The organism is Cyanothece sp. BG0011 (genome assembly GCF_003013815.1).
Classification (GTDB): Bacteria; Cyanobacteriota; Cyanobacteriia; order Cyanobacteriales; family Microcystaceae; genus Crocosphaera.
In genome coordinates this window covers 1-57,671 of sequence record NZ_PRLH01000185.1, presented here as the reverse complement: position 1 = coordinate 57,671, position 57,671 = coordinate 1, and the positions used below count along the sequence as shown (strand labels likewise).

General features: G+C 38.0%; 54 protein-coding genes, 1 tRNA gene and 1 pseudogene (1 of these 56 running past the window's edge). 25 read left to right on the top strand and 31 right to left on the bottom strand.

The features are described from left to right. Together C4E06_RS23015 and C4E06_RS23010 are read right to left on the bottom strand one after the other, a co-directional pair. Positions 1 to 181: the 5' portion of an ABC-F family ATP-binding cassette domain-containing protein gene (locus tag C4E06_RS23015; RefSeq protein ID WP_107670709.1), read on the bottom strand. It extends 1,736 nt beyond the left edge of the window; 181 of the gene's 1,917 nt are visible here — the first part of the coding sequence; the start codon lies at positions 179 to 181; the stop codon falls past the left edge of the window. Further along, positions 182 to 520, bottom strand: coding sequence for a hypothetical protein (locus tag C4E06_RS23010; protein WP_107670708.1), 339 nt, complete (start codon positions 518 to 520; stop codon positions 182 to 184). Positions 521 to 645: 125 nt separating this feature from the next. On the opposite strand from C4E06_RS23010, the gene C4E06_RS23005 reads away from it, so the two are divergent. Then, positions 646 to 1,440, top strand: a complete 795-nt coding sequence (locus C4E06_RS23005) for a class I SAM-dependent methyltransferase (RefSeq protein WP_107670707.1) — start codon at positions 646 to 648, stop codon at positions 1,438 to 1,440. Positions 1,441 to 1,555: 115 nt separating this feature from the next. Next, positions 1,556 to 3,691, top strand: a complete 2,136-nt coding sequence (gene glyS / locus C4E06_RS23000) for a glycine--tRNA ligase subunit beta (protein ID WP_107670706.1) — start codon at positions 1,556 to 1,558, stop codon at positions 3,689 to 3,691. Position 3,692: 1 nt separating this feature from the next. Here the strand turns inward: glyS and C4E06_RS27430 are convergent, their stop codons facing one another. From C4E06_RS27430 to C4E06_RS22985, 4 genes are all read right to left on the bottom strand, one after another. After that, a complete protein-coding gene (locus C4E06_RS27430; RefSeq protein WP_157951214.1) occupies positions 3,693 to 3,839 on the bottom strand; it encodes a hypothetical protein in 147 nt (48 codons plus the stop codon). A gap of 339 nt (positions 3,840 to 4,178) precedes the next feature. Further along, a complete protein-coding gene (locus tag C4E06_RS22995; protein WP_107670705.1) occupies positions 4,179 to 5,036 on the bottom strand; it encodes an RnfABCDGE type electron transport complex subunit D in 858 nt (285 codons plus the stop codon). Positions 5,037 to 5,205: 169 nt separating this feature from the next. Continuing rightward, on the bottom strand, positions 5,206 to 6,075 hold the full coding sequence (locus tag C4E06_RS22990; protein WP_107670704.1) for a sulfotransferase family 2 domain-containing protein: 870 nt from the start codon (positions 6,073 to 6,075) through the stop codon (positions 5,206 to 5,208). Between the two features lie 154 nt (positions 6,076 to 6,229). Beyond that, positions 6,230 to 7,081 (bottom strand): hypothetical protein, encoded by an 852-nt coding sequence (locus C4E06_RS22985; protein ID WP_107670703.1) that lies wholly within the window; start codon positions 7,079 to 7,081, stop codon positions 6,230 to 6,232. Between the two features lie 503 nt (positions 7,082 to 7,584). On the opposite strand from C4E06_RS22985, the gene C4E06_RS22980 reads away from it, so the two are divergent. Further along, the gene (locus C4E06_RS22980; RefSeq protein WP_107670702.1) at positions 7,585 to 9,054 is read left to right on the top strand and encodes an efflux RND transporter periplasmic adaptor subunit; all 1,470 of its coding nucleotides are present in this window, start codon (positions 7,585 to 7,587) and stop codon (positions 9,052 to 9,054) included. A gap of 12 nt (positions 9,055 to 9,066) precedes the next feature. Then, on the top strand, positions 9,067 to 10,287 hold the full coding sequence (locus C4E06_RS22975) for an ABC transporter permease (protein ID WP_107670701.1): 1,221 nt from the start codon (positions 9,067 to 9,069) through the stop codon (positions 10,285 to 10,287). Positions 10,288 to 10,502: 215 nt separating this feature from the next. On the opposite strand, the gene C4E06_RS22965 is transcribed toward C4E06_RS22975, so the two are convergent. From C4E06_RS22965 to hdhA, 4 genes are all read right to left on the bottom strand, one after another. Next, entirely contained in the window at positions 10,503 to 11,114 is a 612-nt protein-coding gene (locus C4E06_RS22965; RefSeq protein WP_107670699.1) for a MarC family protein, read from the bottom strand. A gap of 80 nt (positions 11,115 to 11,194) precedes the next feature. Next, on the bottom strand, positions 11,195 to 11,443 hold the full coding sequence (locus C4E06_RS22960) for a hypothetical protein (protein WP_107670698.1): 249 nt from the start codon (positions 11,441 to 11,443) through the stop codon (positions 11,195 to 11,197). Positions 11,444 to 11,480: 37 nt separating this feature from the next. Beyond that, positions 11,481 to 12,278, bottom strand: coding sequence for an SDR family oxidoreductase (locus tag C4E06_RS22955; protein ID WP_107670697.1), 798 nt, complete (start codon positions 12,276 to 12,278; stop codon positions 11,481 to 11,483). Positions 12,279 to 12,295: 17 nt separating this feature from the next. Further along, the gene (gene hdhA, locus C4E06_RS22950; RefSeq protein ID WP_107670696.1) at positions 12,296 to 13,063 is read right to left on the bottom strand and encodes a 7-alpha-hydroxysteroid dehydrogenase; all 768 of its coding nucleotides are present in this window, start codon (positions 13,061 to 13,063) and stop codon (positions 12,296 to 12,298) included. A gap of 202 nt (positions 13,064 to 13,265) precedes the next feature. Here hdhA and C4E06_RS22945 point away from each other — a divergent pair, with 202 nt between their 5' ends. After that, positions 13,266 to 14,465, top strand: coding sequence for a response regulator transcription factor (locus C4E06_RS22945; RefSeq protein WP_107670695.1), 1,200 nt, complete (start codon positions 13,266 to 13,268; stop codon positions 14,463 to 14,465). Between the two features lie 78 nt (positions 14,466 to 14,543). Beyond that, entirely contained in the window at positions 14,544 to 15,872 is a 1,329-nt protein-coding gene (locus tag C4E06_RS22940; protein ID WP_107670694.1) for a metallophosphoesterase, read from the top strand. A 199-nt stretch (positions 15,873 to 16,071) separates the two neighbouring features. Here C4E06_RS22940 and C4E06_RS22935 read toward each other — a convergent pair whose 3' ends face one another. Then, complete coding sequence (locus C4E06_RS22935; protein WP_107670693.1) at positions 16,072 to 16,674, bottom strand: Uma2 family endonuclease; 603 nt, start codon at positions 16,672 to 16,674, stop codon at positions 16,072 to 16,074. 34 nt (positions 16,675 to 16,708) lie between these two features. Then, positions 16,709 to 19,687 (bottom strand): hypothetical protein, encoded by a 2,979-nt coding sequence (locus C4E06_RS22930; protein WP_107670692.1) that lies wholly within the window; start codon positions 19,685 to 19,687, stop codon positions 16,709 to 16,711. Positions 19,688 to 20,479: 792 nt separating this feature from the next. Between C4E06_RS22930 and C4E06_RS22925 the strand changes: the two are divergent. Then, a pseudogene (locus tag C4E06_RS22925) lies at positions 20,480 to 21,079 on the top strand (KilA-N domain-containing protein); the annotation flags it as partial. A gap of 35 nt (positions 21,080 to 21,114) precedes the next feature. Here the strand turns inward: C4E06_RS22925 and C4E06_RS22920 are convergent. After that, on the bottom strand, positions 21,115 to 21,426 hold the full coding sequence (locus tag C4E06_RS22920; RefSeq protein WP_107667987.1) for a ribbon-helix-helix protein, CopG family: 312 nt from the start codon (positions 21,424 to 21,426) through the stop codon (positions 21,115 to 21,117). A 101-nt stretch (positions 21,427 to 21,527) separates the two neighbouring features. Here C4E06_RS22920 and C4E06_RS22915 point away from each other — a divergent pair, with 101 nt between their 5' ends. From C4E06_RS22915 to C4E06_RS22890, 6 genes are all read left to right on the top strand, one after another. Further along, on the top strand, positions 21,528 to 23,402 hold the full coding sequence (locus C4E06_RS22915; RefSeq protein WP_107670690.1) for a DEAD/DEAH box helicase: 1,875 nt from the start codon (positions 21,528 to 21,530) through the stop codon (positions 23,400 to 23,402). A gap of 323 nt (positions 23,403 to 23,725) precedes the next feature. Beyond that, the gene (locus C4E06_RS22910; protein ID WP_198648969.1) at positions 23,726 to 24,382 is read left to right on the top strand and encodes a hypothetical protein; all 657 of its coding nucleotides are present in this window, start codon (positions 23,726 to 23,728) and stop codon (positions 24,380 to 24,382) included. 12 nt (positions 24,383 to 24,394) lie between these two features. Beyond that, positions 24,395 to 27,088, top strand: a complete 2,694-nt coding sequence (locus tag C4E06_RS22905; protein ID WP_107670688.1) for a DDE-type integrase/transposase/recombinase — start codon at positions 24,395 to 24,397, stop codon at positions 27,086 to 27,088. Positions 27,089 to 27,091: 3 nt separating this feature from the next. Beyond that, positions 27,092 to 28,234, top strand: coding sequence for an ATP-binding protein (locus tag C4E06_RS22900; RefSeq protein WP_107670687.1), 1,143 nt, complete (start codon positions 27,092 to 27,094; stop codon positions 28,232 to 28,234). Continuing rightward, positions 28,224 to 29,273 carry a TniQ family protein gene (locus tag C4E06_RS22895; protein WP_107668927.1) on the top strand — a complete coding sequence of 350 codons (1,050 nt, stop codon included), beginning with the start codon at positions 28,224 to 28,226 and terminating at the stop codon, positions 29,271 to 29,273. Before C4E06_RS22900 ends, C4E06_RS22895 begins: the two co-directional genes overlap by 11 nt. A 6-nt stretch (positions 29,274 to 29,279) precedes the next feature. Continuing rightward, positions 29,280 to 29,606 carry a hypothetical protein gene (locus C4E06_RS22890; protein WP_107668928.1) on the top strand — a complete coding sequence of 109 codons (327 nt, stop codon included), beginning with the start codon at positions 29,280 to 29,282 and terminating at the stop codon, positions 29,604 to 29,606. Between the two features lie 94 nt (positions 29,607 to 29,700). Here the strand turns inward: C4E06_RS22890 and C4E06_RS22885 are convergent. The 4 genes from C4E06_RS22885 to aat form a co-directional block, all read right to left on the bottom strand. Then, positions 29,701 to 29,774, bottom strand: a tRNA-Val gene (locus C4E06_RS22885). A gap of 227 nt (positions 29,775 to 30,001) precedes the next feature. Then, positions 30,002 to 30,964 carry a pentapeptide repeat-containing protein gene (locus tag C4E06_RS22880; protein ID WP_107670686.1) on the bottom strand — a complete coding sequence of 321 codons (963 nt, stop codon included), beginning with the start codon at positions 30,962 to 30,964 and terminating at the stop codon, positions 30,002 to 30,004. Positions 30,965 to 31,072: 108 nt separating this feature from the next. Beyond that, entirely contained in the window at positions 31,073 to 31,663 is a 591-nt protein-coding gene (gene leuD, locus C4E06_RS22875) for a 3-isopropylmalate dehydratase small subunit (RefSeq protein ID WP_107670685.1), read from the bottom strand. Between the two features lie 481 nt (positions 31,664 to 32,144). Beyond that, the gene (gene aat / locus C4E06_RS22865) at positions 32,145 to 32,726 is read right to left on the bottom strand and encodes a leucyl/phenylalanyl-tRNA--protein transferase (RefSeq protein WP_107670684.1); all 582 of its coding nucleotides are present in this window, start codon (positions 32,724 to 32,726) and stop codon (positions 32,145 to 32,147) included. Between the two features lie 29 nt (positions 32,727 to 32,755). Between aat and C4E06_RS22860 the strand changes: the two genes are divergently transcribed. Next, positions 32,756 to 33,091, top strand: coding sequence for a hypothetical protein (locus C4E06_RS22860; protein WP_107670683.1), 336 nt, complete (start codon positions 32,756 to 32,758; stop codon positions 33,089 to 33,091). 95 nt (positions 33,092 to 33,186) lie between these two features. Here C4E06_RS22860 and rpsN read toward each other — a convergent pair whose 3' ends face one another. From rpsN to C4E06_RS22835, 5 genes are all read right to left on the bottom strand, one after another. Then, positions 33,187 to 33,489 carry a 30S ribosomal protein S14 gene (rpsN, locus tag C4E06_RS22855; protein WP_008273879.1) on the bottom strand — a complete coding sequence of 101 codons (303 nt, stop codon included), beginning with the start codon at positions 33,487 to 33,489 and terminating at the stop codon, positions 33,187 to 33,189. Positions 33,490 to 33,570: 81 nt separating this feature from the next. Next, entirely contained in the window at positions 33,571 to 34,104 is a 534-nt protein-coding gene (locus C4E06_RS22850) for a DUF4334 domain-containing protein (RefSeq protein WP_107670682.1), read from the bottom strand. 60 nt (positions 34,105 to 34,164) lie between these two features. Continuing rightward, a complete protein-coding gene (gene ftsH / locus C4E06_RS22845) occupies positions 34,165 to 36,081 on the bottom strand; it encodes an ATP-dependent zinc metalloprotease FtsH (protein ID WP_107670681.1) in 1,917 nt (638 codons plus the stop codon). Between the two features lie 83 nt (positions 36,082 to 36,164). Then, complete coding sequence (locus tag C4E06_RS22840; RefSeq protein ID WP_107670680.1) at positions 36,165 to 37,844, bottom strand: DUF3685 domain-containing protein; 1,680 nt, start codon at positions 37,842 to 37,844, stop codon at positions 36,165 to 36,167. Positions 37,845 to 37,858: 14 nt separating this feature from the next. Further along, complete coding sequence (locus tag C4E06_RS22835; RefSeq protein WP_107670679.1) at positions 37,859 to 38,332, bottom strand: Fur family transcriptional regulator; 474 nt, start codon at positions 38,330 to 38,332, stop codon at positions 37,859 to 37,861. Positions 38,333 to 38,472: 140 nt separating this feature from the next. On the opposite strand from C4E06_RS22835, the gene C4E06_RS22830 reads away from it, so the two are divergent. Then, complete coding sequence (locus tag C4E06_RS22830; RefSeq protein WP_107670678.1) at positions 38,473 to 40,017, top strand: NAD(P)H-hydrate dehydratase; 1,545 nt, start codon at positions 38,473 to 38,475, stop codon at positions 40,015 to 40,017. 125 nt (positions 40,018 to 40,142) lie between these two features. On the opposite strand, the gene C4E06_RS22825 is transcribed toward C4E06_RS22830, so the two are convergent. From C4E06_RS22825 to C4E06_RS22815, 3 genes are all read right to left on the bottom strand, one after another. Then, positions 40,143 to 40,895 (bottom strand): phycobilisome rod-core linker polypeptide, encoded by a 753-nt coding sequence (locus C4E06_RS22825; RefSeq protein ID WP_107670677.1) that lies wholly within the window; start codon positions 40,893 to 40,895, stop codon positions 40,143 to 40,145. Positions 40,896 to 41,056: 161 nt separating this feature from the next. Next, a complete protein-coding gene (locus C4E06_RS22820) occupies positions 41,057 to 41,650 on the bottom strand; it encodes a phycobiliprotein lyase (RefSeq protein ID WP_107670676.1) in 594 nt (197 codons plus the stop codon). A gap of 13 nt (positions 41,651 to 41,663) precedes the next feature. Further along, positions 41,664 to 42,122, bottom strand: coding sequence for a DUF1816 domain-containing protein (locus tag C4E06_RS22815; protein WP_107670675.1), 459 nt, complete (start codon positions 42,120 to 42,122; stop codon positions 41,664 to 41,666). Between the two features lie 300 nt (positions 42,123 to 42,422). Between C4E06_RS22815 and dtd the strand changes: the two genes are divergently transcribed. After that, positions 42,423 to 42,878, top strand: coding sequence for a D-aminoacyl-tRNA deacylase (gene dtd / locus C4E06_RS22810; RefSeq protein ID WP_107670674.1), 456 nt, complete (start codon positions 42,423 to 42,425; stop codon positions 42,876 to 42,878). On the opposite strand, the gene C4E06_RS22805 is transcribed toward dtd, so the two are convergent. After that, positions 42,875 to 43,522, bottom strand: a complete 648-nt coding sequence (locus C4E06_RS22805; RefSeq protein ID WP_198648968.1) for a Uma2 family endonuclease — start codon at positions 43,520 to 43,522, stop codon at positions 42,875 to 42,877. The two genes, dtd and C4E06_RS22805, sit on opposite strands and share 4 nt — an antisense overlap. Before the next feature lie 195 nt (positions 43,523 to 43,717). Here C4E06_RS22805 and C4E06_RS22800 point away from each other — a divergent pair, with 195 nt between their 5' ends. Then, positions 43,718 to 44,281 carry a PEP-CTERM sorting domain-containing protein gene (locus C4E06_RS22800; protein WP_198648967.1) on the top strand — a complete coding sequence of 188 codons (564 nt, stop codon included), beginning with the start codon at positions 43,718 to 43,720 and terminating at the stop codon, positions 44,279 to 44,281. Positions 44,282 to 44,331: 50 nt separating this feature from the next. On the opposite strand, the gene C4E06_RS29035 is transcribed toward C4E06_RS22800, so the two are convergent. Further along, positions 44,332 to 44,550, bottom strand: a complete 219-nt coding sequence (locus C4E06_RS29035; RefSeq protein WP_107670672.1) for a hypothetical protein — start codon at positions 44,548 to 44,550, stop codon at positions 44,332 to 44,334. 156 nt (positions 44,551 to 44,706) lie between these two features. Between C4E06_RS29035 and C4E06_RS22790 the strand changes: the two genes are divergently transcribed. Further along, positions 44,707 to 45,159 carry a PEP-CTERM sorting domain-containing protein gene (locus C4E06_RS22790; protein ID WP_107670671.1) on the top strand — a complete coding sequence of 151 codons (453 nt, stop codon included), beginning with the start codon at positions 44,707 to 44,709 and terminating at the stop codon, positions 45,157 to 45,159. Positions 45,160 to 45,214: 55 nt separating this feature from the next. On the opposite strand, the gene C4E06_RS22785 is transcribed toward C4E06_RS22790, so the two are convergent. After that, complete coding sequence (locus C4E06_RS22785; RefSeq protein ID WP_107670719.1) at positions 45,215 to 46,642, bottom strand: NADP-dependent isocitrate dehydrogenase; 1,428 nt, start codon at positions 46,640 to 46,642, stop codon at positions 45,215 to 45,217. Between the two features lie 206 nt (positions 46,643 to 46,848). On the opposite strand from C4E06_RS22785, the gene C4E06_RS22780 reads away from it, so the two are divergent. The 7 genes from C4E06_RS22780 (at position 46,849) to C4E06_RS22755 (ending at position 54,693) form a co-directional block, all read left to right on the top strand. Beyond that, positions 46,849 to 47,220, top strand: coding sequence for a hypothetical protein (locus tag C4E06_RS22780; RefSeq protein WP_107670670.1), 372 nt, complete (start codon positions 46,849 to 46,851; stop codon positions 47,218 to 47,220). A 93-nt stretch (positions 47,221 to 47,313) separates the two neighbouring features. Beyond that, the gene (locus C4E06_RS22775; protein WP_107670669.1) at positions 47,314 to 50,910 is read left to right on the top strand and encodes an ATP-binding protein; all 3,597 of its coding nucleotides are present in this window, start codon (positions 47,314 to 47,316) and stop codon (positions 50,908 to 50,910) included. Between the two features lie 29 nt (positions 50,911 to 50,939). Next, the gene (locus tag C4E06_RS22770; protein WP_232826344.1) at positions 50,940 to 51,710 is read left to right on the top strand and encodes a response regulator; all 771 of its coding nucleotides are present in this window, start codon (positions 50,940 to 50,942) and stop codon (positions 51,708 to 51,710) included. After that, positions 51,683 to 51,931, top strand: a complete 249-nt coding sequence (locus C4E06_RS29030; protein WP_232826343.1) for a GGDEF domain-containing protein — start codon at positions 51,683 to 51,685, stop codon at positions 51,929 to 51,931. The genes C4E06_RS22770 and C4E06_RS29030 overlap by 28 nt, the downstream gene beginning before the upstream one ends. A 38-nt stretch (positions 51,932 to 51,969) precedes the next feature. Then, complete coding sequence (locus tag C4E06_RS22765; RefSeq protein WP_107670668.1) at positions 51,970 to 52,752, top strand: transporter substrate-binding domain-containing protein; 783 nt, start codon at positions 51,970 to 51,972, stop codon at positions 52,750 to 52,752. 60 nt (positions 52,753 to 52,812) lie between these two features. Next, positions 52,813 to 53,343 (top strand): tetratricopeptide repeat protein, encoded by a 531-nt coding sequence (locus C4E06_RS22760; RefSeq protein WP_107670667.1) that lies wholly within the window; start codon positions 52,813 to 52,815, stop codon positions 53,341 to 53,343. 18 nt (positions 53,344 to 53,361) lie between these two features. Beyond that, positions 53,362 to 54,693 (top strand): mechanosensitive ion channel family protein, encoded by a 1,332-nt coding sequence (locus C4E06_RS22755; protein ID WP_107670666.1) that lies wholly within the window; start codon positions 53,362 to 53,364, stop codon positions 54,691 to 54,693. 217 nt (positions 54,694 to 54,910) lie between these two features. Here C4E06_RS22755 and C4E06_RS22750 read toward each other — a convergent pair whose 3' ends face one another. From C4E06_RS22750 to clpS, 3 genes are read right to left on the bottom strand one after another with little or no spacing between them, the layout of a single operon-like run. Further along, complete coding sequence (locus tag C4E06_RS22750; protein WP_107670665.1) at positions 54,911 to 56,872, bottom strand: pentapeptide repeat-containing protein; 1,962 nt, start codon at positions 56,870 to 56,872, stop codon at positions 54,911 to 54,913. 14 nt (positions 56,873 to 56,886) lie between these two features. Further along, positions 56,887 to 57,177 (bottom strand): DUF2103 domain-containing protein, encoded by a 291-nt coding sequence (locus tag C4E06_RS22745; RefSeq protein WP_107670664.1) that lies wholly within the window; start codon positions 57,175 to 57,177, stop codon positions 56,887 to 56,889. A 3-nt stretch (positions 57,178 to 57,180) separates the two neighbouring features. Next, positions 57,181 to 57,507 carry an ATP-dependent Clp protease adapter ClpS gene (gene clpS / locus C4E06_RS22740; protein ID WP_107670663.1) on the bottom strand — a complete coding sequence of 109 codons (327 nt, stop codon included), beginning with the start codon at positions 57,505 to 57,507 and terminating at the stop codon, positions 57,181 to 57,183. Positions 57,508 to 57,671: the final 164 nt, after the last annotated feature.

Below are 57,671 nucleotides of genomic sequence, written 5' to 3'. Positions count from 1 at the left end.
AGAATTCTCCTCCGTCAATGGGTTCTAATCCTGCTATAATTTTGAGTAAGGTGGATTTTCCTGAGCCATTCGTCCCAATTAAACCGACTTTATCCCCTTCTTCTAAACTAAAGGTTGCCTCTTTTAAAATTTCTTTGATACCGAAGTCTTTTTCAACTGATTGTAAGCTTAAAATAGCCATTTATTCTGTTTCCTCTTTCTGTATGTTTAATTCTAGCAAACCCACGGTTCCCACAAAAAAAGTGTAGATAGAATATACTAAGGGATTTTTCTGTTGTAATTTTGCATAATAAGCTGCAATAATTCCTTCTATTCCATGACTAATAAGGGCAATTCTTCCTATCCAAAACATCCAATTTAAATTTTTCAACACATGACAATCATGAAAGGTTGTATAAACATTAACTAATTCTAAAATAATCGCCCCACTAATTAAACCAGTAGAAACAATTTTAATTAAGGTTTTGATGAATGGGAAGAAAGTATGATCGACAATGGAGGTTTCTGTTTTCAAATTCATTGATTTTGTCTTCAAGAACTACAAGTTATTATTTTATAGCATTTTCACCCTTAATCAGTTATAATCATAATTTAAATAAGTTTAGATCATTGCTAATTTTTCAAGAAAATCCCCTCAACAGTTATATGATAACTAACTTCAATAAAATTCCGCAAACTCTCTTGAGAAAAATTATAGAAACTGTTATAGGAAAAGAAGAAATAACCTGGTATAAAACCCTTAATTGGGAGCAAGCAATTTATCCTTTTCAATCTCCTAAGATAGCCTATCCTGATTATTATACCTCAGTTAACTATCATGGCATCAAAAACGGTTATCTTAACCCCATTGCTGCTATGACTTACGATGTTATAACCCCCTTAGCAACCCTACCCAGTGAACAATGGTTGCGTCAATGTTTATTAAATACCATTACCGCAAAACCTAAAAACATTCTGGACTTAGGTTGTGGCACAGGAACAAACACCATAAACTTAAAAAAAAGGTTTCCCAACGCAGTGGTGACAGGGTTAGATTTATCCCCCTATATGTTAATTATAGCAGAGAAAAAATGCAAAAAAAATCAACAAGAAATTCTCTGGAAACAGGGACTCGCTGAAGCCACTGAAATTTCCTCTTTTTTCTACGATTTAATTACAATTTCTTTATTGTTTCACGAAGTTCCTAATACCATTTCTCAAGCCATTCTTCAAGAAAGTTTGCGGTTACTCAAAGCCAACGGACAGTTAATTATTTTAGATGCTAATCAAAACAGACTAAGACATTTTAAATGGTTAACTCAATTATTTCGAGAACCTTATTCCTTTACTTATGCTCAAGGGAATATTAGAGAATGGTTAGAAAAAATCGGCTTTCAAGCTATTAAATCTAAACCCATAGGCGGAATTTATCAAATTACCTCTGCTTATAAACCTGAATAAAAAACTAAAAATCATCTTAAAAATAAAAATTTTATAGATCCCAAAACCTAATAATGATATAATAAAAAAATATGCTTCTCCATAACCTATTTTAACTTATCAAACTGAAGTCAATATGTTCTTTTTATTGGAAGTCGGTACAGAAGAATTACCCGCAGATTTTGTAGATGAAGCGATCGCTCAATGGAAACAAATAATTCCTAATCGTTTAGAAGAAAACTTTTTAACTCCCGATAACCTAGAAGTTTACGGAACCCCCAGACGATTAGCTTTATTAATGTCTGGACTTCCAGAACAACAAAAAGATCGCGATGAAGTCATAAAAGGGCCTCCTGCTAAAGCCGCTTTTAAAGATGGAAAACCCACCAAAGCAGCGGAAGGATTTGCCCGTAAACAGGAAGTTGATCTCAAAGAGTTAGACATTCGTCCTACGGATAAAGGGGACTTTGTTTTCATTGAGAAAAAAATAAAAGGAAGAGAAACAAAAGAAATATTAAAAGAATTAATTCCTAGTTGGATTAATAGCTTAGAAGGTAGACGCTTCATGCGTTGGGGTAATGGAGAATTAAGATTTTCCCGTCCCATTCGTTGGCTAGTCGCCTTGTGTGATCAGCAAGTCTTACCCATTGAAATTGTCAATGGAGATAGTACCATTACCAGCGATCGCCTATCACGGGGTCATCGAATTTTACACCCTGATACCGTTAGTATTACTCAAGCATCGGACTATGTAGAAACCTTGCGCTCGGCCTATGTAGAAGTAGACCCGAAAAAGCGTCAAGAAATCATCGAAAAAGATATCGAAACCATTGCCCAACAATTAACAGGAAACGCCGATCTTCCCGAAGACTTATTAACAGAAGTTGTTAACTTAATCGAATATCCTACCGCCGTGGCCGGGAAATTTGACCCCGAATTTCTCAACCTTCCCACCGAAGTCATTACAACAGTAATGGTCAAACATCAGCGATATTTTGCTGTCAAAAAATCAGAAAATGAACTGTTACCCAATTTCATCACCATTGCTAACGGAGATCCCAATAAAAAAGCCATTATTGCCCAAGGAAACGAAAGAGTAATTAGGGCAAGATTAGCCGATGCCCAATTCTTTTATACAGCCGATTGTGACGAACCCTTAGACAGTTATTTACCCGAACTCGAAAACGTCACTTTCCAAAAAGAATTAGGAACCATGCGTGACAAAGTGGATCGGATCATGGACATGGCCCAACAAATTGCAGAACAGTTAGAAATTAGCCAAAAAGAACAAGAAGAAATTGAAAGTACAGCCCTATTATGTAAAGCTGATTTAGTGACCCAAATGGTCTATGAATTCCCCGAATTACAAGGCGTAATGGGACAAAAATATGCCCTAGTAAGTGGAGAATCCCAACAAGTTGCCCAAGGAATTTTTGACCATTATTTACCCCGTGGGGCTAATGATATCATGCCCAAAACCTTAACCGGTCAAGTGGTGGGAATTGCCGATCGCTTAGACACTTTAATTAGTATTTTCGGCTTAGGAATGATCCCCACGGGTTCCGGTGATCCCTTTGCTTTAAGACGGGCTGCTAATGCTATTATTACTGTTACTTGGGAAGCCCAATTACCCATTAATTTATCTCAATTATTAATACAAGGGTGTCAAGCATTTATGGCTGATCACAGCGATAAAGAATCTCCCTTAGAAGCCTTACAAACCTTCTTAATACAACGGATACAAACCCTATTACAAGATGAGTTAAACATCGACTATGATTTAGTTAATGCGGTGTTAGGTGAAGCGGATGTCGAATACACAGATAGGGCATTACAAAATCTTTTAGATGTCAAAGATAGGGCAGAATTTTTACAAGAAATTCGTCACAATGGAATGTTAGATAAAATCTACGAAACCGTAAACCGATCAGCCCGTTTAGCAGCGAAAGGAGACTTAGACTATAGCCAATTAGATCCCAGTCAAGTGGTGAAAACTGAGTTATTTGAAAAGTCTTCCGAACAGGAATTTTATGATAGTTTAATGACGTTAGTTTCTAAAACCACTCAAGCTCAATCTGAGAGAAACTATCAGTTATTAACAGAAGGATTACTAGATATTGTTCCTAAAGTAAGTGAATTTTTTGACGGAGAAAATAGTGTATTAGTAATGGATGAAAATCTAGAAGTTAGAGAAAATCGCTTAAATTTATTAGGCGTTCTCCGTAATCACGGGCGAGTTTTAGCTGATTTCGGTGCTATTGTTAAAAGTTAATCTAGATCCGAACTTTGCTATAGGAATAAGCTGATTTTTGAAAATATTTCCAAGGATCAAGTTCTAGCACTTCAATGACAGAAATTTTCCATTCTTCTTGATAGTTAGATTCAGTTTTAGGTGTTGTTTTTACGCCTCGATTAAACATAGGAATGATCTCCTTGAATGACATGAAATTAATCAATAGTTTCACTATAGCTTAGGAACTTAAACAAGATGGTGATACGCTATGAGTTAAAATTGTAATTATGATCATGATCAACTCAGATTGAGATCACAAAAATTGACCTTATTAATAAAAAAAAGTCCTAATCCTTTCTCGACTAACAATTAAGGATTAAGACTTTCTGTTCCCTAACCTTAATTCACTCATTTTGGTAGTGAATCTATCGACAATTAACTTAACGAATTAAAATCCAATTTGTCTGTACTTAACCGTACATAACTGCTTCAAATATCTAAAATACCTTAAGAAAGGGATTAAAAGTTATGGGAGTTGTAGAGTTTTCAAAGACACTTTCCAGTTAAATTGCGGGGAATACCAGCAATAATCGAGGATAATCGTTAAAGGAGACAGGAAAAATAACGCCCAAAAAATAGCCGTTGGTAGATAGAGAGAATATTGAATCATAAATGTGACAGTGGCAATAGCGATCGCCCAAATTCTACGACTAAAATAATGATTAGGAATAGAACGGGGATCAGTTAACATAAACAGAGCAAATAATAATAAACTCCCTGTCATCAAATGATGACTTAAAACATCCCAACTCCAACCTAACCAGAGATTACGGATGGTTTCTAAGAGGGTATAAAATCCTAAAAATATTGCTGAAGTATCCCAACGACCAACCCGTTTTAAAATCATAGCACCAGCCCCTAGAAATAGTAGCAAATACCAAAGATCATTACCCCATTGTCCAGGGGATACCCAAGCATCTTGAGTCAAGGTTAACGCTGCAATAATGCCAAAATTAGCAGGATTAAAAAAATGTTTGTTATTGACACGAAAAACGAATTTACTCCCAATGGCCAAACTACCTGCTATAATCATAGTAGTAGGGTGATTAGCCCGTAACAATAAACATAACCCTAAAGCCGTAATTAAGGCACTGCGCCAAGAAGTGATAAATAAAGGATTAATGACAGATAAATTAAACCTAATTTTCTGTTTTTGTTTGAAAAAATAAACCCAAGACGTTAACAATAATTGCGTCAATAAACAACTCATAATAACGACAATAATTAACTCAGGTTTTAACGACCAATCACGGGTAATAATCCCTAACCCAAGAAAGCTACTGAGGAACAAAATTTGATAATCTCGATCATCTTGTAAAATCATGATAAATTCCGATAGCGTGATCTCCCTCATTTTATCCACTTTAGAAATTAAGGGTCAGTTTTTATCTAATTTACTCTTTTAAATAGCTAAGAGGGAGAAGCAATCACCACTATGAGATAGCAATCGCTACTCTGAAAAAATCAATTAAATTTTAAAACAAGAATCATTATTACTTGAATTTTCTTGAAAGTGAGTAATAACTTTTCTTCAATTTCGACTTTGACTTTGACAGTATATTATTATTCCAAGATAGTATATTTTTATACGCCTGATAGTACTTATTCATTCGGACAAAATACTTCAAGTCATTTGAGAAAGTAACTCCTTCTGCCTCTATTGTCTCTTGGAACCACTGTGATACACAATTATAAAGATCAATATCGAGTTTATTAATTTCTTGAATCACCTGAAGTTGATCTTCGGGTATATCATTTTGCTTTAGTCGATTGCTTGTCACGTTTGCACTGAGATAAAAAGGAAGTCGGTTCCACTCTAACTTGCGCATAACTAATAGAATTGTTTCATCGAAGCGTTCAGTTAAACCGATCACTGAAAAGTATTTTTTCAAGTTTTGTTTTGCTAAGAAAAGTGCTTGCTCAGGGTTCTTATTCATTTCATCATGTGTTAGTTGAGAAAATCTACGTGTATAAGTATTTTTCAACTCCTTAAGACTGATTGCGTACTCACACAAATCCATATCTTTTGCTTTCTCAAAGTCTTTATTTGTTGGTGTACTGCGCACATAATAGTAATGGGAAATCACTCGTTCTATGGGATTTCGCAAAATAGTTATACAAATACAATTTCCAACTACATATTCATAAGCCTCGAATGCTCCATGACCTAAAATTAGGTCAAAGCTTCCCCTTTCTTCAGAAGACTTATTTTGGAACTCTTCAATATATTTTTTACCATTTTTCCCAGAAGCATTTGGATAAACCTTAAAAATGCGGTCAGAAGAATAGTGGCTATACAATATTTTCTGAAAAGTTGAACCTGCAGTCTTGGGAACATGTTCAAAAAGGATAGTAGTATTCATCACAAAAAATGTAGCAAGATATCAGATGTAGTAAGATAGCAGTTGTTGTGAAGCTAAGTTTCGATGAGGTTATCAAATGCAGAAATTAACTTATTCCCAACTTTACCATGAATAACGTTGTCTTATTTCATAATAGGGTTTCCTCATCAAAATGTTACCTAAAAAACCCTTTTTTTGAACAACCCCTTAAAACAGGCAAAATTACCACTAGCAACCCGACTATAGAGGAAGGTTCAGGGACTGTTTCGGGTTCAGCAAACAGAAAATCATCAGTTACCACCAAATCTACCCCATTCATAGGGTCATCTACTTGTCCAGGTATGAAATCAACAATTGGAGTTAAGACTGGTATTTCTCCGTTTATATCGAAAATAGAACCGTTACCTAAGATTAGTTCTACACTGGTTACCATCGGCTTGTCAAAAAGTACCCCTAAAAAAGACGGTTCGCCACTAGCAGATGGCTCCACAAAGAATTTCCCCAAACTCTTTGAGCCGCTAAAGTATTCAATGCTGCTTGTTTCGGGGAGTTCAACATCGAGGAAAATTGCCCCAAATCCCCGCGTTGCTGCTGTAGTAAAAGTACCAGCCAAGGTAAAACTTTGTTCGATTTCATTTTGATTATTTCCTTCGCCAATATGGGCAAAAGTAACAGGGGGACTAAATGCAGGAAACTGACCAGCGACACTTGGGTTTACGCTCTCAAAGCCATCGTCACTGACAAAGTAAATCTCATCGTACAGTGCGCCGCGCCCCAAAAACAAATCTTCAGGAATGCCTACTGTTCCATTAACGGGAACTCCATCCCAGTTAATCGTGCGAAATCCACCTTCTTGAGGTCCTAGGGCTAAAGTATTATCTGCACCCCCAATTGCTTCTTTCATCTGTTCAAAAGCAACGGCCGCAGCGTCACCAGCCCCGCTAAAAACAGTGGCAGCTTGGACAGGGGTATTCCCTATAAGCATCCCGACAAAAATGACTGCCTTGCCTAAGTGTTGAATCTTCATAAACACTCACTCCTATGAATAAATATCAAGCTACAAAACGATTTAGTGGTTATCAAACCTTATAACGATGAAACTTAATCTGAAAAATTATTTGATTGTCAAAATTTTACTTAAATATTGTTAAAAATTGGATAAGATATAGCTAAAGAAATAATTAATTTTAAGCGCGATGGCTTTACTAGTTGTTTCTTGATTACAGTTAGGGGAATTTAGTCAATAAGATTTAACAAAAATTAGATGGGATTATGAGAAAATGAAACTAAGATAGAAAATAAATACGACGTAAAAAAGCGATCGCAGGACTTAAACCAACAAAACACTTTACATCAATCAATGAAGGCTCTGTACAATCTCTTGCTCAACCATACAACACCGTGGTAGGCCATCTGGCTAAACTTAGTTCTTTGAGAATAACCCCATCAAAATAGGTGTCTGAGGCCAGAAACGCTAGTATAGATAAAATAAATTTTCATTTTGTTGCATCTCTTAAAAAAAATAATTTTATGGAAATTCCTGCGCCTAATAAATTAAATCGTCCTCTTCCGTGGATTTTAGCCATTATGACAGGTGGACTACTGTTGGTTGGGGGATTAACCTATAAAATGGCTCAAACTCCCGTTTCCGAGAGTAAACTAGAGAAAATGACCGTGGTGGCTCAACGGGAAAGCCTCGCCGTAGACATCGAAGCCAGTGGAGTCGTCGAACCCATCGAAAGCGTCAATATTAGCCCCAAAAATCCAGGGCGGTTGGTACAGTTGCGAGTGGAACAGGGAATGAAAGTTAAAGAAGGGCAAATTTTAGCCCTGATGGAACATACAGAAGTTAAAGCCGAAGGAAAATATGCCGAAGCCAATTATAATCAAGCTTTGGCCGAACTAGACGCAGCTAAAGTCCGTATTCCCAGTGAAGTTCAACAGGCTCAAACCCGTTACGTTCAAGCCCAGACCCAACTAGAACAGGCCAAAGCCAACCTAGAACGAGCCAGTGAGAGAATTCCTAAAGATATCGACCAAATTAAAGCGCAAATCGTATCAGCCCAGTCCAGTGTTCAGTTAGCTGCTTCCCGTGTGAAACGGAACGAAGAATTACTCAGAGAAGGGGCCATCACTCAAGACCGATTTGATGAACTGCTGAATAATTATAATAATGCTCAAGCCAGTCTTGTGGAGCTTCAAACCAGGCTAGAACAGGCTAATCAGACAACAAAGCCAGAAATTGAGCAGTTGAAGCAAGAAGTCGTACAAGCGCAAGCATCCGTGGCTGAAGCACAAATTCAACTCGAAGAACGCAAAAGAACCGCTAAAACCGAAATAGCCCGCCTAGAAGCTGCGGCTGAGGCGGCCAAAGCCCAACTTGAACAAGTGGTCATTCAATTCCAAGATACCGCCATTCGCGCTCCCTTTGACGGCATTGTCACCCAAAAATATGCTGATCCGGGGGCATTTGTTACCCCGACTACCTCTGCCTCTAGTACCGCCTCGGCCACCTCCAGTTCAATTTTAGCCATAGCGCGAGGGTTAAAAGTGGTGGCGAAAGTGCCAGAAGTGGATATCGCCCTGATTAAACAAGGACAACCGGTGATGATTAAGGCCGATGCTTTCCCTAATGAAGTTTTTAAAGGACAAGTGGTGTTAATCGCTCCAGAAGCCGTTGTACAGGACAATGTGACCTCATTTGAAGTGACCATCGGGTTAGTGACAGGACGGGATCAATTGTTATCACGGATGAACGTGGATGTGAACTTTTTAGGAGAAGAAGTTAAAGACGCTTTAGTGGTTCCCACCGTTGCTATTGTTACCAAAAATGGCAAAACCGGGGTGATGGTGGCCGATGAAAACGAGAAACCCAAATTTAAACCCGTTACCATCGGTCAAGTGTTAGATGAAAAAACCCAGATTCTTTCCGGTTTAAACACCGGAGAAAGGGTATTTATTGATTTACCCGAAGAAGAAAAACAGAAATCACTCTTTTAATTAATAAGGCTCATGAATTTTTTAGACAGTGTTAAAATGGCAACCTCTATGTTAGCTGCCAATAAATTACGCACTAGCTTGACCATGTTAGGGATGATTATTGGTAATGCGTCAGTGGTTGCTACCATTGGGATTGGTCAAGGGGCCGAAAACCTGGCCACTGAACAGTTAAATGAATTAGGTCCTAAAGTCCTATTTGTGGTGCCAGGAACCCGTAAAGCCCGTCGTGCTACTTTGGATATACCGAAAACCTTAGTCTGGGAAGATGCACAAGCGATCGCCGAACAAGTTCCCACTGTCACCGCCGTTGCCCCTGAAAGAAATCAACGACAATTAATTAATTATAAAAGCGAAAATACCAGTGCTTTACTAATTGGAACAACGCCAAACTATCCCAAAGTTAGAAGTTTTCCAGTGCAAAAAGGGCGGTTTATTAATCAGATTGATATGCAACGAAATAAACGAGTTGCTGTTATTGGACAGGATATTGTTGAGCGTTTTTTTAAACTTAGCGATCCCATTGGTGAATCCATTAGAATTAACAATATTTCTTTTGAAATTATAGGAGTCATGTCGCCGAAAGGGTCTTTAGTTGGGACAAATTTAGATGAAACGGTGTTAATTCCTCTGACCACTATGGCCAATCAAATTGTGGGTAACACCTCTCCTTATGGCTTACAAGTCAGTTGGATTAATGTAGAAGCAGAGGATGTTGATAGTGTTTCGGCGGCTCAATTTCAAATTGAAAACTTATTGAGATTAAGACATCAAATAACCAATGAGGATGACTTCGGGGTCGAAACCTCAAAACAAATGTTAGAGATTGTGGGCAGTATTGCCACCGGATTAACGGTTATGTTGACATTTTTAGCAGGAATTTCTCTTATTGTTGGGGGAATTGGGGTCATGAATATTATGTTAGTTTCGGTGAGTGAAAGAACCTCAGAAATTGGTTTAAGAAAAGCGTTAGGAGCCAGTCAAAGTGATATTTTAGGGCAGTTTTTAATTGAAGCGGTTATTATTTCGGTTTCTGGGGGAATCATTGGTATTTTAACAGGAGTGGGTTTAGTGACAATTGTGGGTGTTATTTCTCCTTTATCTACTACTATTTCTTCTGTTTCTATTATTGTTTCCTTAGCAGTTTCTAGCGGGATTGGTCTAGGGTTTGGGGTGATTCCTGCTCAAAAAGCGGCCAAACTTGACCCGATTGTTGCCTTAAGAAGTTCTGTTTAATCAAATTATCTCATCCGAACTAAAACAAACTTTTATCAAAAACTTTTTAAATTTTCCAATCCTGAAACCCTTTGACAGCCTATCATTGCCACCCCCTCTAACTCCCCTTTTTGTGAGGGGGAGAATCCTTACCCATTCCCCAGTGTGTAGCACTATAGGTTTAAACCGCCAAATAACCAAACTTTACGCTTCATCATTGTCATTATCTCCTTCAATTAATTAAATAATCCTAATCTCGTTAATGAATCTAAAATAAGTTCAAACCCTAAGGCAACCTGCATAAAGGTTAAAACAGAGCCTAACAGTTGTAAGATTTGCATAAATCCGGGTAATTTCATGATTTTATCAGCAAAAAACATGGCTACAAAATCTAAGACCATAATCGTGATTAAAGATTTAATAATGATAAAATTCAGGCCAGCAACTTGAGGAGCAACCATTGCAAACAGAAGAATAATCGCAGTCCCAAAGGGGGGAATAATAATGGGAGCTGCTAGATTGAGAATTAGTTGGTTAGTGCTTGGTTTTGTCTGTTGAGGAGGAAAAGATTGTACGGGGGGAAAAATAACGTTTAAGGCGGATAATAATAAAATGAGACCCCCTGCTATTTGCACCGCATTTTGACTAATCCCATATTTACCTAACATTTCTCGACCCACTAACGTTAAAATTAGGGCGATCGCAGTGGCTAACAGAGCAGATTTAAGGGCGATTTCTCGTTTCAATTTAAGCTCCGCTTGTTGAGTTAATCTTACAAAAGCAGGGATAATCTTAATCGGTCCTAATGCCAAAAAAAACATTGTAAAAATAATCGATTCGTCTTCCATTTTCTTTGATTAATTAAGTGAGTTTAAACTACAAAAACAGAGAAAAAGTTAAAATTAAAATCTTGCTCAAATTAAGTCAATTAAAATCCTAAAAATAGAGAAAATTGCAACGTTATCCAAGGATGAGTATCATGACTAACAGCTTTTTTAATCCCCTCACCCGGAAAAGCGATTGAACCCACCCCTAACAGAAACCAATTGCGTGAAACTGACCAAGCAGCGTCCTTTATCTGGGTAATTCCCCCGATTCCTGGCTCAATATAAAATTCTGGCCAAGTAATTGTTCCTTTGAGAAAGTCATGGCCAAAATTGAGACTAGGGCGAGGCAATAGCGACTTTTCCCCAGAAAATATGACATAATCAGAATTATTCAGGTTTGAGGCGAACTCGCTTACCACCCCCAGACACTTGTAAGGTTTGACCACTGATCCATGAACCAGCAGGAGAGGCTAACCAGAGAAAAGCATTGGCAATATCTTGGGGTTTACCAGCGCGACCGGTTAAATTATCAGGGTGAGCTAAAGCATACTGGGCCTTTTCATCAAGACCGGCGGCTGCATAGTTTTCTGTGATCACTGTGCCAATTAACACCGTATTAATTCTTACCTGCTTAGCGAAATAGTGGGCTAATCCTAGCATCAGATGATTAAGAGCCGCTTTGGCCGCCGAATAAGCGATAAAATCGAAAGCCGGTAAAACACCCACCAACGAGCCAGAATTGGTGATAGTTGCGTTCTCCGCTTTCAGCAAATAGGGACGACAAGCAGCCGTCATCCGCATCGCTGACAAGGTGTTGAGTTTATAGCTTTGGATCATCTCTTCCTCTGAGACTGCTAAGGGATCATCATAAGCTTTTCCCCAACCAACGTTATTGACAAGGGTACTAATTCCGCCAAACGCTTTGACCGTTTCCTGAACACATCGCTGAATATCGGCTTCTACGGTGACATCACAGCTAATTCCCAGGACTTCGTTCCCCGTTGCTGCCTGAATCGCTGCTGCGGTTTTTTGGGCTTTCTCCCCATTGCGACCAGCGATCATGACTTTCGCTCCGGCTCCCGAAAAGGTACGGGCGATCGCTTCACCGATATTTTGCGCGCCACCTGTGACGATCGCAACGTGATTATTCATTCTAAAGTCGTGAAATGCGTCAAAATTAGACATAACTGTTGTTCCTTCCCTTAACTTAATTCTTGAACACCACCGCCACTAACGGTTAATACTTGTCCACTCACCCAACTAGCAGCAGGAGAAGATAAAAATAGGGCAGCATAAGCAATATCGCTCGGTTGTCCTAAACGCCCTAACGGGGTATGTTTAAGCATGGCTTTTTCAATGTCAGGGGTTAAAACAGTGGCTAAAGCATCGGTTTTAATTGCGCCGGGAGCGATCGCATTGACTCGAATGTTTTTCGGTCCGAGATCAAAGGCGATATTGCGGGTTAAATGACTGGCAGCCGCTTTCGAGGAACCGTAGGATGCCATCTTACTATTTTTGTTGTCCCCTGACATAGAGGAAATATTCACAATAGAGCCACCCCCTGCCGTTTCCATATGAGGAACACAAAGTTGACAGAGATGGAATAGGGAAAAGACATTGAGTTTGTATGCCCAAATAAAGTTATCCATGGGCATATCGAAGGGTTTGGGGCCTCCCCCTCCGGCATTATTAACTAAAATTGTAATTTTGCCAAAAGCGGATATGGTACTGTTAACCAGGTTTTCTAAGGCTTGATCATTGGTGACATCACAAGGAACGGCCATGGCTTTCCCCCCTTGTGCTTTAATCTCATCGGCAACGGTTTGAGCGGTTTCCACTTTGAGATCGCTAACCACAACCGCCGCCCCTGCTTGAGCGAATAATTCGGCGATTCCCCGTCCAATTCCGGCCCCTGCACCGGTTACAATAGCCACTTGATCATTAAGCTTAAATAAATCTAATACAGACATAATGGTTCATCCTCTTCATTGAGTCCCTTCTCTGTACCTCCCCAACGTTAATGTCAGCGTTGGGTTCGGATTTTCATCTTAGTTAAGGTCAATCTACCCTAAAAATCGGATATTTGATTGAGTTGAAATCGAGGCATTATTATAGGGAAAAAAGGTGAAAAGTTGGTGTAAGTTTGAGAGGATAAAGCCTGGTAACAGGAAAATGAGAATCTTATTGCTAGAAACCAACGAAAGACTGCTTAAACAAATTCAAGCAGAACTGACTAAGCGCAACTTTATTGTTGATATTGCAACTCAAAGTGAAACCGCGTGGGATTTACTCCATTCTTTTGTTTATAGTCTCATTGTGTTAGACCTATCACCCCCCAAAAGTGATGGGATTCAATTATGTCGTCGTCTACGAGCCGTCGGCAACTCGATCTTAGTCTTGTTGTTAGTCAGTCCTGCTCACTATGACGATCGCCTCAAAGGTTTGGAAGCCGGGGCCGATGCTTACCTCCTTAAACCGATCCATTTTCCCGAATTATTCGCTCAAATTCATGCCCTTTCAAGACGAGGTGTCTCTCGAGGGATTTCTGTTTTGTCCTGGGGACCGCTTCAGTTAGATCCCCTCTCGCGACAGGTAACTTGTCACGGGCAACCCCTCAAAATCAGCCGTAAAGAGTACCTCCTGCTAGAGTTATTTCTGCGCCATCCGCGACAACGATTTACCCGTGAAGAGATTGGCGATCGCTTATGGACACTTGATGAAAGCTTGCCAACGGATGCCACCATTAAAAGTCATATCCGTAGTATTCGCCGTAAGTTGGAAAAAGTTGGAGTGGGGAACTTCATTCAAACCCGTTATGGTCATGGTTATGGCCTTAATCCCGCCTTTAACCCTCATCAGGTTACGCCTCAGTTTTTAATCCCTCAGACGCAACCCTCCATCGATAAATTCACTGCCCATATTTGGTCTGAACTCATGGGGGCTAATTCTCGCTTACAGCAGGAAATTGAAGAACATCAGCAAACCGCAGCAAAACTGAAACGTTCTGAACAATTTTTACGAAATGCCCAACAAGTCGCCCGAATTGGTTCTTGGGAATTTGATGTTCAGACTCGTCAAACCTATTGGACTGAAGAACTCTATCATATTCATGGCTTAGATCCCCGTCAGCCTCCCCCCAACCCTGAACAACAGCGAGATTATATTCATCCCGATGATCTTCTACTCTATGACAATAGCATTCGCACACCCGCTCTTCAAGGGAAACCATTTGAGGTTAACCTACGCATCGTGCGAAGTGATGGGGAAATTCGCTATATCAATGCCAGGGGTGGAGCAATTTTTAACGAGGCAGGAGAGTTGAGCAAGCTGACGGGAACCACTTTCGATTTGACCGACTATTATCTTTTTTAAATGGGTTTTGATGGGTCGTTTATTTTAAAGCGGTGTTGCACTACCATAATAGTAGCTTCCTCGAATCTCCCCAGAGTCATGGTTAATTCAGAATATTATTTCATCAGTGATCTTCATATTGGTGGTGAAGGCAATTTGGCCGTTTGTGATTTTGAAACAGAATTAATTGATTTTTTACAATTTCTAGAAGGCAAAACTCATGCTACAGAATTGATTATCCTCGGCGATGCTTTTAGCTTTTGGGAAATGACCCGTACTTCTCCTACAGCTAAATTAGAAACCATTATTACTCAGCATCCCAGATTATTTGAGCAGTTTAAACGCACAGGTCGAAATATCAAGATCACCTTGCTCCCAGGAAATCATGACTACGAACTGGCTTGTTATGAAGAGTTTAAAACGACTCTCGAGGCTTATAATATTAGTTTAGAAGCAAAAGAAGCGATTACTCGTCAAATACAGGGAAGAACTATCTGGATCGAACACGGCCATCAACAAGACAGTTTCAATCGTATTGCTGATTTTGGTAATCCTTATGCTACCCCGATTGGCTACTATATTGTTAGTCAAATTGTAGATAGCTTAGTCGAAAAATCGAGCTTAGGTAAGTATAGTTGGCTTAAAGATATTGAATCTGTTTATCCTAACGAAGAAATTCCCTATTGGTTCTTCTCTAACTATTTTTATAAAGAGATGAGTCTCTGGTTACGTTGGGTTTTATTACCTTTTTTACTGTTATTAAGTGTGAGTCTTATCTTACTAATTAGTGCTGCCTTAGAACAAGTGGGGATAGTTAACAGTGGTTTCTTTTCTCAGCCTTGGTTAGAATTTTTACAAAACTTTGGTTTTGCTGGTAAAGCTTTAGAATTTACCGTCAATTTAGTTTTGTTTATTGATACTTTATTTTTAGGAAGCTTGATTTTAGTAATGATTCCTTTATTATTTGTTTTTAGAGATATTCAAAAAACTTTGCGGCGCTATGGCTTTAAACGTAAAAAACGTGGACTAACGAATAAACAGAGTTCTTATCTTGAAGCTGCCCGGCAAGTTTTTGAACAAAATCCAGATGTCTTTGCCTTTGTCTATGGACACACCCATCATCCTTCCTTAACTCGAATTGACCCTAATTCCAGCTATGTTTTAGGCGATCGCTATGTTATTAATACAGGGAGTTGGCTCAAAAAGCTTAAGAGAATTCCCTCTATTTTTCGATTTTTTCCAGCTGTTTATTATCCTTCTTTTCAACTTAATTACTTTAAAATTTTTACCAATAACGGAAAAATTGAAATTTTTTATGAGTGTTTGCCCAAAGAAGCTGAATCAGGTTTAACACTCTTAGAAAGGCTCGCAATAATCGGTAGAAAAAAACAAAAACCCATTTCACTTCCACAACATACTATTATTTAATTAATTTGTAATCGCTTCTTTATACAGTTGTTAGAATTTTTCTACAGGAATAATATATCCTTGATCATAGTAAAAAGTTCCATTTTCATAGAGGAAAAAGTTTTAGGAAATGGAAAAATTAGTCACTATAAACGCTCGCAAAGCTGACATGAACCCCACAGCCATACCATGTTAAGATTCTCCTGCCGCTAGAAACAACTCACGCCCAAATCCGCCTAAGACTGAGGCTAAACCCTGGTAACACTGTTTCCCCAGATAAATGACTGGGATTTTCCAGCACCTCTACTGCTTGTCCCGGACGATATATCTCGACTCGTTTATGTTTCGGGTCAATGAGCCAACCTAACTTTGCCCCATTTTCCCGATATTCTTCCATTTTGGCTCGCAAATCTTTAAGATTATCGTTTTTAGAGCCTAATTCTACGACAAAGTCCGGACACAAAGGAATGAAGCTATCTTGTTGTTCTGGGGTGAGGGCATCCCAACGGGTTTGACTAACCCATGCTGCATCGGGGGAACGGTTGGCTCCATTGGGTAACTCGAAACCAGTGGATGAGTCAAAGGCTTCCCCCGGTTCTTGGGCATTGCGCCACCATAGATATAATTCTCCGGCAATGTTCCAATTACGTTTTCCAGTATTACCGCCTGTGGGTGGGTTCACAATTAATTCTCCTGTTGCAGTGCGTTCTAGATGTAGCTCACGGTTCACTGCTGCTAAAGCTGCAAACTGTTCTGGCGTAACCTGTAGAGCAAGGTGATGGGGAAGTTGAAGCCATAAGGGTTGAGGAGGAGCTTGAACCATGATTAACCTCATGCAGCAAGATAACATTATTATTTTACAAATTTTCTACAGGAATCATATATCCTTGAAATTCGGGATGTTTTACAAATTCAAAATTTTCAATAATTGTAATAGCAACGAATTGTTCTAAATACTCCTGTTGTTGGTCTCTGGTTCCTTTTTCTAGTAACCCCTTAAAAGGATTATCAAGACAATTATTTAGTAATTCAGTATCTTCTGAAAAAGCTTTTATCTCTATTTGAAATTGTTTAGGGTTTTCCAAATCTTCGGGTTTATTATATAGATATTGTTGTAAAGTTCCTAATCGAAACTTATTCAAAACTAATATATTATTATCTATGATTTCAGAGTTGATAAAGAAAACAGGTATTTCATGCTCTTTATATAAGTAATATCCTTGAAAACTTTTTAATAGCAGGGGTTGAAAATCAGGACAATAATTATAATCATCGTTAAACTGTTGATGATTACGCCAATTATCTATAGCTTGGAAAGAAGCAATAATAAAAATATCTTGTATCTGATTATTTAGGTCATTAAAAATAGTTTCTAATGGATTTTGAGAAATTCTTTCACAATATTCTGAAATTTGTTGAATAATTTTTTTGTTTTCATAAATTGCTATTTGTCTTCCAAAATTCTTACCTGCATAATTACCAGAGTCTGATGATGTAGAATACCAATTATCAAAAAAACACTCTTTAGGAAATAGTTGATTAGGACATCCATAGTCCGTTTCGGATACAGGTTGATTATTTTTATCATCATATAAATTAAAATATTCAAAGATTTCTCTAACATAAGATAATTCTGAAAATCCTTGATAAACACCATTTTTAAAGTTTTGAACTTTATTTGAACTAATTTTCTGTTTTCTTTTCAAGACAATAATGCTTTTTTCTGCTTTAGTTTTTAATTCTTTTAAAAAAGGAATAACACCATTATCGATAGATTCAGATACCTTATCTAAGTCAAATTCTAAACTTCTAAATAAGTTATTATCCTGTTTGATTTCTTCAGCTACTTTCATATAATCATCAGTCCAATCCTTTATTATAAACAAATCATAAGAATCAAAATCATTAGATAGATTAAATTTTTGAACAGTTAATTGATAATTATTTGGATCAATTTTATAGAATTCTCTTATTAGTAAAAGCAAAAAATATTTTTTAATATAAATTCCACTTCCATGATGATTATCCCACCAATATCTTCGTTGAATCAGATTACTCTTCGAGTAGAAGTCAATGATTTTTTCAAGTCCTGATGAGACAATATTACGGTTAACCCATATCGCATCTGAATCTGGAGGTTGATTAAAATTCCATAGATTTTTAATATAACCAAATTGTTTTTTGAAAATACAATAAGCTGCGGCATAAAAAATAATTACCTGTAAATTTTTGTATTTCAACTCTTTAGTTAAGTCTTTGATAATAGTTGAATGTGAACTTATATTAGATTTAATATTATCTCTATTTTCTTCATTCTCTATATCGTGAAGCTTTGCATCAACAATATTCTTTAATTTATTAAATTCATTAATCCAAGTATTAAGCTGATCTTGGCTATAAATATTATACACTTGTGAATGTAACCTTGAAATACTATTTATTATTTCATCATCTCTTCTTTTTAATTTATAAATGTAAGGTCTAAAATAATCCCTTATATTTGTACTTGGTGAACTAATAGATGCAGTTATTCCTTGTGTTACTGTAGAAACTAAACCTTCAAAAACTTCCCTGTTATCATAGGTTATTATATATTTAATATTTAACCAAAAATACTCATCAAAAATAGCAAGATATGACAAATCAAATTGATTGTTTAAATCAAATACTATATTTGTGTACCATTGAATAGAAGCAATATAAGCAGAATAATCTTTAGTTTTGATTGAAAAACTACTCATATTAGTTAAATCTTTGAGCAATTTTCTAACAATTATATCGTTCTTAGAACTAATGGTTATTTCTTTCAGAATATCTATAACATTATCAACACTATAACAGCTAATTTCACCATTGTTACAATTAACCGCAGTTTCATGAATTCTGATAAATTGGTTGATTGCTGTCGTTAAAGTTATTAATACATTGTCTGAATTAAATGAAAGTTGATATGAAATATTTACTTTATTGTTTTGAGTTAACTTATGAAAATCTGAAGAAACCACTAAACGCTCAAAAAGTTCTGGGTTTTTATCTTTAACTTTGAAAATTATAATAATTGAATCTTGGATTTTTTGGAAACCTTTTAAAATAGTATTATTAGCTTTTTTCTCACTAACTTCAACCACTAAAATATCTCCAATAGCTTCAAAAGATTCAATTAATTTATTTTGTATAGTTTCTAGTTGTTTATTATCTTTGATTTTCAGTAACTTCTCAATATTAAGATTGTTTTCTATATTTTTATAAATCTGATTAAGTAAATATGATGTATCAACTGAATACTTTTTAACAGTTTGAAAAAATAACCCTAATATCCCTAAAATTCCTAAGAAGCAAAAGAAAGCTAAATATATAAGAATAATTTCTAGTAAGGATTTGGGATCATTTGTTATAAAAAATTTCAAGCAAACCGATAAAGCAATATTAAAGATAAGTAGTAACGGTAAGACTTTAACTTGCCACTGTTGATTAAATTGGTTAATTATGACTGATGATTTATATCTCTCAGATATTCTAGAAATAACATCAAAACTAATAGGTATAGCAATGGAAATAATCGCAGCTTGTACAGCAATAATATCTGATAAAAAGTCTTTTTGTGGAACAAATTTTCTAAGGTTATCTAATAAGGTAACTTTGTCTATCAAAAATGAATTAATATGACCATAAAAATTCGGGTATTGTAACCCGTTTAACTCAAACAACATTGTACTAATTTTTAATAATCCCATCCAATCAGCTATCAAGAGACTAAAAATGATAATTAAACCGTAAATTAATCTTTGTTTGTCAAAAATAACTATATCTTTGATTTGATTAACAATACTTTTCATGCAAACTTAAAAATATACTATCGTAGGGCAAATAATCATTTAAAGTACATACGTACTATATATCTGATAGTTTGTGACTTTACCTATAAGTTTGCCACAAATTGAATCATAATCTTGCCGTTACTGTAGCTATTAACCTAATTATATCGTTGAAGTATTGCTACAGTTCTTGTGTACTTTGAACCATAATTTTGCCGAGAGTGGATTTTTGAATAATAAACTTGCCACCAGTATTTGTTTAGTTTGATTATAAAATTGCAAACTTTAACAATAAAAATTACTGAAATTAATTTACTAAAAATCAGTAAAGATCAATTTTTTAGTATTTTTGAACTATAAAAATTATGTGACTAGAATTTTAGTGAACACTACCTATTGAGTAGATAAGATTTTAAATACACTATATGTAGTGCTTAGTAGCTATAGAGCAAATCTGAGTCTGTCTGAATTATGTGTTGAAACTTGATTAACCAATTATTAAGAAAAAAATAGACGAAGAGCTTGCTATTTTTTTGTTTTTTGGGTTATCCTATCAAATAGCTTAAAAAAATTTTGTTTTACAATTAACATCTCGACTTTACTTAGATTTAACGTTGAGTAAAGTTGAATATTTACCTCGCTACATCATCTTATTCGGTATTGATTGAAAAAATGAAAAGCAATAACTTAATTGCCTTAAAGTACCAAGATACACTTATTTCTGTTGACCCAACTAATAACTTAGTTAGTCTAACTCAACTTTGGAAAGCTGCTAACAGCCCAAAAAATAGAGATCCTTGACGGTGGACAGAAACAGATGGATCTGCTTTATTTCTGTTGGCACTAGAAAAAAAATTAAATGTCGCTACAAACGACATTTTAAAAACAGTGCGTGGACGCAATGGAGGTACGTGGGGACATTGGCAAGTAGCCTTAGCTTACGCAAAGTATCTTGACCCTAATCTTCATATTCAGGTAAATGAATGGGCAAAACGCTATGTAGAGGAAGAAGTTGATCCCGAAAAGGGAGTTGACCGAGCCGTTAAAAACTGGAAGCGTCAAGGCAAAACCGATAAATGGATTCAAACTCGATTAGAGAATAAGCAAGTTCGCCATCAGTTTACCAGCACATTGCAAGAGCATGGTGCGTCCAAACCTTTCCATTACGCTAATTGTACTAATGCTATTAATAAGCAGGTTTTGGGTGGAACCTCTAAAGAATTAAAGCAAACAATGGGACTGGCAAAAAGTGCCAATTTAAGAGATAACCTTTCAAGAGTGAAAGTTGCAGCTTTAGGATTAGCAGAAGCTTTAGCTGAAGAGGATATCGAAGAAAATCAACGTCAAGGCTATAAGCAGTGCTTACAAAGCTGTGATGAAGCAGGAAACAAAGTTAAACGAGCATTAGCTTAATAATCAAAGCGTTTCGGTAATAAATCGGAATGCTTTTAAGTTTTGTTCGATGGTAAGCGTTCGATGCAATAGGTGACTAGGCGACTCATTTCATCGACCCGTTTACCTAACGCTTCAGTTTTCTTCCTGTCCTTTTGATATTCAGTTTGAAGCTTATCAACGGTTTTTTCTAAAGAATTAATTTTTTCTTCAAACTCTTCGTCGTTTATCTCTAAATGTTTTGCTATTGCTTCTCGTATCACCTGCGCTCTGTCTTTTTCATCCAAGACAGCACGGGCATCTAGTGCCTCCAACATGGTTTGAGACAGTCGAATGGAAATTGTTTTATCTTTACTGGTTCTTGCCATGCTAATGATATTCAAATGAGCTACACTTGAGATACGAGAGATACATCTGAGTTTCCAATGATCTACACACTACCCAAATTTTAACATCGGAGGTTTAATTTATGAGTAATCAGTTCAATCCCAGAGACTGGCAAGCACGGTTTGTAAGGGAATATCAAGCTAATCCACAAAAAAATACACTACTTGAAGGTTGTACCGCAGCAGGAAAAACAGGTGGGGCATTGTACACCTTTGTTTCACTAAGAAGTACCCTCGATTGGGACTTCCTTGTTGTTGTCACACCATCAGAACATCTAAGAAAACAGTATGCTCAAGATGCACATCGGCTTTTTGGCTTAAATCTTTATCATTCTGGAACTGATAATAGGTCAAAAGGATTACCTAACACAAAACAGCTATCAGGAGAGAACTACCAAGGTATCGTCATTAGTTATCAATGGTTAACGAAACGTGAAAATGCTCAAAATTTGGCTAACGATCTACAAAGAAACTGGAAAGGTAAAGTCTTTGTAATTCTTGACGAAGTTCATCATGCCAGCGATAAACTTTCCTTTGGACAAGCTTGTGAGACAGCGTTTCGAGATGATGTAGTAGCTCATCGTTTAATGACCTCTGGTACTCCTTTTCGTTCTGATAACAACAGAATTTTGGGGAATTGGTTAACCTACGACCAAATTGACGATAATGCCTATGAATGCCAGCCTGATTTTCGTTATACCTTAGCTGATGCTCGGCAAGATAAAATTATTCCTTTATTTGTTTTTGTCACCTTAGAAGGAGAGTTTAAATACATTCGCAACGAAGCAACTTATGAAGGGCGAACTTTTACCAATGCAACCAATGAGCAGCAATTAAGGGATGCACTAAATACTGCCATTTTTCCCGATGGTGACTGGGTTAAAGAAGCCATTTTATGGGCGCATAATCGCATGAAACGTGACCGTATGAAGGGAATACCCGAATGCGCTACTTATGTCCGAGTCTCAAGTATTCCAGCAGCAAGAGACATGAAAAACCGCATTAAAACGCTGACGGGAGAAGATGCGCTAGTAGTCGTCTCAAGAGAGGATGATGATCCTAATTCGAGTACAAATTTTAGGTCAAAAGAAGATTCAAGCCAACTTATTGAAACCTTTGCAGCAGAAACAGGGCCGACAGCACGTTCTTGGATTATTGGGGTCAATATGTTGGGAGAAGGGGTTTCTATCAATCGCCTCAAATATCGGATTCATGCCACTAATATTTGCGCTCCTTTATCGTTTATGCAAGATTTAGGGCGTTTATTACGTCTTTTTCCCACTCAAGATTCTCCTGAACCTGTAGAAACCTTAATTCCTGCCCATCCTACTTTAATTGAATTAGCAATGGATGTTATGAATAAAGTTGCTCATGTTGTTGACGAACCAGAACCAATGGATGATAACAATGAAGGTGACGATGATGAAAATGGCGAACCTGATACACCTTCAACGACTAATTTTATTCCTATTGCTTCGACAGGAGAAATGGGAGCGCAAATTGTTGATGGTGATGAAATTTCCCCCGAATATGCAAACGTTGCTGAATGGGTGATTGAAAATGATCCCTTTTTTCAAGACTGGCATAAAACACCAGCCCATTTAGCTCAAAAATTCATGAGTGACCCCTCATTTTTTGAGATTTTTCATCAGAAGTATCGAGAAGCGGTCAATTCAGAAACTCCTTTTGATTCAACTACTAATGAGCCAATTCCTGATGGTTTCCCCTCTGAATATGCTACTTGGCTGGCTGATAAAAAAGCTGGCTATGCTCGAAAACAGGTTAATAAAAAAGTTAACCATCTAGTATTTATTTTACATCCTGAAGCAGAAGGAAAACAAAGAAAAGACTATCTCAAAGAAGTTCATACCATTGCTAAACAAAGAAATGGTATTCCTTTCAATGGCAGTTTAGAACACTTGTCCATGAATCTCGTCAAGGAAAACGAACAGATTTAACTGAAACAACTTCGCCTAGTGACCAGTCGAAGTTAAGTAGACAACAACAAACAACAATCCGTGCAGCCAACCGCGCAGCCGAAGCAATACCGATTATTAGAGAGTTACTTGACCTTAAGCTGATTTCCATAGATCTTGCTGCCAAATTAGGACGAGATATCAAAGATCCTGATAACTTAACGGCAGATGAACGGGAATACATTGAAAACCGAGATTTAATTGGATATCGCATTAATCAGTACATCTATTCTAGCCCAATTCCTGAAGATGAGTATAAAGAACCTGCCTATGGTCGGGAACTCAATCGCTATGTTAAGGATTTATTGGGGATTAAAGACCGTTCTAAGTCCGTAAGAATGGATAATCCGAAGAAAGCAGCCGATAAATTACTTCAGTTTTATCAAGGAGGACAACTTAAGACTTTAATTGACTATTTACAGCGCGGGTTATCTGATTTAACGGAGTCATCTGAAGAAACTTCATCCAAAATTGTTCAAGAAATCTTATCTAACAAGTCTAACGAGAATGGCAAACTTTTACAGCCTAACAATTCCGCACAACTAGGGGAAGAAACAACTAAAGAATTAGAGGTTGAATCTACTAATTCGGATTTAAAGACAGATAATCAAGACTCTCCTGAGATATCTGAATCAATTGTAATAGATGATTCATCTACCTCTAAATCACCAGAAAGTAACTCTTCAGAACAGACTACTAAAGATTCTGAGGAGATATCTAACCGTGTGTCTTTATCTTCAGAAAATGTCGAGCAAATGCGTCTAACCTCATCTGAATTAGCGAAACGATTAGGACTTCAGCCTCAGTCAGTCTCAAATGCTATTTCAAAAAAAGGTAAAAAATTCCCTGAATGGTCACAAAAGCGAGATCCTGATGGAATTGCATGGCAAAAAAGTGAAAAGAAAGAAGGTAGAAATTGGTTGTTTTCTCCTCTTAAAGATGAAGTCAAAGAGATGAATTAGAGGAATATGTTTATGTTATCTCAATCTGAATTTATCGCATGGTGTAACTATTTAAACTTACCCCAACAAACTCAACAATTAATAGAACAAATTCGTTCATCAGACCCTTCTCGTCGTGTTGGTGGTGGAAGAAAAAATGTTGCTGGACGCTACCCAAGTCAAAAAATGGGGTTTACCATTCAATTTGAATCTCATAAGGTTGAATTAGCTCATATCTACCAATTAGAACATGATGAGGATGTTCTCGAATATTACGACCAACCCCCACCCATTAAGTTAAATTATCAGGGGAAAAATGGTCGTCAATTAGGTGTGGTTCATACCCCTGACTATTTTGTTATTAGAGGTAATAGTGCAGGTTGGGAAGAATGTAAAACTGAGAGTGAGTTGAAAAAACTCTCTCAAAAAAGTCCTAACCGCTATGTTTTTACTGACGGAAAATGGCGAAGTCCACCAGGAGAAAATTATGCTCAATCTTTGGGACTTAATTATCATTTATGGTCAGATAATTCAATTAATTGGATACTTCAAGGCAACTTAGTATTTCTTGAAGACTATTATCGAGCAGAAAATTTAACTATTCCAGAATCTACAGCCAATATCATCCTTGAAATTGTAACTTCTCAACCAGGAATCACCATTACAGAACTATTAACCAAAGCTGAAACCATCAAAACTGATGATATTTATACCTTAATTGCTACTGAACAACTTTATATTAATCTTCAACAATATTCTTTAACAGAACTCGATAAATGTCCTCTTTTTCCCGATATTAAAACAGCAAAAGCCTATATTTTGATGAAGCAGTCTCCTTCATCACCTTTGCTACCGTCTTCTCTCATTAATTTAACCATTGGAACAACTTTACTGTGGGATAGTAAAGCAGTCAATATCATACACATTGGCAACAGCGAAATTACTTTACGGGATGAAGATGAAAAATTTATAGTTCTCAAACTTGAAGAAATCGAAGCATTAATCAAACAAGGAACAATAACCTATTTAGCCCCTCAAACCCCTTCAATTAATTCTGAAGCTTGGGAGCAATTCTATCAAGCTAGTCCAGAAGACCAATCTGAAGCATTACGCCGTTATCAAGTCATTGAACCCTATTTACGGGGAGAAAAACGAGAAAATGAAACCACTTCAGCTAGAACCATTCGAGACTGGAAAGCTAAATATCTAAATGCCCAACAAAAATATGGGTGTGGGTATGTAGGGTTATTGTCTCATCGTCAAAAAAAAGGAAATCGAAGTCGAAAACTTCCCCAAGCATCCCTTGATTTAATGAATGAGTTTATTACCAATGACTATGAAACCCTGAAACAGAAACGGATGTGGTCGGTTTATTGCTCATTATTAAAAGCTTGTGAACAAAAGGGACTCATTGTCCCCAGTTATAAAACCTTTACCCTCGAAGTCAAAAAACGGTCTAGTTACGAACAAACCAAAAAAAGGCAAGGTCGTAGGGCTGCTTACAACAAAGAAACCTTTTATTGGGAATTACAAAAAACAACTCCTAAACATGGTAGTCGTCCCCTAGAAATTGCTCATATTGACCATACAGAATTGGATGTTGAATTAGTTTGCTCTCAAACCAGTCAAAACTTAGGTAGACCTTGGGCAACGTTTCTAGTTGATGCTTATTCTAGACGATTATTGGCCGTTTATCTGACCTTTGATTCTCCTTCCTATCGCTCTTGTTTAATGGCTTTACGTCTTTGTGTGCAGCGGAATGGACGTTTACCTCAAACTATCGTGGTTGATAATGGGGCTGAGTTTCACAGTGTTTACTTTGAAACCTTGCTGGCCACTTTTGAATGTACCAAGAAACATCGTCCTGCAGCCAAAGGAAGGTTTGGTGCAGTGTGTGAACGGTTATTCGGCACAAGCAATACTCAATTTGTTGATAACTTGTTGGGCAATACCCAAATCATGAAAAATGTTCGACAAGTTACCAAGTCGGTAAACCCCAAAAAACACGCTGTTTGGACATTGGGACGACTCTATGAAACCTTATGCGCTTGGGCTTATGACGTTTATGATACGTTAAATCATCCGGCATTAGGACAAAGCCCTAGAGAAGCCTTTGCCTTGGGAATGATACAAGGAGGAACGAGAAACCATAAAATCATTCCCTACGACGATAATTTTCAAATTTTGACCCTTCCTACCACCAGTACAGGAAAGGCTAAGGTACAGCCTTCAATGGGCATCAAAATCAACTATATCTACTATTGGGCTAATATTTTCCGAGACCCTGAAATTGAAAAAACCTACGTTCCCATCCGTTATGACCCCTTTGATGCAGGTATTGCCTATGCTTATGTCCGAGGGTTTTGGGTGAAGTGTACATCTCAGTATTTTGCAGATTTTCAAGGACGTTCTGAGAAAGAAATCAAGTTAGCTACCAAAGAATTAATCAAACGGTTTTCCAATCATCAAAAAAAATCCAAAGTATCTGCAAAAAAATTGGCTGAGTTTTTAACCTCTGTTCAAGCAGAAGAAGTTCTTTTACAGCAAAGACAACGGGATATGGAAGCTAAGGACGTTTTTCAGGTCATTAATGGGGGTCACGCTAATCAAAATCCTATATTTTCATCTATTGCCACTGATGTCGCTAGTTCTACCCTAACTGATACCACCTCTTCTATTGCAGAAGACACATTACCCGATAACCTTGAAATTTATGAGGAGTTCTAAAGTATGAGTTATTTTCCCCCAGAACTTCTCGAAAAATCCGTTGTTGAAAAGTTGGATTATTTTGAAGGGTTTACCGTTGCACATCCTCGCCTCAAGCAAGTTTACGAAGCTTTGATGCGAACAATCAATGAACCAGCCGGTGCATCTTTTATATTTGTTTATGGCCCCAGTGGAGTGGGGAAAACCACTCTCAAACAGCGAGTCGAGCAAAAAATCATTGAAGCTTGCTTACCTGAGTTGACCATTGATAGGGGTCGCATCCCAGTTGTTGGCATTGAGGCAGTTGCCCCAGAATCACGGAATTTCAACTGGAAAGACTATTATACCCGTGCTTTGATTGCCCTTGAAGAACCTTTGATTGAACACAAGATTGATTATGGAGTGCGAGGAGTTTATCGGGATATTTTTGGTCATGTTGTCATTGAACCGAAAGTTGTTGCACCTGCCTTGAGACGAGCTTTAGAAAATAGCTTGAGTCATCGTAAACCCGATGTATTTTTTATTGATGAAGCTCAACACATGGGAAAAATGTCGAGTGGGCATAAATTACAAGACCAATTAGATTGTCTTAAATCTTTGGCTAATATGACCACTATTCTTCACTGCTTATTAGGAACCTATGAATTATTGACTTTTCGGAATTTAAGTGGTCAATTATCAAGACGTAGTGTTGATATTCATTTTCCTCGCTATCAAGTCGATAATCCTGATGATATTCAAGCATTTAAAAGTGTTTTATTAACATTTCAACGTCAAATGCCCTTAGCTCAAGAACCTGATTTAGTGAGTCATTGGGAATATTTTTACGAACGATCTTTAGGGTGTATCGGTACATTGAAAAACTGGTTAACTCGTACCCTCAAAGATGCGTTAGATGAAAATTCAAATACTATAACTCTCAAACAACTTCAACGTAGAGCTTTATCAGTGGCTCAATGTCAACGAATGTTTGCAGAAATTCTTGAAGGGGAAAGGCAATTATCGGAAACAGAAGCCGATGCCCAAAATTTACGAACCTTATTAGGTTTAGGTGAAGACGTTACTGAACAGCAAAAAAAAGGTCAGTCTTCTAAAAGAAAAACAAAAGTCGGAAAAAGAAACCCAAAACGAGACAAAATTGGAGTCCAAGAACCTGATGTCAGTTGATGATTTAACAGTTTATGAACGGTGGGATCTCAAGAAACCTGAAATTCCTCTTCAGAGTCGTTTATTTTCTTTAAAACCGATAGGAATTGGTACACCTTATTGCGAAAGTTTGAGCAGTTATTTGATTCGCTTATCTGAACTACATTGTTTATCCTTATCCGTGTTTATTTCTCGCCTAATTTCTCCTTGTCTTCGCACTACATTTTTAAAAAATTCGTCAAGTCGCAGTTTAGGCGCATTATTTCAAAAAGCTAGAGCTTTACAGGGTCATGGAGATTTAGCAAAAGATTTTGTTCAAGCATTAGAATATTTAACTTTACGGAAAGATTTGTCGTTTTTAACTTTGTCCGTTTGGTCTAATATTCTTTCTCACAAAGGCTTATTAGGAAATCATAAGGTTTGGTGTCCTCTATGTTATCAGCAACAATGGCAATCCCATCATGTTCTTTATGAACCTTTGTTATGGTCACTCGAAGCAGTGAAAGTTTGTCCACATCATGGTCTCAGATTATGGGAAAATTGCCCTCATTGTGGGAATAAACAGCCTTGGTTGACTTGGAAATCTTCTAATGGTTGTTGTTCTCATTGTCATCAATTGTTATTTTCTCCTACCAAAACCATATCAACTCATCTGAATCAAGATGAGTTAGGGGGCAATATCGCTTTATCTGAGTCTCTAGCCTCATTAATTGAGATTATGCCTATTTTACCCCATAATCCTACCCAAGATAACTTATGGAATAATGTTTCAGCGATTATCAACGGGGTTACTCAAGGTAATATTAGTGCTTTTGCTAAACAGTTAAATCTTCCCAAAAATACAGTTTGGGGATGGTATCATCGGAAATCTTTACCCCCACTTGCTTCTCTGTTAAAAATTAGTGAGTGTCTGGATTTACCGTTGCTTACCTTGTTGACAGAAAAAATAAGCCAAAGCCATTTAGAGACGGTTTCAGCCCGTCAACTCCCAAAACAACAGTCTCTTATCCGTCAATCTCCTCGTCAGCTAAACTTAAAGCTTTTACAACAGCAACTATGAGAAGTTTTGAATTTACCTGATGTAGAAAGTCCTTCTCTTAAGCAGGTTTCAGAGACATTAGGCTATCATCGTCGGACTTTATCTCGACATTTCCCAGATTTATGTCAAGGGATTTCTGCGAAATACCGCCAAAGATTAAAAACGATTCAGCATGAAACCATTAATAAATGTTGTCAAGAAGTTCGCACCGTCACTTATTCATTGTATGCTGACGGTAAGTATCCTTCTGAATCTCGTGTGGCTGAGTTTTTGACTCACCCTAGCTTTCTTCGTTACCCTCAAGTTCGTGAAGTGTTCAAGCAAACTAAACGGGACTTAGGTTTTGAACCATAATCTTGCCACTTGTGTTTTGAACGATAACCTTACCAAAACGGCAAAGTTATGGGTAAAGTCACATAGTTAATATTATACACACTTCAAAAAAATATGGACGTAACTGGACTCGAACCAGTGACCCCATCGATGTCAACGATGTACTCTAACCAACTGAGCTATACGTCCGCACAAGTTCTTACTATAACACAGTATTTACTGAAAACGCAACTAACCCAACAAACTTACATAGATCCCCCCTCTCACTCCCCCCACACCCCCCTTTACAAGGGGGGCAGGGGGGGTAGGGGGGCAGGGGGGGATCGCAATAGTATTTCATCTTGATGCTAACCTATTCGTAATTAATTATCTCCTCGTCATTAGTAAGCACTCAGCAGTCAGCGTTCACTGGTCAGTTAAGGATGAATACTACCGTCAGGCATAGTCGCTTCAGTTAAATTAATATTACTAATATTACTATTACGAAAATTAGCATTACGAAAATCGCCCCCTCGAAAAGAGGCATCGATTAAATTCGCGCCCCGTAAAAGACTATCGTTTAATAGGGTTCGATAAAGCAACCCATAGCCTAAATTAGCATGACGTAAAATTGCCCCTTTCAAGTTGGCGTTTTGCAAATTAGCCGCACTTAAATCTGTTTCACCGGCTAGGGTAATGGCTCGCAAATTAAACTCAGATAAAGCCACGAGGTTAAGATTAACTTCTCGTAAAACCGCTCCGCTTAAATTTGCTCCTTTTAAATTAGCGCGACTAAAATCGGCTCTTTGTAAAAAGGCTTCTTGAAGGTCAATATTATGCAGTTTGCTGTCACTGATATCCGCTTTATAAAGGTTAGCGTCGGTTAAATCCACTTCTCTAAGATCGGCTCCACTGAGATCGGCACGACTTAAATTAGCCCCACTGAGATCGACCCCTGTTAAATTGGCCCCACTGAGATCGACGCGACTGAGTTGCGCTCGATGCAAAATAGCCCCAGTCAGGTTCGCCTCACTTAAATTAGCTCCCCTGAGATCAGCATCACTGAGATTCACTTGTTTGAGATTCGCCCCATGTAAATCAGCACTAACTAAACTAGCATTTTCTAAATCGACCCAACTTAGGTCAGCATGACTGAGATTAGCCCCAGATAAATCAGCATTGACTAACGTCGCACTAATCAAGCGACCATAAGCTAACTCAGCACGGTTTAAGTTCGCTTTAGTTAAATCGGTGCCACTTAAATTTGCCCAATCTAAAGCTGTTCGGCTAAAATTAACCTCCATGAGCTTTTCTCGAATTAACTCGATTCGCTGAAGGTCTAACCGACTAAAATCTCTTTTTCCCTGACCATACTGCCAGATTAAAGCTTCGACATCCAATGTTTTTGCGATCGCTGTAATTTAATTTGTCAGGGATAGAGGAGGGGATAACCAAACAGTTTGATGATGATTGCTCCCCTCATTTTTTCCCTATGAACTTTTTAACCTTTATTGCCAAGCAAGATAGGGTAATTTTTGCGTGGTCTGTTTAATCTGGTCTGGATTTTGAGTTAACTGACTACAACTGTCCCATGTTCCTTCGAGAAGCATTTGACGAGATCCTTCTCCCATCGAAATCGTTGCCACCCAATCATCACATTTGACTTGTTTAGCTGCTAAATCTAGGGTAATTTGAGCCTGGGGGTTATTTTGTAGTTTGCTTTGTAACGTTTTAATGGCTTCAGGAGATGCAGTAACACAAGGAACTCCATTGGCAATACAGTTACCGAAAAAGATTTCGGCGAAACTTTCCCCGATAATCGCTTCTATGCCCCATCGTATAATGGCTTGGGGGGCGTGTTCCCGTGATGATCCACAGCCAAAGTTAGCATTGACCACTAACACATTAGCTCCTTGATACTGGGGTTGATCAAAAGGGTGTTCTCCTTTGAGTTGGGTGCGATCGTCAGCAAAAACTTGCTCTCCTAACCCGTCAAAGGTAACGCAACGTAAAAATCGTGCTGGAATAATGCGATCGGTATCAATGTCATCTCCCACTAAGGGAATACCTCGCCCAGAAATTAACTTCACTTCGTTCATTAACGGTTGCCTGTCCCTTCCTATGGTTATCAATCAAGAAATTTCTCTTTCTCTATAATAATCTTTAAGTTCGTGACACACAGCAAGGAGTTAGGGAAATTTAATTCTAATCACCTGAATTCGATGTTAACCTCAGCCAATTTTCTTGTATTTCTTTAACCTTTTGTTCTCAATGAAAGGCTAGGATCTATTGACTAAAAGATTTACTGATATTATTTTCATGGCTAATACGGGTTACCATTGATGAATAATCCAGTTTCGGTTCTGAAAAAATTCTCGTAATTGTTTAGTAATTACTGAAAAACTAACCCCCACTAATAACCCGATACCAATTTCTTCAAAGAATAAGATGGTTACTAATTCAAGGGGATTTCTGTGTAAGTTTTGTCCTGTAGTGATAACGAGTAAAGCAAATAATTCATTGGTTTATTGTGGTCTTTTGGTTATTTATGTTGGGTGGACAGCAAAAATTGACTTTAAATTAAACAAAAAGACAAGGATGACTTAACGCTTCTTCTAGCAATTTTTGATATTCTTGATCACTGATTAAATAAGAGCCAAATCTAGCTAAATGCTCATTTTGCAGTTGAGCATCAAATAAAGTGAATTTTCGCGATCGCAAATGTTCCACTAATTTAACCATGGCGACTTTTGACCCGTTGGGGATATGAAAAAACATCGATTCCCCAATAAATGCGCCTCCAATGGTAATCCCTAAAATACCGCCAGCTAACTGATCTCCCTGCCAAGTCTCAAAACTATGGGCATAACCGCCTAAATGTAGCTGATAATAGATATCAATTAAGTCTGGCGCAATCCAAGTGCTTTCGCGATCGGCACAACCGCGACAAACCCCCATAAAATCGCGGTCAATGGCGATAGAAAAGACATTTTGATTCAAAACTCGCTTGAGGGATTTTGGATAGCGGAAACGGTCATCTAGAGGGATTAGGGCGCGTTGACGACTAGAATACCAACCTAGTACGTCATTTTCATCGGCCATTAAAAAGTAACCTTGGGCATATCCCTGTATAATGGGGTCTATATTTTCGCTAAATTCCATCGTCGATTTTACGAAGTTAATCTATTATTATGACGACTCAACCCATTCCTCCTATTACTTTACCCCCAGTCCGCAATCCTCAACAAGAAAGGGAGTGGTTACAAGTTGCTTTGCAAAACTGGCTTAATCAAGAGTTTATCCCAGAACAGGTAAATGAAACCATTGCTCAACGGGCTGCTCAAATTTTTGTCCGCCAACGACTAGAAGGGGAAAATGATCTAGGTAGTTTGGTGATTGCTATTGTGACAGAAATGCAAGCCTTTGATTTTACAGAAAGCTTTTTTAGTGAGTTTGCTGTAGCGAACGCTGTCAGTGATCTGATTCTCGATAGTTTAGGAATCGATCATTGTTGCGGAGAAAGTTAAACCAGTTAGGAGTAGCAAGTTTCTAAGTTGATTGTAATGATTAGCACATGACTTAGAAACTGATGACTTGCTCCTGACCTTAACTTTTTAACTCATTACCAACTGGACTTAACCACCCCAGGTAATAACCCTTCGTGGGCCCATTCTCTGAGAACGTTACGGGATAAGCCAAAATCACGATAATAGCCTCTCGGACGACCGGTTAACCAGCAACGGTTACGGTGGCGGCTGGGCGCGCTATTACGGGGTAAACGTTGGATTTGACGGTGAATTTCGATTTTTTCTTCAAAGTCTTCGGCATTCTCAAAGGCTTCTTTGAGGGCTGCCCGTTTTTCAGCGTATTTTTCAATTAAACGCTCGCGCTTTTTCTCGCGCTCGATCATACTTTTTTTAGCCATAGCACTTCAATTTAAGATTTTTGGTTTAAATAGTCCATTCCCCATTGTATCCCAGGATTGATTTTTAATCAATTTTGACCCCTAGCGATCGCGGTTCAAAATAAAAAAGAAAGGTTGAGAGAAACTCTTATAGTCCATCATCCCTAACAGGGTATTCTCATCTATTTTTCTAAAAGAGTCATTAATGGGCAAATAGTCATAGATCATGGTGGCACTAACTTTTCCCCTATATTCCATCATTCTCAGTCGAGCTTGAGAGGTTTCTGTTCTCATCAACTGAGTCGTTAAGGTGATTATGGGTTTTAACGACTCATTTTGTAACCAAGGACTATGGGCCAACCATTTCATTGCCGTAGGATTAGGAGCGACTTTAAATAGCTTTCCTTGACTATCTAAAAAGAGTAATGGATTGACTGTTTCAGGATCAATAAACTCTTTCCCATACCAATTTGAGCTTTCTAATAACCCATCCATCGGATGATGGGTATGTAACCCACAACCTCGCCAACGTCCCCACATGAAATCTAGTTTAACGGCTTCCAATTCATCAAATAATTGCAACGCTTCTTTTGTGGTGGTTTGGCCAGTGTTTAGTCTTTTGAGTGCAGTTTCCATCTTCTTTTTTCTTTTCGTTGAGATTCAATGATAGTCAGGTGGGCAATGCCCACCCTACGATTAAACTGACTTACAAAGTTCTGGCCCGGCTGAATCAACCGGTTCTTTGAATTCTTCTAACAACTGACGAAACTCATCCCCTTCGATGGTTTCTTGATCGATTAATATATCGACTAAGCGATCGACCATCGCCCGATTTTCTCGGATAATGGTTTGTGCTTTTTGATGACATTTTTCGACGATCAGATTAATTTGGGTATCCACTTTAGTGGCAATTTCGTCAAAGGCAGCATAATTATCTTGATCGTCTTCTTCTAAAGCCAATAACCCTAATTCTGACATTCCAAAACGAGTCACCATTTGTCTAGCTAAATAGGTGACTTTTTCGATGTCATTGCCAGCACCGGTGGTCACTTCATCTTCCCCGAAAATCACTTCTTCGGCGGATCTGCCCCCCAATAAACCAGCAATACGGGCTAACAGTTGATTACGGGTAACTAACCCTGAGTCTTCATCAGGGGTAAACCAGGTTAACCCTTTAGCTTGTCCTCTGGGAATGAGAGTGACTTTTTCGACGGGATCATGACCAGTCATTACGGTTGCCACTAAAGCGTGGCCAATTTCATGATAGGCGATCAATCGCTTACTCTTACTATCGACTAATGGAGTTCCTTCCATCCCGGCAACCACCCGATCAATAGCATCGTTAATTTCTGCCATGGTAATGGCTTCTTTGCGTCGTCTGGCGGTGAAGATAGCGGCTTCGTTGAGTAGGTTAGAGAGATCAGCCCCGGTAAACCCTGGCGTGCGTCGGGCGATCGCTTCTAAGGATACTGCTTCATCTATTTTTTTATCACGGGCGTGAACGTCTAAAATGCCTTGTCGTCCTTTTAAATCGGGATAATCTACCATGACTTGGCGATCAAATCGGCCGGGGCGCATTAAGGCTTTATCTAAGACATCAGGACGGTTAGTGGCAGCAATGACAATAATCCCCGTATTCCCTTCAAAGCCGTCCATTTCCGTCAATAATTGGTTCAGGGTTTGTTCTCGTTCATCGTTCCCCCCACCGTAACCGACACCTCGCTGACGGCCCACGGCATCGATTTCATCGATAAAGATGAGACAAGGGGCGTTTTCTTTGGCTTTTTTGAATAAATCTCTGACTCGCGAAGCCCCGACACCGACAAACATTTCTACAAATTCTGAGCCAGAAATACTAAAGAACGGCACACCGGCTTCTCCGGCCACGGCTTTAGCGAGGAGGGTTTTGCCGGTTCCGGGTGGTCCAATTAAAAGCACTCCTTTGGGAATTTTTGCGCCAATGGCGGTAAATTTTTCAGGTTCTTTGAGGAATGTGACCACTTCTTGTAGTTCTTCTTTGGCTTCGTCGATGCCGGCTACGTCTGTAAAAGAAATTCCTGTTTTTGCTTCCATTTGGAATCTGGCACGGGATTTACTAAAACTCATGGCTTGACCGGACATATTAGCCGAACGACGGACAATGGCAATGACAATGATTAAAATGAGCAAAATAATCGGAATTTGCAGCATTAACCGAACCATTGCCGAGTTATCCGGGGAAGGATTATAGTCAATCTGGACATCGTTGGCTTTAAGACGGTTGATGAGTTCAGGATTTTGTTTAAATAAGGGAACTTCTTCGGGTTTTTCTTGATTTTTTAGGGTGACGGTGGCTTTTTGTAGTCTGGGATCGATTTCGACTTGAGTGACTTTCCCTGCATTAATATCATTTAATAGTTCGCTGTAGGTATATTCTTCCTGTTTTTTCTCTTGTCCCCAACTCGGACCGGCCATTAACAATAACTGTAAGAAAAGGCCACTGGTCACTAATTTTCCCCATCCCTTAAAACGACGTTTTTGACTGCGCTTGCTAGGGGTCAATTTCCGTTGTTGTAGGGTTTTCATTGTCGTTGATTGTGGTTGTGGTGAGGTCAAGGAGGAGATGTATTTCATAACCAGTTAGTTGTTAGAAAAATGACTCTTTATTTTTATTATGAACGATAAGACAGCATCTAGGGGAGCATTCCGATGGTGATTTAGGATTTTGAATTTTGTTTTCTGGGTTTACTGGGATAATCTCTTTCTGAAAGACTATTGCCAATTCCTTGTAAAATGCCTTTACCCACTAATCCAATTCCCCGACCAATCACTTGAGTTAGGATGTAGACTAGGGTTGTGCCAACGGTTCCCACCAAAGAGCGCAACAATGGGGAGATGGCATCTCTCACTTCTAAAAGAATGGTGACAGTCCAACGTAGTCCCCTTAAAGTTTCTAATTCTTGTTGGCGAGGCGCATAAATAAAGGTGCAATCGATGCCTTTTTCGGTGAAGAAAAACAGTTGATATTGACTTTCAAAAATATTTTTGGGTTCTTGCCAATATTCTTGTTTTCTATATTCCCAGGCTAGGCGATTCCTAAATTTTGCAATTTCTCTCGATGATGCCATATCTATATTATATAGTATTTTTTTGACTTTTTCATTATCTGAAAAGTAGTTTAGAATTACCGCAACAATGCCGTTAGCAACTTGAATAATCACATTATGTAAAATGGTTTCTTTTTTCTTTTCTTGTGATTGATTAGCTTCATTACTTTCTGGGAATTCGGGTTTATTATCTAAAACGATATAGTTAAATAGTTCAGGAAAATAAGGAATTTTTTCTAAAATTTCGTTAGAGACTAATTCTTCATTCTCTTCTACTAATATCTCCATATCTTCTAAGGATATTTGCTGCTGATTAAGACAATATTTAGTTAAAAAAATTAAGGCTGATTCCCGCCATAGTCTTTGTAAAATACAGAAGCGATTTCTTGATACCTGAATACTTTTTGTTTCGATAAATTTGAAATCACTAATAATGCGTTCAAATTGCTTTAAAACTAATTCTAATATTTCTTGTTTCTTTTCAGCTTTTAAAATATCAATTTCTAGTCGGGAATTCGTTAAATTTTTAAGCTCATTTTCCAGTTTATCATTGGTTTGCTCAAAAATATTTAACCATTCCCCCGTTGCGACTAATGTTCCCCTGGAAATTAAATTATTGGTTCTGATTATTTGAGAATTAGTTCTTGGAGAAGGGACAATAATCACATCAACTGGTAATAATTGTTCAACTAACCAACGGGCGGTTAATAATTCCCTTTTTCTGCCTTGCCAAAACACTTTATCCCAGGTAGAATTCGGCGTATTTTTAAGATTTTCCTCAATTAATTGCAAGTTATTATTAATTTGTTCAATTCCCGATCTTCTCACTTTAGAAAGCCAGTTTCTCTTAGGAATCATTCGGGTCGCTTCAGCTAATTGACTAGAGGTAATAGCCGGCCAAATTAACTCACCTTCAATAATTTTCTGCCATTTTTCTAATAAAACCTCTATCACTTCTCCTTTATTACAATACCCTTCAATCCCTATTTGTTTCAATTCTTGCTGTCTTTCCCAACTGAGATCGTAACTTAATAAACAGAGTTTGCTCTGAGGGTAAATTTCTTTCATTTGTTGATAAAAAATTTCAACTGTTAAAGCCTGATCCCTTAAGTTAGGCTCTAAAATAATTAAATCAACTGTATTATTAGATAACTGGGTTAAAGCATCTGTTAAGTTATCTGTTTGGTCGACAATTTCCCATTGAGAATAGTTGCTTAAGAGGGTTACGAGTCCTAAGCGAAAAATAGGATCTGGGTCTATAAATAGAAGATAAATAGGGCGATCGCTCACAAAAGTTACACAGATTACGACTTACTTAACGCTTCATTTAGTTTAGACGGTTCTGGCTGTTTATGGCCATAAAAGTCAATGCGATAGTCAGTGATGGTAATCCCGGTTTGTGCTTCTATCTGCTCGATTAACTCCGAGGGAAGCTCAACATGAACGTCAATAATTTGTTGAGTGTCCAAGCAGTTAACATGACTATGGGAGTCGGTAATCGTTCCATACAGTCGTCCATCGCATCGTTCTAGACATTCGATAATCCCTTGACTCGATAAGGCTTCGAGGTTTTGATAAACTGAGGTATGGCCGACATTTTTACCGTTTTGACTCAGACGATTATAAATTTCTCTTGCCGATAGATGTTCTTGACTTTTCCACAACAACTCTAAAATATAGCGACGTTGACGACTAATCCGCATTCCTAAACATTGACACCGATGTAACGCATCTTCTAACGAGCGGATTTTTGGAGTTTCTTCGAGTGTTTCCTTCATGAGATGTGAATGTTTTGAACTTATACATACTCGTTACCAATTTAGCTTATATTATGGATGAGTGTCTATTTCAAAATCTAGTCTTAAGATATATTCTTTCTTAGAATCTAGACAAGCATTTAAACAAAGCAAGGATATCTATGCAACCGAGACAAGAACTTGATTCGATTGTGGTAACCGCCGAACAAATGGCTAACATTGAACAGAGGCTATTTAGTGCGGGGATGCCGGTGGCTGCGTTAATGGAAAAAGCAGCTTTAATGATGTCTCAACGTATTCAACAGCTTTATCCTCTCAAAACCACCTCTAAAGTGGGTGTATTAGTCGGTCCAGGGCATAATGGGGGAGATGCTTTAGTCATTGCCAGAGAACTGCATTTGCAAGGGTATGAAGTGGGTTTATATCGTCCCTTGGAAAAACTGAAAGCCTTACCGCAACAACACGCTAATTATGCAAAAAGTTTAGGCATTCCTTACTATGATGATCTTGAATCCTTAAGCACTTGTCAATTAATGATTGACGGTTTATTCGGGTTTGGATTAACGCGATCGCTGTCGGGTAATTTAGCGATGGATGTGGATCGTCTCAATGAATGGTCTATCCCGGTGGTGAGTATTGATATTCCTTCGGGGTTACACACAGACACAGGAGAAGTCTTAGGGACGGCCGTTAAAGCTACCCATAGTCTTTGTTTAGGTTTATGGAAACCGGCCTATTTTCAGGATCAAGCTTTAGCATATATCGGTGAGGCAGAAAAAATTGATTTTGGGATTCCCTTACGAGACGTTTGGTCAATGATTGCTCAACCCATTCCCTTACAACTCTTAACCGAAACCCTAGCACTAGAGTTTTTACCCTTACCCCGTCCCCAAGTGACTCATAAATATCAACAGGGCCATTTATTGGTCATCTGTGGTTCGAGTCGTTATGCTGGTGGGACCATTTTGACCGGGTTAGGGGCCCAGGGAAGTGGTGTAGGAATGTTATCGGTGGCGGTTCCTGAGTCCCTTAAACCCTTGCTTGTTAGTCAAATTCCTGATGGCTTAATCATTGATTGTCCAGAGTCGGAAAAGGGGGCCATTGCCTCATTGCCCCCACTTGCAACAGACTTCGACTCCTATGATATCATCGCTTGTGGTCCAGGGTTAACCCGAGAGGGAACCGATGTCGTGGTTAAGGTTCTCAAAGCGGAATGTCCTCTCGTTTTAGATGCCGATGCCCTCAATATTCTTGCCCAACTGGGAACGGTGGACTGTTTGCGTCAACGTCAGGCCCCCACGGTGTTAACTCCCCATTTAGGGGAATTTAAACGTCTTTTTCCTGACATCGATAATCCTGAAAAGGATAGAATGAGCGCAGCTAAAAGGGCCGCTAGTCAGACGGGGGCGATTATTTTATTAAAAGGGGCCAGAACCATTATTGCCAACCCTCAAGGCAAAATTTGGATCATTCCCCAGAGTACCCCTGCTTTAGCTAGGGGAGGCAGTGGGGATGTGTTAACGGGGTTAATGGGAGGATTATTAGCTCAAAATATTAGCATTGACCATCCTTTAGAGGCGATGGTGGCCACTGCTGCTTGGTGGCACGCCCAGGCCGGAATCTTAGCGGCAAAAGAGCGGACTGAATTAGGGGTTGATCCCAGAACCCTCTGTCAATATCTTCATCGAAAATTGTGGGATTGCTAAAAACTCTTATCGTCTCAAACAGTGGGGAAAGTCACAGAACGATAAAATAATCTCGTCTAAACAACTCAATCATTCTATTGCTCCGCAACTTTCCCGAAACCTAACGAGTTAAACAGGGTTAACCCTTAACGACGGGGAACCTTGGATAAATAATCAAGGTTTCCAGTGGAAACTCTGGGGGTTGTCTTACCTTGTGCGCTGCCAAGACTACGGGCTACATTTAAGAAGTTGGCAGGATCGCCAGCTTTGGGCTTTTTGTCTTGAGGAACAAAACGACGGATTTCGTTTTGCCATACAATTTGAGGGAAGCCTAAAATACCGCGATAGTAGCTATCGTAACGAGGGGATTTCAGGTTAAAGGGCATTTCTCCTTCATCCCGTCCGGGCAGGTTACGACGACGTTGATAGGGTACGGTATCATAACCGAAGCTTTCTAGATATTCATCGCTATTGAGTAAGTCATCGATGAAACCGCCATAACCTTTGGTGGCAACAACGATAGACCAAGCGATTTTTTCCTGTTCGCTGTAAACGTCTCTGCCTAATACCCGTTGAACACATTGTTCAACATAGCGATAGTTACTATTTTTTTCGTAGAAACTGGTGACAAAGGTATTAGAAAGCAGTAACCCACGAATAAAGTCCCGCACGGTGATTTGTCCGTTACGCAGTTGGGACTCTAAAAAGGGTTCACGATCCCATTTAAAGGCATGGAAAAAGATTTGACGATAAGCTGCTTCGATTAAAACGTCCATGTCCCCAGGAGAGAGAACATTCTCGGTGGTAAAGATCATCGGTTGCTCGTCGCCTGGTACGATGTATCCTTCAACTCGCGCATTTTGGGATTTGGGCGCGTAATTTATAAGAGGAAGAGCCAAGTTTGAACCTCCGTTATTTTACAAAGTCTTAAAAACTGTAATCCTAATCATAAGCGAGTTGGGGACGCTAGGTCGTCAATTATTAACAATTGTTACAAGAAAGATGAAAAGTTCAGATCCAAACATAGATCACTGGTGATGGGTTAGGGGTCATGGTTAATTTACCACCCAGTAATGGAATAAGCGGCACTCAGAGGCGCGATATTGTTGGTTTCTTTGTTTGACTCAGAATCATCTGCTTGACGCATTTCGGCACAAAATGTGGCGGTATTGAAGCCTCCAAACCGTTGCACGGTACTGGTCCTTAAGCGCAGGTTAGGGTTAACAAACCAAAATCGCTCAATGGTACTCATGGTGTCATATTCGGTGATTAATACCAGTGCGTCATCACCATCGATATAATAACGACCAGCAATCGGAACAATCTCTGCATAACCCCTCTCTCGGAGTAAAACCCCTTCTCTGGGGTTATTTTGTTCGGGAATCAGAGCAAAAATGGTGTTGCCGGTATGGTTTTCGTCTTCTTTATCCCAGGCCATTGAACCATCCCAACTGACAAACGCACCCCCGACGGCTAAACTAGGGTCAACTTCGTGCATTTGACAAATTTCGACGATTTTGGGATTATCTGATGCCAATGCCTCGACATAAATCTCAGAATTGCCAATTTCAGCCCGTCTGAAGGCTAAATGATGGGTGGTTCGTTGCGATCGCCATTTGCCTGAACTATTCTGAAAAAATTTTAGTGCATCCATTGTAAGGTTACTCCTAATAGTTGTAGATGGGTATGGTTTCTTCTTCTAATTCTTGGGTCAATACTAAAGGTTGACATTGTTTTATATGTATCATAATCCCTCTAGCCCCTTCTTCTTGTAAATCTTCGACATAACCCCCATGATTTTCGTAAGCTTCAATAAAATCATCAAATGGTCCAAAATAATAGATACAATGGGGGCGAGTGGTGGTAATTTCTACCCACCAAGATAAGTCTTCCTCTTCCTGAAACGAAAGGTCATTTAGAGGATTAATCGGCATAATATTCACAATTTTTCCCCCTAAACGCCTAATTCTTCGCATTTCTTGGCTCATCCGTTCGCGAGGTACTTTTAAGTAAAATTTTCCCCGACGTTGGAATAAACCGTCCATTTGACTCAGTTTACCCATCATGGGGTTAATCACTACTTCATAAAGAAATACACGATTATTTTTATCATTGTTAAGGGCCATATTGATTCAAATAGCAGGATATATATGGGTACAAAATCGACGCTTATTTAAGTTAATTTTTGTTAGCCACTTGGGTTAGTTTCTGTAAAATTTTGTAAAAAAGTCATAGGAAGTACAATCAATTGCTTTTCTTTAGCCTATCATAGCTTGGGATTTTTCTTAGATAAAATCGGAGAAATAAGCTTTAATATTGATTAATTCTCTGCCTTGCTAATTAGGTATAAAAGCTTAATCGATTATTTTCAACTTGTATACTTCATTAATTATTAATTGAATTAATGAGATAATGATAAATTGCTTATGCGTGTAATTATTCAAAAAGTCACTCAGTCTCAAGTAACCGTTGATGGAAAAGTTATCGGAAAGATAGAAAAAGGATTAAATTTGTTAGTGGGAATTGCTGCTAATGATACCATCAATGAAATTAATTGGATGGTGCGAAAATGTTTAGAATTACGACTATTTGCAGATGAAGAGAATGAAGAGAAATGGACAAAATCAGTGCAAGATATTCAAGGGGAAGTGTTAGTTATTAGTCAGTTTACTTTATATGGAGATTGTCGGAAAGGCCGTCGTCCTTCTTTTAGTAATTCTGCACCGCCTAAAGAAGCTGAAAAATTATATAATTTATTTGTTGATGAGTTAAAAAAGACTGGTTTAAAAGTAGAAACGGGAATTTTTGGGGCAATGATGGAGGTTAGTATTAATAATGATGGACCGGTTACTTTCTTGTTAGAAAAAGAAGCAACTAATTAACTAAAATTATCTAAAGTTTCAAACTGACGTAAGGCAATACTCGATCCTTCTGTCCATCCTAATTCAACATAATGGGGTAAAATTTTTTTAATGTTTATATTTGGAAAAAGATTACTTTTTTCACTATCTTGATAACTGTTTTCTTGTAAAATATAAATATTTAAACTTTCTTGACGATAAACCCATAACTCAGGAAGTTTAAGTAATTCATAGGCTTCCACATCAGTAATTGAGGTAAAATCTACTTCTATAGCTAAATCTGGAGGTGGATCAATGGTTAAATCAATTTTATCTTTTCCTAAAATAGCTTGTCTATTCTCAATATAAAAACAGGTATCCGGTTCTAAACCGGCTTGATTAGGTATTTTAAGAGTAATGGGATCAAAACATTGCCAATCTTTTCCTTGTCGACGTAAGAGAATTTTTACTAAGTCGCTGAGGGTACTAACACGATTTCCATGACTGGGTAAAGGGGACATAAGCCGAACTTGTTGGGTCTTGCTATTAAAATATAGTTTAGGAAGGGTTTTATCTTGACGGAAATCCAACAATCTTTCATAATCTTCCCAGGTTTGATGAGGAAAAATAGCTTCATTTCCAGGGGTTAGAATTAATTCATTTTCACTGACAGTAAGTAGCATCATAAGTTTTGAATTAAATTTGTATTTTTCGTTAGCTTCATTATATATAGATATCACTAATTTAATATGAGTAATTTTTATTTATCTGAACAACCTAGTAAATAAGAATATCTTGTGCTATTTTCTAGGTGTCACAACTTAGACATTTTTTAAGATATGATTAACACCCAAAAATTTTTAAACTTGGCATAGCCAAGTTTGAAGTCCTCTTTAGTTACCACTTTAGCTGCCTTTGCTACCGTTGCAGCGTTTCCCTCCGTATCCCAAGCATTAACCTTTGACTTCGAGTTTGATGCTGTTTTCAACGGACCTCCTTTAGATCCTCCTATCGTGGGAACTGGAACCTTTAGTTTTGATGGTGATCCTGGAGACGGAACCTTTGCTTTAACCTCTCTCCCTAACTTCGACTTTTTCTTTGATGTTAACGGTGCAACTTTCACCAATGCTGATATTGCTACCCCTGTCGCTAATGTGACAGCCGTTATTTCTACTATTGGCAGCGATCGCTTTGTCAATTTTAGTGGTACTGGTGGCGGTCCATTTGGGGGTTCTATTGATTTTGTCAATGGTTTAGGCAACAATATTACTTTTCAACCTGGTGGCGGTTCTTTGTATCAACGTCCAGATATAGGGGTAGGCGGTACTTATATTGGTACAGTATCTGCAACACCTGAATCTGTTCCTGAACCAGCTTCTGCATTAGGATTATTAATGTTAGGTGGTTTAGGGGTTACTTCTTTAATTAAGAAGAAAACTGTTTAAACTTTTTTATTGTAGAGACAATTTATAAATTGTCTCTACATAATGAACTATTAATCTTTAAAATGATCAATAATTGCTTGAGCAAACTCTGAACATTTCAAGGGTGGATCAACTTTGGGTTCCATTAAACGGGCTAAATCATAGGTAACTTGACGATTTGCGATCGCATTACCAATCCCTTTTTTAATATTGACCTTGTCAGTAAAAATATCTTGTGTTATCTTCTCTGAGATACAATTTGCACATTCAATAATATGACCGATACCCAAAAAATTTTAAACTCGGCATAGCCGAGTTTAGGGGCTTCCTTAGTTGCCGCTTTAGCTGCTGTTTCCACCCTTGCAGCTTTCCCCTCCGTATCTCAAGCTTTAACTTTTAACTTCGAGTTTGATAACACTTTTGATGGAACTGTAACGCCTCCCATTGTGGGAACTGGGACTTTTAGCTTTGATGGCGATCCTGGAGATGGAGAGTTTGCTTTAACCTCTCTCCCTAACTTCAACTTTTTCTTTGATGTTGCTGGTGCAACTTTCACGACTGCTGATATTGCTAGTTCTGTGACTAATGTAACAGCCATTATTTCGACTATTGGCAGTGATCGCTTTGTCAATTTTAGTGGTACTTTGGGTGGTACTGGTGGGGGACCTTTTGGGGGTTCTCTTGATTTTGTCAATGGTGTAGGCAATAATCTTAGCTTTCAACCTGGAGGGGGTTCTTTGTATCAACGTTTTGATATAAGTTTAGGCGGTACTTATATTGGTACAGTACCAGCCACCCCTGTACCTGAACCCCTCACCATCTTAGGTGCAGGTGCTGCCATTGCTTTTGGTGGTGCATTCAAGCGTAAGCTGAATAAAAAAGAGTCTGCCAAAGTATAATTAATTGCGTTATTTGTAGGAACAAATTAAACTTTGTTCCTACAAAAGTCTAAGATTAATCATTAAAATGATCAATAATTGCCTGAGCAAACTCTGAACATTTCAAGGGTGGATCAACTTTAGGTTCCATTAAACGGGCGAGATCATAGGTAACTTGACGATTAGCGATCGCATTACCAATCCCTTTTTTAATCAAGTCTGCGGCCTTTTGCCAACCCATATATTCTAACATCATTACCCCAGAAAGAATGACCGATCCAGGATTAATTCTATCCAGTCCAGCGTGTTTGGGTGCAGTACCATGAGTTGCCTCAAAAATAGCACAAGTATCTCCAATATTTGCCCCTGGTCCCATACCTAAACCACCGACAACTGCGGCAGCGGCATCGGATAAATAATCGCCGTTTAAGTTCATGGTTGCAAGGATAGAATATTCATCGGGACGGGTTTGAATTTGTTGGAAAATACTATCAGCAATGCGGTCATTAACCATGATTTTATCTTTCCATTTTCCATTGCCATGACTGTCCCAAATAGCCTCTAAAACCCCTTTAACTTCTTCACAGATTTCTTCTTTTTTGTCAGGGGTCAACCCATCATAACCGGGTTCAACTTTTCGGGCGTTATCTTCAATAGAAATGTCGGCATTTCCTTCTTTATTGCTCAAAATCCATGATTCTCGTTCCGTCACACAAACGTCTCTAAATTCTGAGGTTGCTAACTCGTATCCCCAATCTCTAAATGATCCTTCAGTGTATTTCATGATGTTACCTTTATGCACTAAAGTAACCATTTGTTTGGCTTTGGGTAAGCGTAAAGAATGTTCTATGGCACGACGAACTAATCGTTGAGAACCGGTTTTACTAATCGGTTTAACTCCAATTCCTGAGTCTAAACGAATCTTTTTGTTACCATGTTCTGGAGTTGCTGGTATTAGCTCATTATTCAAATAATTGATTAATTTTTGAGCAATGTCTGTCCCTTCTTTCCATTCAATTCCTAAATAAATATCCTCGGTATTTTCCCGATAGACGATGACATCTAACTTTTCAGGGGACTTATGGGGGGAAGGAGTCCCAGGATAATAGCGACAGGGACGCACACAAGCGTATAATTCAAAAATTTGTCGTAAAGCGACGTTAAGGGACCTGATACCGCCACCGACAGGGGTTGTGAGGGGTCCTTTGATAGCGATACCATACTCCCTGATAGCGGTTAAGGTATCTTCGGGTAAGTATTGATAGGTTCCGTACTTATCGCAAGCTTCATCCCCTGCATAGACCTTAAACCAGTTGATTTTTTTGCTGTCTCCGTAAGCTGTTTTCACTGCAGCATCTATGACTTTTTCCGTTGCTGGCCAAATATCGACACCGGTTCCGTCCCCACGAATGAAAGGAACAATGGGGTCATTGGGAACAATGGGTTTACCGTCTTTAAAGGTGATTTTAGAACCAGTGGTGGGGGGTGTCAGTTTCTCGTACATAAAATGATCAGTAATCAAGGGTTGTCCTTTTATTACACTCCCCAATGACCCCGACTCCCGCATCTCTTAAGGAAATTTCTCTAAACTAGCTAATTTTAGCGCAGCTTCAAGATATGAGTTAACCATGTTTGACAACCTGTCTTTTGACGAATCCTAAGACGCATCAGTACAATAGAAGCCTCAAAAAGCTTTTTATTTAATATAAAATAGTGTCTAGATTAAAGCCCAACGAATTGATTGATATACAAGCGACAGGAGAATGTAGTCAGCCAAAGAAAGGAAAATTTATTTCCATTGGCATTACCCCTACGGGTTACATTTCTATTGGGGTTGCACCTATGGGAATTATCGCTATTGGTATTGTACCGATGGGTTTCATTTCTTTTGGAAGCGTCGCTATGGGAACCATCGCAGGTGGTTTAGTGAGTATGGGAGTTGTGTCTGTTGGCTTAGAAACCATGTCTCTCGTTAACTTAGGTAGATGGCAAGTTGGCCCGGTTGAAATTCGCTCGGAACCCCACGATCATACTAATCATGATAGTCATAACGGTCATGATACTCATCAGCATCACAATTAGAAACTAGACCCCTGTAGGATTCCCCATTCCCCATAGTTAAGCAATTGGTAAGATAGATATAAGTATCAATATTTTTATAAAAAAACTGGATGAATGGGGAATCTTCGATATTATGGCATTCTCTCCCTGTTATTACTGCTTGGAGTATTAGGTAATTACTACAAACTTCCTCTATTTTTTGGGGTAGATTTCCTTTTTGGTAGTATTGCTGTTTTAATCGTTGTTTACTATTACGGCATTGTTTGGGGAACCCTAGCCGGGATGTTGGCAGGGAGTATCACTTATTATCTCTGGGGTCATCCCTATGCCATGATCATCGTTACCCTAGAAGCAGCCTTTATTGCCCTATTATCCCGTCGACACCGTAATTTTGTTCTCCTCGATGCTATTTATTGGGTGTTCTTGGGAATGCCTCTGGTGGGGTTATTTTATGGGTTAATTTTACCTGTGTCGGCATCAGGAACCCTCCTCATCGCTTTAAAACAGGGACTGAATGCTATTTTTAACGCCCTCATTGCTAATGTTATTGTTGCCTATATACCCCTTGATCATTTAATTAATCCTCAAAAATCAAAACCTTCCCTTTCTTTAAAACAAACTCTCTTTAACTTTCTTTTAGCCTTTATTTTATTTCCCAGTCTTTTTTTAACCGTATTACACGGCCAAGAAAGTCTTAGGTTTATTGAAGCAGAAATCGAAGCAGAAATTGAAACCGTTAGCGTTGCCATCAGCAAAAATATTCATAATTGGTATGAACAAAATTTCCGAGGACTTCAAGCTTTGACCTTGATGTTATCGGAGTCACCAACATTAGACTCAACTCAAGCATTAGCATTAATTAAAAATGCTTTACCTGCTTTTATGAACATTTATATTACCAATAATCAAGGGATTATTCTACAAGCTTATCCTACAACCAATAAATTAGGAGAAACTTTAATAGGGATGAATGTTCATGAAGTGATTAATTTAGAAGAATTAGCCATCAGCCAAAAACCAATTATAACTAAAGTTCATAGAGATAAGGCAATTTCTACTCCTCATATTGGCATTCAGCTTCCTATTTTTAATGCTTCCCATTCTCGCTTAACGGGTGTGGTTTATGGTTCTCTTGAGTTAACTACACTTTCTCGATTGGTCGATATTCAATTAAAACAATTTAATCTACAAACTATCTTAGTTGATGAAGATAATAAAATCATTGCCGATAATCAAACAAGCTTCACGCCTTTAGAAGTATTCGACTGGAAAGAAGGGGGAGAAATTCGCAAAAGTCCTGACCATGATATGGTTTTTCAGTGGCTTCCTATCGCCCCAGGAACACCGATTATGACTCGTTGGCGTAAGTCATTTTATGTTAAAGAAACCAGTTTATTTCCTCTCTTACCTTGGTCTTTAATAATAAGGATAAAAACCGCTCAACATTTTAATTATTTAGAACAACTTTATATCAAAAATCTGGCGATCATGTTTGCCATCTCTTGCCTGGGTTTACTCTTAGCTGTTTCCATTAGTCGTTTTATTAGTAATCCTTTAAAAAAGTTAGCTCAAGTGACTGAAAAATTACCCTACAAGATTTTTAAAGGTGAACAAGAAGAACCTTTGCCAATTATGAAAATAAATGAATTTTCAAAGCTGACTAAAAACTTTGATATGATGACAAAAATATTAAAAAATCAATTTGAATCTATACAAAAACATCAACGTAACTTAGAAAGTATTGTAGAAATGAGAACCGAAGAGTTACTAATATTAAATGAAAATTTGACTCAAGAAATTTTTGAAAAGCAGGTAATAGAACAAGAGTTAAGAGAACGGGAAAGACGCTATGATTTAGCCGTTTCAGGAACAAATGACGGCATTTGGGATTGGGATTTAAGAGATGATACAGTTTATTATTCTCCCGTATGGATGAAGATTTTAGGCTATGAAAATCAACCGTTACCTAATGTTTTAGCAACTTGGTTGGATCATCTCCATGCTGATGATTTGGATCAAGCAATTCAAGATGTACAAAACCATTTACAAGGTAACACAAAAATATACAAAAATACCCATCGCATTCGACATCGTGATGGTCATTATATTTGGATTGAAGCTAAAGGCAAATGTATTCGAGATCAACAAGGTCAACCTTACCGTTTAGTAGGAACTATTACCGATATTACAGAAAAAAAAGCCTACCAACAAGCTTTAGAAAAAGCTAAAGAAACTGCAGAAGTTGCTAATAAGGCCAAGAGTGAGTTTTTAGCTAATATGAGTCATGAAATTAGAACTCCTATGAATGCAATTTTAGGATTTTGTGACTTACTCAATAAGAGAATTACTGATGAACCTTCCCGTTATTATCTAGAGTCTATCAGTTCTGGAGGTAAAATATTATTATCCTTAATCAATGATATTTTAGATTTATCAAAAATTGAAGCAGGAAAAATAGAAATTATTTACGAAACAATTGATTTAAAAGGTTTGATTTTTGAAATTAAACAAATGTTTTCAGAAACAGCAAAACAAAAACAACTAGAATTATTAATTAATATCGATGCTCAAGTTCCTAATGTTATTATCTTTGATGGGATAAGATTAAGACAAATTCTTTTTAATTTAGTGGGTAATGCGTTAAAATTTACCGAAAAAGGATATGTGAAAATAAGAATAAACAGTCAACTATTACAGTCAAAAAATGAGCAAAAACCGAGCCATTGTTCTTTAGAAATATCTGTAGAAGATACAGGGATCGGTATTGCAGAAGACCAACAAAAAAGGGTCTTTGAAGCCTTTACCCAAACTGAAGGGCAAAGTAATCGCAAATATGGTGGCACTGGCCTAGGATTAACTATCACCCATCGCTTAACTGAGATGTTAAAAGGAAACATTAACTTACATAGTGAACTGGGTAAAGGTAGCATTTTTACTGTATTTTTTCCTAAAGTAAGCATCGGAAAAAATCAAGACGTGATGACAGATAAGGAAGTAACAACTATTGATTTTAATCAACTCCCACCTTTAACTATTTTGATAGTAGATGATATTGCTTCAAACCGAGACCTATTAGTTGGTTATTTTGAGGAGACTCACCATACAATTTTTCTAGCTAATGATGGACAAGAAGCCCTAGAAATCGTTAAAATATACAAGGTTGATCTGATTTTTATGGACTTACGAATGCCGATTCTTGATGGTTACGAAGCCAGTAAAATTCTCAAAAATTGTCCAACCAGTCAAGAGATTCCCATTGTTATTGTCAGTGCTTCTTCTCAAGATCGAGAACAGGAAAAATTAAAAGAAATTTGCCAATATTTCTTGATCAAACCCATCAGTCGGCTTCAAATTTTATCAGTATTAAAAGAACTTTTTAGCCATAGACAAATAAAACCTTTAATCAGTATTCCTCAAGAAAATAACTGTAGTTCATCCCGAAGATATACCTCAACTTCTCCCGAATTGTTAAAGAAACTTTATCAAGAAGAAAAAATATGGCATAATTTACGAAAGACGATGATTACTCAAGAATTACGTCAATTTGCTCAACGTTTAAAACAATGGGGAGAAGACTATGATTGTCAAATTCTAATTGACTATGCTCATTGTCTAGAAACCCAGCGACAAGAATGTGATAGTGAAAACATCAGCACCATTCTAGAGGGTTTTCCGGCAATGGTGCGATCGCTACAAAAGAAAAATTATTAGCTGTTGTTGCTTAATCCTGTTTCAAAAAAATGAAAAATTTAGAACCTTTCAAACCTGAAAATTTTTTGATTTTGGTGGTAGATGATATTCGGAAAAATTTACAATTACTAATCGAAATTCTCGATACATTAGGGTACGGAACCACCTTTGCTATCTCAGGACAACAAGCCTTAGAACGGGTTGAAGTGACCGAACCTGACTTAATTTTATTAGATTTAATGATGCCAGAAATGAATGGGATAGAAGTATGTAAAAAACTCAAACATAACCCAAAAACTGAAGAGATTCCCGTTATTTTTTTAACCGCAGCCACTGAAACGAATTATCTCATTAATGCCTTTGAAGCAGGGGCCGTTGATTATGTTACCAAACCGTTTAAAACCCCTGAACTTCTAGCCCGAATTAAAACCCATTTAGACCTTAAAAGAACTAAAGATGAACTGGCAAAAGCCTATGAAGAAATGAAACGCATTGCCGCCACTGATGAATTAACCGGAATTTTGAACCGTCGCTCCCTTTTTAAGCTAGGAAAGCAAGAATTTGAACGGAGTCAACGTTATAATCCTCCTTTTTCTTTATTAATGATTGATGTGGATAAATTTAAAAGCATCAACGATACTTATGGTCATGATATAGGGGATGAAGCCCTGAAAATGATGGTGAAAATTACCTTAAATTGTCTGCGTAGAGTAGACTTGATTGGACGACTAGAAACAGAAGAAGAAGCTTTAGCCAAACAAGGTCATTTAGGAAGATTAGGGGGGAAGAATTTGTGGTTATTTTGCCCCATACTGATTTAAAAGGGGCTTACAAAGCAGCGCAACGAGTTTGTCAAGCGATGCAACAAGAAACCTTGCAGATAGCAGATAAAACCCTTAACGTGACCGTAAGTATTGGAGTGGCAACTTATGATCCCAAAGATGAAAAAATTGATGATATTCTCAAACGGGCAGATTCAGCCCTTTTCAAAGCCAAAAAAAATGGCAGAAATCAAGTTGCTATAATGGACACTGATCAATGAACAGCTAGTCCAGAATTAAATATTTAGCCCTTACCTCTATGTTTAACCCTTTAAGTAAACAAATAGTTTCAACTTTGACTATTATTGTTATCTGTAATCTAGGGAATAGTAATTTGATAGCTGCTACCTTAGAAGAAATTAAACAACGAGGCAAGTTAATTGTTGCCGTTAAAGATAATATCCGTCCTTTGGGATTTCGCAACAACGAGAATGAATTACAAGGATTAGAAATTGACTTAGCCAGACAACTAGCTGAAGATATTTTAGGCGATCCTCAAGCCATTGTCTTACAACCGGTCAGTAATCAAGAACGTCTACAAAAAGTCATTGATGGAGAGGTAGACCTAGCGATCGCCCGTATGACCATTAACACCTCCCGCGGACGGTTAGTGGCGTTTAGCCCCTATTATTATTTAGACGGCACAGGAATTATTACCAATAATCCCCGAATTCGCGCCATAGACCATCTTTCCCAGGGAAAAATTGCCATTCTAGAGCGATCGAGTACCATTGCCGTGATTCGGGCTGAACTTCCCCAAGCGGAACTCATCGGGGTTAATTCCTATCAAGAAGCCATGACGTTACTCGAAACCGAACAAGTGGATGCTTTTGCTGCGGATAATAGCGTGTTATCGGGTTGGGTGCAACAATACCCCCAATATTATCAACTTCCTGTGCGTCTATCAGGGGAAGGGTTAGGGGTGGTGATGCCGAAAGGATTGCAGTATGCTAGTTTACGGAGTCAGGTTAATCAAGCCATTGGTCGCTGGAAAGCGTCGGGTTGGTTGGCTAACCGTTTACAGTATTGGGGACTTCCTTGAAGAGATTAGACGTTAAAAGTTAGCTCTTAAATCAATCACTATACATCAGGATCACTCATAATGAACGAAACATTGCCCATTATTTATTTATCAGGAATTGTTATTTTTTTAGGGGGATTGGCGATTTTTCTCCTCCTACAAATTATTAAAACCCGTCGCACCGAAAATAGGTTCTATAAATTGCAGGAAAAGCTACAAAAAGAGAAAGGAAGCGCAGAGGAGTATTATGAATTAGCGAGTTTATATCTGGATAAAAAAATGTATGTTCAAGCGGTAAATCTGTTACAAAAAGGGTTCAAAACAGGAGAAAAAATAGAAGCTGAAAATAAAGCCCTGATGTATAATGCCCTGGGATTTGCCTATTTTTCTCAAGAACAAGTTGATCTGGCTATTCGTAATTACAAAGATGCCATAAAACTCTATCCTGACTATGTTATTGCCCTTAATAATTTAGCGAATGCTTATGAGAAAAAGCAAATGATTGCCAAAGCCATAGAAACCTACGAACAAACCTTAAAAATTGATGAGAATAATAAAGTAGCTAACCGTCGGGCTGAATTATTAAAAAAACGCCTCGTTTCATCGAAATAGCATTATAGAATATTACTTATGAAAACAGTATTTTCCCATGCTATTGCCTTTGCTTATCGTCAAATTTGTGGACTGGTTGTAGTTGGTAGCTTTGTTGTAGTCATCGTTCCTCCTGCACTCACTCAAGAAGAAAGTTTGCTCAATGAATCGATTAAAATAGAAAACCAGACTCCTGATAATAGCGTTTACTTTGCTGATGTTTTGGTACGGGGTCAACCCATTTTTCAAATTGGTAGTTTAGCACAGATGAATGCTCGCCAACGAGCAGCCATTGTGAACCGACGGATTGCTAGTTTAGTGACTCAATCCAAATCCATTGGAGAAGTGAGTGCTAAATTAGACGCTTCGCGAAAAATAGCGACTTTACAAGTCAATAATCGAGTGCTGATGACGGTGACTGAACAAGATGCTCAAGATTTTGGCTTATCAGTGGAACAGTTGGCACAGAAATGGGCCAATCAACTTAATCAAGCGTTTGAGCAACCCCCTTTAGCCATTGATGTGGGAAAACGACTCTACGGAACCGTTCGTCAACTGCTCAGGGATACGATCAGTAATCTACCTTCTCTTTTAGGGGCAATCATTATCGTCGGACTAACCTGGGGAGCAGCTAAAGGGGTTCGCTATGCGGCCTTTACCTGGGCGCAACAAACAGAAGGAGATTCTAGTTCGGAAATTCTCATTGGACGACTCAGTTATGGGGCAGTGTGGGTGATGGGCTGTGTCATTGCTTTAGGGGTTCTTGGCATTGATTTTGCCGCTTTATTAGGGGCATTAGGACTCACCAGTGTTGCCATTGGTTTCAGTCTCAAAGATGTTTTGAGTAACTATATTTCTGGGGTGATTATACTCGCTGCTCGACCCTTTCGGATTAATGATCAAGTGGTTATCGACGATTATGAAGGAACCGTTACTCAAATTCAGTTACGCTCAACCACCATAAAAACTTACGATGGACGGTTTGTTTATATTCCCAATCAAGAAGTATTTCAAGCTAGTATTACTAACAATACTGCCGCTCCGCGTCGTCGTAGTTTTGTGATAGTTGGTATTGATTATGAGGCAGATATTAACGAAGCTCAACAGATTATTTATCAGGTACTTGAAAAGATGTCAGAAGTCGAAAAAATTCCGGTTCCTGAAATCTTAGTCAAAGAACTGGCCGCAAGCACTGTTAATTTAGAAGTTCGCTTTTGGGTCGATTCGCGACGGGCTGGTTTTCTTTCAACTACGTCTCTGGTAACTCATGGTATTAAGGAGGCTTTAGAAAAAGCGAATATTGAGATGCCGACGGATATTTATACGTTAATTTTCCGCAATTCCCCCATTCCTGAGAACCCAGATATTTAACCCCCCCTGCCCCCCTTATAAAGGGGGGTGTGGGCAGGGGGGTAGGAACAAGGAATACTGATATCTTACACCAGTACATAAAAACTAAATAATAAAACAACGAAAATCAATTCTTAACCAGTGACAGTTAAAATCAATTCTGTTGCCTGTTGCCTATTGCCTATTGCCTCTCTAAACTAGCTAATTTAATCGCAGGTGCAAGATGTGAGAATAGGATTTATTTCAAATAAATTAATAAATTTAATCCTGGAATGGTACGAGAAAGGGTCCAAAATAATAAGGCAATATAAAGTATCCCTAATGTCCATTGATACCAGACTAAAGCAGAGATTAAACCAGGAAGATGTTGATCTCTGAGTCGAATATCATTAAACCCTAATTTGAGAAAATTATTTAAACTAAAATCATAATAATTTAACCAATTCCAACGTCTTTCCCAAACTAAGGGGGTAAAGCGATCGCGAAAAAAATGAAATTCAGGAATAATGGGTAAACGCACAATTAATAATTGTAATTGTCGGAACCCGCCATCTAACAAAAAATAAGAAGTTTCCATCAAATCATGATATCTTCCCCTCTCATACATTAAAGTCACTAAAGATAAAGGAATCGGGATCAATATTAAACTTAAACACAACAAAGTAATCAAAGGATATTCGGCAGAATTAAATATTTCTAGGATTCCTATAAATAATAAAGATGAGGCACTACTAACCATACAAATAGTATCATAAAGATTAGGAACAATGGGCGTTGGCAAGCGTCTGCGCCAACGATCTACTAACCAAAATAAAACCCCAAAATAACCAATGGAAATTAAACCTACTCCCAACAACAAACTAAAATTGGTACCATATTGACTCAATAATAATAAAACATTTAATAACACCCAATACCCTACTTTTTGAATAAAGCTAAGTCTCCAATAATCTTGATAGGGGGTTCTAATAATTTTCTCTGATAACTGTTGTTTGGTTAGCTTTTGTTTTTTATATTCTAATTGATTAGCATCGGGAATCTGTTCAGAATCACGAAAATTCTGAATAAAATTATGTAACACGGTTTCATTACTTTCTATACTATTGAGATACATATATTTAGCCATTTCTCCTGTATTGCCTAAAATTTTTGCTCCATCTGAATCGAAGGCAAAACCAGCAATATTAATGGCTTTCTCTTTGAAAAATTCAGCGTTACTAAAATCCATTATTCCTAATAATTTCACATCTTTTAGGTTGAGGGTATTTCTAAAATAAACATTCCGAAAGGCTATGGTTTTCTCAAATGTAGCATTGACAAAGGTAACTAATTCTGAAAAAATACTATTAGAAAATAAGATGCGATCGCGACAATTAGCATTTATAAATTTCGTTGTATTTGACCAAGAGGTATGACTAAAGTTGACGACTTTATTAAAAATTACATCACTAAAATCAGCAGATTGCTTAAACTGACTATCATAAAAATTAGCTTCTCCTAAAAATTGAACTTCATTAAATTTGGCTATTTCCTGAAATTGAGTTCCAGTAAAGTTTGCATCTTCTTTAAACACGGATTGACTAAAATCAGTTTTTCTGCCAAAATTAGCATGATTAAAATTAGTTGCTTTTCCTACATTTAGATGATTCGCTTCAATTTTCTGTAAAAATAAAGTGTTAGCAAAATCAACCTGTCCCGTTATTTTTGACTGGTTCAATTTTAATGATCCACGCAGTAAAATGACAGAACTCATCGGTTCTAAAGATCGATCAGAAAATTGGGGATGAGATTCGATAATAGTTCGTTCGGCCTTCGTTAAATTCTGGGGTAACGCTTCGGGGGAAAGAACTATGGATAGTCCTAAAGAACTACCCATTAAATTTCCTTTGATTAAAGAGTGACTAAAATCTAAACCAATAGCTTGATCAGAACGGTTGAAATAATTTTGTAACTGATGATAAAAGTCGTCTTGAAATTCGTTATTTTCTGCCGTTAAATTAATCTCTAAACCCGTTAAATCAAGGGTTAAAATACCCTCTTGCAGTTGCGGTGATTTAATTCTTTCTTGCAGTAATTCAGGGGTTAAACTAACCCTTTCTGCATCCGCTAAAACAGTTAACGGACGTAAAATTAATATAACTATGAAAATGAATAAGATATAAGCTATCTTGATCACCGTGTCCCATTGCCGATTCCCCATTCTCCAACAATCAGTTAACTTAACACTTCTTCAATAGCTGATTCTAATTCTTTTTTGCTTAAATCGGTGACAATAAACACTTCTTGTACTGTTTTTCCTTGTCGGGCGATCGCCTTATAACCGCCACGAATGGGAACGGAAACCCGTAGTTTCAAATGGGGACAATGACCTTTGGCACGACTAATCACCCCAGGAGTAACGGTATTAATGCCGGTATAGTTAATCAGCTTTTCTAGGATAGGAATTAACCCATCGAGATGAGTCGAATGATTCCAAACTAGCCTCCCTTTGTCCCCTTGGGTCATAATTTATGCTTCCTCCAGTGGGGCCAAGGTCAACCCTTCACGACGTAGTTGTTGATGGTACAATTCTGCTTGTTCTTGGGGGCCAGTCCAAACAATGGCTAACCCTTCAAAATGAACTTGTTCGGTGAGTTCCCAAGCGCGATCGCTACTCATCCCCGGAATATACTTCATTAAACAATTGGCGACATGATTGAAGGTGTTAAAGTCGTCATTGAGAACAATTACCTTATAGTTGGGATAGGGTTTGCGATCAATAACGGTTGATCCTTTGGGCGCAGTTGACGTTGAAGTGGCCATCCCTTGAATGCCGATGGATAGTCTCTTACTCATGGATCTTTAGTCGTTAGAAAAGTTCTGGGGAATTGGACTGTTACGGTCTTTTTCCTATCTTAACAATTTTTGGCACAAAAACCTAGGGAAGGGTCAACGGTGGTTGACCCCTAAATTTTGCCTTACTGAGGTCCTAAACCCACTTTCGGGGCAAAATCGCGCGA

Coding starts and splice junctions, on each gene's coding strand:
- C4E06_RS23010 (WP_107670708.1), bottom strand. CDS start 520: ATGAATTTGAAAACAGAAACCTCCATTGTCGATCATACTTTCTTCCCA.
- C4E06_RS23005 (WP_107670707.1), top strand. CDS start 646: ATGATAACTAACTTCAATAAAATTCCGCAAACTCTCTTGAGAAAAATT.
- glyS (WP_107670706.1), top strand. CDS start 1,556: ATGTTCTTTTTATTGGAAGTCGGTACAGAAGAATTACCCGCAGATTTT.
- C4E06_RS27430 (WP_157951214.1), bottom strand. CDS start 3,839: ATGTTTAATCGAGGCGTAAAAACAACACCTAAAACTGAATCTAACTAT.
- C4E06_RS22995 (WP_107670705.1), bottom strand. CDS start 5,036: ATGATTTTACAAGATGATCGAGATTATCAAATTTTGTTCCTCAGTAGC.
- C4E06_RS22990 (WP_107670704.1), bottom strand. CDS start 6,075: ATGAATACTACTATCCTTTTTGAACATGTTCCCAAGACTGCAGGTTCA.
- C4E06_RS22985 (WP_107670703.1), bottom strand. CDS start 7,081: ATGAAGATTCAACACTTAGGCAAGGCAGTCATTTTTGTCGGGATGCTT.
- C4E06_RS22980 (WP_107670702.1), top strand. CDS start 7,585: ATGGAAATTCCTGCGCCTAATAAATTAAATCGTCCTCTTCCGTGGATT.
- C4E06_RS22975 (WP_107670701.1), top strand. CDS start 9,067: ATGAATTTTTTAGACAGTGTTAAAATGGCAACCTCTATGTTAGCTGCC.
- C4E06_RS22965 (WP_107670699.1), bottom strand. CDS start 11,114: ATGGAAGACGAATCGATTATTTTTACAATGTTTTTTTTGGCATTAGGA.
- C4E06_RS22955 (WP_107670697.1), bottom strand. CDS start 12,278: ATGTCTAATTTTGACGCATTTCACGACTTTAGAATGAATAATCACGTT.
- hdhA (WP_107670696.1), bottom strand. CDS start 13,063: ATGTCTGTATTAGATTTATTTAAGCTTAATGATCAAGTGGCTATTGTA.
- C4E06_RS22945 (WP_107670695.1), top strand. CDS start 13,266: ATGAGAATCTTATTGCTAGAAACCAACGAAAGACTGCTTAAACAAATT.
- C4E06_RS22940 (WP_107670694.1), top strand. CDS start 14,544: ATGGTTAATTCAGAATATTATTTCATCAGTGATCTTCATATTGGTGGT.
- C4E06_RS22935 (WP_107670693.1), bottom strand. CDS start 16,674: ATGGTTCAAGCTCCTCCTCAACCCTTATGGCTTCAACTTCCCCATCAC.
- C4E06_RS22930 (WP_107670692.1), bottom strand. CDS start 19,687: ATGAAAAGTATTGTTAATCAAATCAAAGATATAGTTATTTTTGACAAA.
- C4E06_RS22920 (WP_107667987.1), bottom strand. CDS start 21,426: ATGGCAAGAACCAGTAAAGATAAAACAATTTCCATTCGACTGTCTCAA.
- C4E06_RS22915 (WP_107670690.1), top strand. CDS start 21,528: ATGAGTAATCAGTTCAATCCCAGAGACTGGCAAGCACGGTTTGTAAGG.
- C4E06_RS22905 (WP_107670688.1), top strand. CDS start 24,395: ATGTTATCTCAATCTGAATTTATCGCATGGTGTAACTATTTAAACTTA.
- C4E06_RS22900 (WP_107670687.1), top strand. CDS start 27,092: ATGAGTTATTTTCCCCCAGAACTTCTCGAAAAATCCGTTGTTGAAAAG.
- C4E06_RS22895 (WP_107668927.1), top strand. CDS start 28,224: ATGTCAGTTGATGATTTAACAGTTTATGAACGGTGGGATCTCAAGAAA.
- leuD (WP_107670685.1), bottom strand. CDS start 31,663: ATGAACGAAGTGAAGTTAATTTCTGGGCGAGGTATTCCCTTAGTGGGA.
- aat (WP_107670684.1), bottom strand. CDS start 32,726: ATGGAATTTAGCGAAAATATAGACCCCATTATACAGGGATATGCCCAA.
- C4E06_RS22860 (WP_107670683.1), top strand. CDS start 32,756: ATGACGACTCAACCCATTCCTCCTATTACTTTACCCCCAGTCCGCAAT.
- rpsN (WP_008273879.1), bottom strand. CDS start 33,489: ATGGCTAAAAAAAGTATGATCGAGCGCGAGAAAAAGCGCGAGCGTTTA.
- C4E06_RS22850 (WP_107670682.1), bottom strand. CDS start 34,104: ATGGAAACTGCACTCAAAAGACTAAACACTGGCCAAACCACCACAAAA.
- ftsH (WP_107670681.1), bottom strand. CDS start 36,081: ATGAAATACATCTCCTCCTTGACCTCACCACAACCACAATCAACGACA.
- C4E06_RS22835 (WP_107670679.1), bottom strand. CDS start 38,332: ATGAAGGAAACACTCGAAGAAACTCCAAAAATCCGCTCGTTAGAAGAT.
- C4E06_RS22830 (WP_107670678.1), top strand. CDS start 38,473: ATGCAACCGAGACAAGAACTTGATTCGATTGTGGTAACCGCCGAACAA.
- C4E06_RS22820 (WP_107670676.1), bottom strand. CDS start 41,650: ATGGATGCACTAAAATTTTTTCAGAATAGTTCAGGCAAATGGCGATCG.
- C4E06_RS22815 (WP_107670675.1), bottom strand. CDS start 42,122: ATGGCCCTTAACAATGATAAAAATAATCGTGTATTTCTTTATGAAGTA.
- dtd (WP_107670674.1), top strand. CDS start 42,423: ATGCGTGTAATTATTCAAAAAGTCACTCAGTCTCAAGTAACCGTTGAT.
- C4E06_RS22805 (WP_198648968.1), bottom strand. CDS start 43,522: ATGATGCTACTTACTGTCAGTGAAAATGAATTAATTCTAACCCCTGGA.
- C4E06_RS22785 (WP_107670719.1), bottom strand. CDS start 46,642: ATGTACGAGAAACTGACACCCCCCACCACTGGTTCTAAAATCACCTTT.
- C4E06_RS22775 (WP_107670669.1), top strand. CDS start 47,314: ATGGGGAATCTTCGATATTATGGCATTCTCTCCCTGTTATTACTGCTT.
- C4E06_RS22770 (WP_232826344.1), top strand. CDS start 50,940: ATGAAAAATTTAGAACCTTTCAAACCTGAAAATTTTTTGATTTTGGTG.
- C4E06_RS22765 (WP_107670668.1), top strand. CDS start 51,970: ATGTTTAACCCTTTAAGTAAACAAATAGTTTCAACTTTGACTATTATT.
- C4E06_RS22760 (WP_107670667.1), top strand. CDS start 52,813: ATGAACGAAACATTGCCCATTATTTATTTATCAGGAATTGTTATTTTT.
- C4E06_RS22755 (WP_107670666.1), top strand. CDS start 53,362: ATGAAAACAGTATTTTCCCATGCTATTGCCTTTGCTTATCGTCAAATT.
- C4E06_RS22750 (WP_107670665.1), bottom strand. CDS start 56,872: ATGGGGAATCGGCAATGGGACACGGTGATCAAGATAGCTTATATCTTA.
- C4E06_RS22745 (WP_107670664.1), bottom strand. CDS start 57,177: ATGACCCAAGGGGACAAAGGGAGGCTAGTTTGGAATCATTCGACTCAT.
- clpS (WP_107670663.1), bottom strand. CDS start 57,507: ATGAGTAAGAGACTATCCATCGGCATTCAAGGGATGGCCACTTCAACG.